Annotated in this window: 42 protein-coding genes and 1 pseudogene; 31 read left to right on the top strand and 12 right to left on the bottom strand. The window is 66.0% G+C overall.

The window, feature by feature from the left end; translation table 11 throughout:
* The 3 genes from recG to ubiA all read left to right on the top strand — a co-directional run.
* Positions 1–2014: ATP-dependent DNA helicase RecG (gene recG / locus J0L98_RS09355; RefSeq protein WP_296411458.1), on the top strand; the 2014-nt coding region annotated here is incomplete at its 5' end.
* Positions 2015–2095: 81 nt separating this feature from the next.
* A complete protein-coding gene (locus tag J0L98_RS09350; protein WP_296411457.1) occupies positions 2096–2650 on the top strand; it encodes a chorismate lyase in 555 nt (184 codons plus the stop codon).
* The gene (gene ubiA, locus J0L98_RS09345; RefSeq protein ID WP_296411456.1) at positions 2647–3528 is read left to right on the top strand and encodes a 4-hydroxybenzoate octaprenyltransferase; all 882 of its coding nucleotides are present in this window, start codon (positions 2647–2649) and stop codon (positions 3526–3528) included. The genes J0L98_RS09350 and ubiA overlap by 4 nt, the downstream gene beginning before the upstream one ends.
* A 13-nt stretch (positions 3529–3541) precedes the next feature.
* Here ubiA and waaA read toward each other — a convergent pair whose 3' ends face one another.
* Positions 3542–4825, bottom strand: a complete 1284-nt coding sequence (gene waaA, locus J0L98_RS09340; protein ID WP_296411455.1) for a lipid IV(A) 3-deoxy-D-manno-octulosonic acid transferase — start codon at positions 4823–4825, stop codon at positions 3542–3544.
* 191 nt (positions 4826–5016) lie between these two features.
* Between waaA and J0L98_RS09335 the strand changes: the two genes are divergently transcribed.
* From J0L98_RS09335 to J0L98_RS09220, 24 genes are all read left to right on the top strand, one after another.
* A complete protein-coding gene (locus J0L98_RS09335) occupies positions 5017–6024 on the top strand; it encodes an NAD-dependent epimerase (RefSeq protein ID WP_296411454.1) in 1008 nt (335 codons plus the stop codon).
* A 123-nt stretch (positions 6025–6147) separates the two neighbouring features.
* Positions 6148–8553, top strand: a complete 2406-nt coding sequence (locus J0L98_RS09330; protein ID WP_296411453.1) for a tetratricopeptide repeat protein — start codon at positions 6148–6150, stop codon at positions 8551–8553.
* Positions 8554–8583: 30 nt separating this feature from the next.
* A complete protein-coding gene (locus tag J0L98_RS09325; RefSeq protein WP_296411452.1) occupies positions 8584–10302 on the top strand; it encodes an ATPase, T2SS/T4P/T4SS family in 1719 nt (572 codons plus the stop codon).
* Positions 10295–11533, top strand: a complete 1239-nt coding sequence (locus tag J0L98_RS09320) for a type II secretion system F family protein (protein ID WP_296411450.1) — start codon at positions 10295–10297, stop codon at positions 11531–11533. Before J0L98_RS09325 ends, J0L98_RS09320 begins: the two co-directional genes overlap by 8 nt.
* 29 nt (positions 11534–11562) lie before the next feature.
* The gene (gspG, locus tag J0L98_RS09315; RefSeq protein WP_296411448.1) at positions 11563–12003 is read left to right on the top strand and encodes a type II secretion system major pseudopilin GspG; all 441 of its coding nucleotides are present in this window, start codon (positions 11563–11565) and stop codon (positions 12001–12003) included.
* Positions 11993–12490: a GspH/FimT family pseudopilin gene (locus J0L98_RS09310; RefSeq protein ID WP_296411447.1), complete on the top strand. Its 498-nt coding sequence runs from the start codon at positions 11993–11995 to the stop codon at positions 12488–12490. The genes gspG and J0L98_RS09310 overlap by 11 nt, the downstream gene beginning before the upstream one ends.
* Entirely contained in the window at positions 12487–12894 is a 408-nt protein-coding gene (locus J0L98_RS09305; RefSeq protein ID WP_296411445.1) for a type II secretion system protein, read from the top strand. Before J0L98_RS09310 ends, J0L98_RS09305 begins: the two co-directional genes overlap by 4 nt.
* Positions 12891–13547 carry a prepilin-type N-terminal cleavage/methylation domain-containing protein gene (locus tag J0L98_RS09300; protein WP_296411444.1) on the top strand — a complete coding sequence of 219 codons (657 nt, stop codon included), beginning with the start codon at positions 12891–12893 and terminating at the stop codon, positions 13545–13547. Before J0L98_RS09305 ends, J0L98_RS09300 begins: the two co-directional genes overlap by 4 nt.
* A complete protein-coding gene (locus J0L98_RS09295) occupies positions 13463–14461 on the top strand; it encodes a type II secretion system protein GspK (protein ID WP_296411443.1) in 999 nt (332 codons plus the stop codon). The genes J0L98_RS09300 and J0L98_RS09295 overlap by 85 nt, the downstream gene beginning before the upstream one ends.
* Positions 14462–15496 carry a PilN domain-containing protein gene (locus tag J0L98_RS09290; RefSeq protein ID WP_296411442.1) on the top strand — a complete coding sequence of 345 codons (1035 nt, stop codon included), beginning with the start codon at positions 14462–14464 and terminating at the stop codon, positions 15494–15496.
* On the top strand, positions 15493–16044 hold the full coding sequence (gene gspM / locus J0L98_RS09285; protein ID WP_296411440.1) for a type II secretion system protein GspM: 552 nt from the start codon (positions 15493–15495) through the stop codon (positions 16042–16044). Before J0L98_RS09290 ends, gspM begins: the two co-directional genes overlap by 4 nt.
* Positions 16041–16703 (top strand): hypothetical protein, encoded by a 663-nt coding sequence (locus J0L98_RS09280; RefSeq protein ID WP_296411439.1) that lies wholly within the window; start codon positions 16041–16043, stop codon positions 16701–16703. The genes gspM and J0L98_RS09280 overlap by 4 nt, the downstream gene beginning before the upstream one ends.
* A gap of 23 nt (positions 16704–16726) precedes the next feature.
* Entirely contained in the window at positions 16727–19036 is a 2310-nt protein-coding gene (gspD, locus tag J0L98_RS09275) for a type II secretion system secretin GspD (RefSeq protein WP_296411438.1), read from the top strand.
* 53 nt (positions 19037–19089) lie between these two features.
* The gene (locus J0L98_RS09270; RefSeq protein ID WP_296411437.1) at positions 19090–19542 is read left to right on the top strand and encodes a hypothetical protein; all 453 of its coding nucleotides are present in this window, start codon (positions 19090–19092) and stop codon (positions 19540–19542) included.
* Positions 19543–19731: 189 nt separating this feature from the next.
* Positions 19732–21168 (top strand): hypothetical protein, encoded by a 1437-nt coding sequence (locus J0L98_RS09265; protein WP_296411435.1) that lies wholly within the window; start codon positions 19732–19734, stop codon positions 21166–21168.
* Between the two features lie 356 nt (positions 21169–21524).
* Complete coding sequence (locus J0L98_RS09260; protein WP_296411433.1) at positions 21525–22211, top strand: peptidylprolyl isomerase; 687 nt, start codon at positions 21525–21527, stop codon at positions 22209–22211.
* 158 nt (positions 22212–22369) lie between these two features.
* Complete coding sequence (locus tag J0L98_RS09255) at positions 22370–23161, top strand: ABC transporter permease (RefSeq protein ID WP_296411432.1); 792 nt, start codon at positions 22370–22372, stop codon at positions 23159–23161.
* Positions 23161–24360, top strand: coding sequence for an ABC transporter ATP-binding protein (locus tag J0L98_RS09250; protein WP_296411431.1), 1200 nt, complete (start codon positions 23161–23163; stop codon positions 24358–24360). The genes J0L98_RS09255 and J0L98_RS09250 overlap by 1 nt, the downstream gene beginning before the upstream one ends.
* Positions 24345–26309 carry a hypothetical protein gene (locus tag J0L98_RS09245; RefSeq protein WP_296411430.1) on the top strand — a complete coding sequence of 655 codons (1965 nt, stop codon included), beginning with the start codon at positions 24345–24347 and terminating at the stop codon, positions 26307–26309. The genes J0L98_RS09250 and J0L98_RS09245 overlap by 16 nt, the downstream gene beginning before the upstream one ends.
* The gene (locus J0L98_RS09240) at positions 26284–27444 is read left to right on the top strand and encodes a DegT/DnrJ/EryC1/StrS family aminotransferase (protein WP_296411429.1); all 1161 of its coding nucleotides are present in this window, start codon (positions 26284–26286) and stop codon (positions 27442–27444) included. The genes J0L98_RS09245 and J0L98_RS09240 overlap by 26 nt, the downstream gene beginning before the upstream one ends.
* A complete protein-coding gene (locus J0L98_RS09235) occupies positions 27444–28409 on the top strand; it encodes a glycosyltransferase family 2 protein (protein WP_296411427.1) in 966 nt (321 codons plus the stop codon). Before J0L98_RS09240 ends, J0L98_RS09235 begins: the two co-directional genes overlap by 1 nt.
* 22 nt (positions 28410–28431) lie before the next feature.
* Entirely contained in the window at positions 28432–29379 is a 948-nt protein-coding gene (locus J0L98_RS09230; protein ID WP_296411425.1) for a WxcM-like domain-containing protein, read from the top strand.
* Positions 29376–29825 (top strand): GtrA family protein, encoded by a 450-nt coding sequence (locus J0L98_RS09225; RefSeq protein WP_296411423.1) that lies wholly within the window; start codon positions 29376–29378, stop codon positions 29823–29825. Before J0L98_RS09230 ends, J0L98_RS09225 begins: the two co-directional genes overlap by 4 nt.
* Positions 29822–30694 carry a class I SAM-dependent methyltransferase gene (locus J0L98_RS09220; RefSeq protein ID WP_296411421.1) on the top strand — a complete coding sequence of 291 codons (873 nt, stop codon included), beginning with the start codon at positions 29822–29824 and terminating at the stop codon, positions 30692–30694. The genes J0L98_RS09225 and J0L98_RS09220 overlap by 4 nt, the downstream gene beginning before the upstream one ends.
* Positions 30695–30743: 49 nt before the next feature.
* On the opposite strand, the gene J0L98_RS09215 is transcribed toward J0L98_RS09220, so the two are convergent.
* The 10 genes from J0L98_RS09215 to J0L98_RS09170 form a co-directional block, all read right to left on the bottom strand.
* A complete protein-coding gene (locus J0L98_RS09215; protein WP_296411419.1) occupies positions 30744–32024 on the bottom strand; it encodes a class I SAM-dependent methyltransferase in 1281 nt (426 codons plus the stop codon).
* The gene (locus J0L98_RS09210) at positions 32024–32899 is read right to left on the bottom strand and encodes a methyltransferase (RefSeq protein WP_296411418.1); all 876 of its coding nucleotides are present in this window, start codon (positions 32897–32899) and stop codon (positions 32024–32026) included. Before J0L98_RS09210 ends, J0L98_RS09215 begins: the two co-directional genes overlap by 1 nt.
* Positions 32900–32933: 34 nt before the next feature.
* Positions 32934–34994 carry a hydrolase gene (locus tag J0L98_RS09205; protein WP_296411417.1) on the bottom strand — a complete coding sequence of 687 codons (2061 nt, stop codon included), beginning with the start codon at positions 34992–34994 and terminating at the stop codon, positions 32934–32936.
* A 14-nt stretch (positions 34995–35008) separates the two neighbouring features.
* Positions 35009–36223, bottom strand: coding sequence for a hypothetical protein (locus J0L98_RS09200; protein WP_296411416.1), 1215 nt, complete (start codon positions 36221–36223; stop codon positions 35009–35011).
* A 162-nt stretch (positions 36224–36385) separates the two neighbouring features.
* The gene (locus J0L98_RS09195) at positions 36386–37963 is read right to left on the bottom strand and encodes a hypothetical protein (protein WP_296411415.1); all 1578 of its coding nucleotides are present in this window, start codon (positions 37961–37963) and stop codon (positions 36386–36388) included.
* A complete protein-coding gene (locus tag J0L98_RS09190) occupies positions 37963–39291 on the bottom strand; it encodes an NAD(P)/FAD-dependent oxidoreductase (protein WP_296411414.1) in 1329 nt (442 codons plus the stop codon). Before J0L98_RS09190 ends, J0L98_RS09195 begins: the two co-directional genes overlap by 1 nt.
* 2 nt (positions 39292–39293) lie before the next feature.
* Complete coding sequence (locus tag J0L98_RS09185; protein WP_296411413.1) at positions 39294–40280, bottom strand: lysylphosphatidylglycerol synthase transmembrane domain-containing protein; 987 nt, start codon at positions 40278–40280, stop codon at positions 39294–39296.
* Positions 40277–41326: a glycosyltransferase family 2 protein gene (locus J0L98_RS09180; RefSeq protein WP_296411412.1), complete on the bottom strand. Its 1050-nt coding sequence runs from the start codon at positions 41324–41326 to the stop codon at positions 40277–40279. Before J0L98_RS09180 ends, J0L98_RS09185 begins: the two co-directional genes overlap by 4 nt.
* A 156-nt stretch (positions 41327–41482) precedes the next feature.
* Positions 41483–42799: a glycosyltransferase gene (locus J0L98_RS09175; RefSeq protein WP_296411411.1), complete on the bottom strand. Its 1317-nt coding sequence runs from the start codon at positions 42797–42799 to the stop codon at positions 41483–41485.
* Positions 42796–45753, bottom strand: a complete 2958-nt coding sequence (locus J0L98_RS09170) for a glycosyltransferase (protein ID WP_296411410.1) — start codon at positions 45751–45753, stop codon at positions 42796–42798. Before J0L98_RS09170 ends, J0L98_RS09175 begins: the two co-directional genes overlap by 4 nt.
* A gap of 260 nt (positions 45754–46013) precedes the next feature.
* Here J0L98_RS09170 and J0L98_RS09165 point away from each other — a divergent pair, with 260 nt between their 5' ends.
* From J0L98_RS09165 to J0L98_RS09150, 4 genes are read left to right on the top strand one after another with little or no spacing between them, the layout of a single operon-like run.
* A complete protein-coding gene (locus J0L98_RS09165) occupies positions 46014–46880 on the top strand; it encodes a DNA ligase (RefSeq protein ID WP_296411409.1) in 867 nt (288 codons plus the stop codon).
* Positions 46877–47845, top strand: coding sequence for an NAD-dependent epimerase/dehydratase family protein (locus J0L98_RS09160; RefSeq protein ID WP_296411408.1), 969 nt, complete (start codon positions 46877–46879; stop codon positions 47843–47845). Before J0L98_RS09165 ends, J0L98_RS09160 begins: the two co-directional genes overlap by 4 nt.
* Positions 47838–48833 (top strand): glycosyltransferase family 4 protein, encoded by a 996-nt coding sequence (locus tag J0L98_RS09155; RefSeq protein ID WP_296411407.1) that lies wholly within the window; start codon positions 47838–47840, stop codon positions 48831–48833. The genes J0L98_RS09160 and J0L98_RS09155 overlap by 8 nt, the downstream gene beginning before the upstream one ends.
* The gene (locus J0L98_RS09150) at positions 48830–49564 is read left to right on the top strand and encodes a hypothetical protein (protein WP_365954517.1); all 735 of its coding nucleotides are present in this window, start codon (positions 48830–48832) and stop codon (positions 49562–49564) included. Before J0L98_RS09155 ends, J0L98_RS09150 begins: the two co-directional genes overlap by 4 nt.
* On the opposite strand, the pseudogene J0L98_RS09145 reads toward J0L98_RS09150, so the two are convergent.
* Positions 49562–49686: pseudogene (locus J0L98_RS09145) on the bottom strand (biotin carboxylase N-terminal domain-containing protein); the annotation flags it as partial. The gene J0L98_RS09150 and the pseudogene J0L98_RS09145 overlap by 3 nt on opposite strands.

Raw genomic sequence — 49686 nt, 5'->3', positions numbered from 1 at the left:
GCCGCAGCTCGCCGAGCGCCTGGCCAAGCTGGACATCTTTGCGCCGGCAGATCTGATCCTGCATCTGCCCCTGCGCTACGAGGATGAAACCCGCCTGACCCCGCTGGCCGACGCCCGACCGGGTGTGCCGGTGCAGTGCGAGGTGGAGGTGCAGTCCTGCGAGATCACCCATGGCGGGCGCCGCCAGCTGGTGGTGCGGGCCACCGATGCCAGCGGCGAGGTGATGCTGCGCTTCGTGCATTTCTACCCCAACCAGCAGAAGCAGATGGCTGAAGGCGCGCGCCTGCGCATCTTTGGCGAGTTGCGCGAGGGCTTTTTCGGGGCAGAGATGATCCATCCGCGGGTGCGCCCGGTGGCCGCCAGCGAGCCGCTGCCGGACAGCCTCACCCCCATCTACCCGACCACCGCCGGCATGGCCCAGTCGGCCCTGCGCAAGCTGATCGGCGGTGCCCTGCGCCACAACCCGGTGCACGATGACCTGCCCGACGCCCTGCGGCAGCGCCTGCATCTGCCCTCGCTGCCGGACGCCTTGCGCCTGCTGCATGCGCCGCCGCCGTCGGTGTCGGCCCTGGATATGGAAGACCGGGGCCACCCGGCCTGGCAGCGCATCAAACTGGATGAACTCGTCGCCCAGCAGATTTCCCTGCGCCGTGCCTATGCCGCCCGCCGGGCCAAGAATGCCCCGGCCCTGCCCCTGCACGACACCCTGACCCGCAGCCTGCTGGAGCAACTGCCCTTCGCGCTGACTGGCGCCCAGAGCCGCGCCTTTGCCGAGATCGCCCGCGACCTGGCCTCGCCCCACCCCATGCAGCGCCTGCTACAGGGCGATGTGGGCAGCGGCAAGACCTGCGTTGCCGCGCTGGCCATGCTGCAGGCCGCCGAGAACGGCCGCCAGGCAGTGCTGATGGCGCCCACCGAGATCCTCGCCGAGCAGCACTACCGCAAGCTTGCCGACTGGCTGGCGCCCCTTGGCATCGCCGTGGCCTGGCTGTCCGGCAGCCGGCGGAAGAAGGAACGGGAGGCCACCCTGGCCCGCCTTGCCGCCGGCGAAGTACTGCTGGCGGTGGGCACCCACGCCCTGATCGAAGACCCGGTGGCCCTGCCCCTGCTGGCCCTGGCGGTGGTGGACGAGCAGCACCGCTTCGGCGTGCGCCAGCGCCTGGCCCTGCGCGAGAAGGGACAGGCCGGCGAGTCGCCCCATATGCTGATGATGTCGGCCACGCCCATCCCCCGCACCCTGGCCATGAGCTACTACGCCGACCTGGATGTGTCGGTGCTCGACGAGCTGCCGCCGGGGCGCACCCCCATCGTCACCAAGCTGGTCAAGGACGAACGCCGCGACGAGGTGATCCAGCGCGTCCGCGACGCCTGCCTGAAGGGCCGCCAGGCCTACTGGGTGTGCCCGCTGATCGAGGAGTCCGAGGCGCTCCAGCTGAAGACCGCCGAGGAAAGCTTCGAGATGCTGTCCGCGGCGCTGCCGGAGCTGAAGATCGGCCTGGTGCATGGGCGCCTGAAGAATGACGAGAAGTCCGCCACCATGGCGGCCTTCATTGCCAACGAGGTGCAGGTGCTGGTGGCCACCACGGTGATCGAGGTGGGCGTGGACGTTCCCAATGCCAGCCTGATGGTGATCGAGCATGCCGAGCGCTTCGGCCTGGCCCAGCTGCATCAGCTGCGCGGGCGGGTCGGTCGTGGCGTGCATGAGTCCGTGTGCATCCTGCTCTTTGCCCAGCCCCTCTCCCAGAGCGGGCGGGAGCGCCTCAAGGCCATCTACGAACACACCGACGGTTTCATCATCGCCCGGGAGGATCTGCGCATCCGCGGGCCGGGCGAGTTCATCGGCGCCCGCCAGAGCGGGGTGCCCCTGCTGCGCTACGCTGACCTGGAGGAGGACGCGGTGCTGGTGGACATCGCCCGCGATCTGGCCGAGGAGATCCTGCGCGACGCGCCGCGGGCGGCGGACGTCATTACGGCGCGCTGGTTCGGCGGACGGGCGTCGTTGCTCAAGGCCTAGCGACTTGCCCGGCCTGCCTTCTTCCGCCGCCCGCAGCAAGACCCGTACAATACGGCCCGCCTGCTTCAAGCCCCGCACCCCATGACCCTCGCCCACTTCCCGGGCCGCGACCCTTTCCGCATTGCTGCCTGGCAAGCCCCCCGTCCCATGCGGGGGTGGCTGACCGATGACAGCTCGCTCACGGCCCGCATCCGCGCCCGTTGCGGGCGCTTCTCCCTGCAGGTGGTGAGTCAGGGCAAGGGGCGGGTGATGCCCGACGAGCGGGCCGCCCTGGGGGTGGCACATCATGGCGACCTGTGGATCCGGGAGGTCCTGTTGGTGGCCGATGGCGTACCGGTGGTCTTTGCCCGCTCGCTGGTGCCGACGACGTCCATTCCGGCCGCCTGGCATCTGTTGCGTGGCTTGGGCGGGCGGCCGCTGGCCAACGTATTGTTCAACGATCCCCGGGTGCGGCGTTCGCCCCTGGAGGCGGCGCGTCTGGATACCCGGGATTCCCGCTGGCATCACGCGGCGCGTGCCACTGGCGAACCCGCTCTGCCGTCCCTGTGGGCCCGCCGTTCGGCCTTTCAGCGGGGCGGAGCGCCCTTGCTGATCACCGAAGTCTTCCTGCCTGCCATCCGGAATCTGGCCCCATGAGCACCCTGAGCCTTCCCCAGCGCCTTGACGAGTACAAGAAGCTGATGCGCCTCGACAAGCCCATTGGCATCCTGCTGCTGATGTGGCCGACCCTTTGGGCCCTGTGGGTGGCCGGGGCTGGGCGGCCGGCGCTGGGTGTGGTGGCCATCTTCGTGGTGGGCACGGTGCTGATGCGCTCGGCGGGTTGTGTGATCAACGACTACGCCGACCGGGACTTCGATGGCCATGTGGAGCGTACCCGTCACCGGCCGCTGGCTGCCCGGCGAGTCACGCCGAAGGAGGCCCTGGCTCTGGCGGCAGGCCTTGCGCTGCTGTCCTTCCTGCTGGTGCTGCCCCTCAACGCCCTGACCATCGCCCTCAGCGTGCCGGCGGTCTTCCTGGCGGGCAGCTATCCCTTCACCAAGCGCTTCCTGGCCATTCCCCAGGCCTATCTGGGCATCGCCTTCGGCTTCGGCATCCCCATGGCCTTCGCCGCCCTGCAGGGTGAGGTGCCGATGGTGGCCTGGCTGATGCTGCTGGCCAACGTGTTCTGGGCGGTGGCCTATGACACGGAGTACGCCATGGTGGATCGCCCGGATGACCTGAAGATCGGCATCAAGACCTCGGCGATCACCTTCGGCCGTTTCGACGTGGCCGCCGTGATGATCTGCTATGTCCTCACCCTGGCCCTGCTCGGCTGGGTGGGCCTGATGACCGGCGGAGGGCTGTTCTTTGCAGCCGGGCTGGCGGTGGCCGCCGGCATCATGGTCTATCACTACACCCTCATCCGTGAGCGTGACCGGCCGAAATGCTTCAAGGCCTTCCTCCACAACAACTGGGTGGGGGCGGTGATCTTCGCCGGCTGGGCGGTGGATTACCTCGCTCGGCCGATGGCCTGAACGGCTTCCCGGGTCAGCGCTTGCGGGCCTGGGCGCCGCGCAGCAGGGGGGCCAGCAGGGCGAGGGTGCGCGTCGTCGCACCCCGGTGGGATCTGGCAAAATCGCGTCCCGCTTCGCCCATGCTCTTGCGCCGGACCGGGCTGTGGATGATCTCCAGGGCCAGCTTGAGGCCATCCTCCAGGTTGTCGGCACGCAGGGCCGCTCCGGCTTCGATGGCTTGCTCGCAGACGGCTTTGAAATTGAAGGTATGGGGGCCGACCACCACCGGGCAGCCCACCGCCGTGGCTTCGATGGGGTTCTGGCCGCCGAGCTTTTCCCACGAGCCGCCGATCAGGGCCGTGTCGGCAGCGGCATAGTAGGCGTACATCTCGCCCATCGAATCCCCCAGCCAGACCCGCGTGTCGGCCATCACCGGCTCGTTGCCGGAGCGGCGCTGAAATTTGAGTCCACTTCGGCCGATCAGCCTGGCCACTTCGTCAAAGCGCTGGGGGTGGCGTGGCACCAGCACGAGCAGCACCCCTGGCGGGCATTGGCGTGCGAAGGCTTCCAGCAGGGGGCCTTCCTCGCCTTCACGGGTGCTGGCCGCCAGAATGATCTGGCGCGGGCCGATGCGGTTGCGGAATGCCTCGCCCAGGGCCAGCATGGTCTCGGGTGGGGTGATGTCGAACTTGATGTTGCCGGTGACCTGCAGCCAGCGGGCGCCCAGGGCGGTCAGGCGGCGACCGTCGGCCTCGGTCTGGGCGCCGATGGCCGCCAGGTGGCCAAAGGCATCCCGGGCCAGGCTGCCGGCCCGCCGGTAGCCCCGCGCGGAGCGCTCCGACAGCCGTGCATTGACCATGGCCAACGGGGTGCCGGTGCGGCGGCAGCCCTCCACCAGGTTGGGCCACAGCTCGGTTTCCATCAGCACCCCGATGCGCGGTCGGAAATGGCGCAGGAAGCGCGCGATGGCCCAGGGAAAGTCGTAGGGCAGGTAGGCGCTCTGCACCCGCGGGCCCAGGTTGCCGAAGATCTCGGCGGCGGTGGCCCGGCCGGTGGGGGTCATGTGGGTGAGCAGCAGGCTGCAGTCGGGATGGGCATCGAGCAGCGCATGCACCAGCGGTGCGCTGGCCCGGGTTTCTCCCACCGACACGGCATGGAGCCAGATGAGGGGGCCGACCATGGACGTCGGATAGCGCCCGAAACGCTCCCCCACGTGCTGCAGGTATTCGGGTTGGCGGCGCGCACGCCAGGCCAAGCGCAGACCGATCAGCGGAACGGCCAGGTACCAGAGTGCGGAGTAAAGAAGACGGAGTATCAACGAGGTGCGCCAGGGGCTTGCCGAAGCCTGAAAGTATAACGGTCGTTACAGACGACACGTTCACGGGGGTCAGCCGATTTACCCCGACATGCTCCCGTGAGAAAATGCCGGACCGCTGACGGCGTATCGGGGCATCTTTGCAATCCGGCACGGCCTGACCTGCTTCCCTCAACTTCGAGTACCCCGCGATCATGAAAATTCTCGTCACCGGCGCTGCCGGATTCATCGGCATGCATACCAGCCAGCTCCTGCTGGCGCGAGGCGATCAGGTGGTCGGTCTCGACAACCTCAACGACTACTACGAAGTCCAGCTCAAGCATGACCGGCTGGCCCGTCTGACGCCCCACGAGAACTTCCGCTTCGTGAAGATGGATGTGGCGGACAACGCCGGCATGGCCAAGCTCTTTGCCGAGGAGAAGTTCGACAAGGTGATCCACCTGGCCGCCCAGGCCGGCGTGCGTTACTCCCTGGTCAATCCCCAGGCCTACGTGGAGAGCAACCTGGTGGGCTTCATGAACATCCTGGAAGGCTGCCGTCACAGCAAGGTGCAGCACCTGGTCTACGCCTCCAGCTCCAGCGTGTACGGTGGCAACACCCGCATGCCCTTCTCGGAGCACGACAGCGTCGATCACCCGGTGAGCATGTACGCGGCCACCAAAAAGGCCAACGAGCTGATGGCCCACACCTACAGCCACCTGTTTGGTCTGCCCACCACCGGCCTGCGCTTCTTTACCGTGTATGGCCCGTGGGGCCGTCCCGACATGGCTCTGTTCCTGTTCACCAAGGCCATCCTCGAGGGCAAGCCCATCGACGTGTTCAACCACGGCAAGATGAAGCGCGACTTCACCTATGTGGACGACATCGTCCAGGGTGTCATCAAGACCCTTGATCACACCGCCGAGCCGGACGCCGCCTACAACGCCGATCAGCCCGACCCCAGCACCAGCAACGTGCCCTACCGGGTGTTCAACATCGGCAACAACAACCCGGTGGAGCTGATGGCCTTTGTCGAGGCCATCGAGAGCGCCTTGGGCAAGAAGGCCGAGAAGAACTTCCTGCCCCTGCAGGATGGCGACGTGCCGGCCACCTACGCCAACACCGACGCCCTCAACGCCTGGACCGGCTTTGTGCCGGCCACTCCGGTGCCGGTTGGCATCGGCCGCTTCGTCGAGTGGTATCGCGGCTACTACGGCAAGTAAGCCTCGGTCGAGTCCGGCTGCCTGTGGGCGCTCCACCCGGAAGGGTCGGGCGCCCACTTTCTCTGAATGTCCAATACCGCGTCGGTTAAACTGTCGGCCGGATTTGTTGGATAACCGATAACGATGAAACCACGTTTCGCCCTCGGCATGCTCGCCGTGAGCCTGCTGGGCCTTGTTTCTGCGCCTGCCTTACCCGCCAGTACTGCCGCCTCTGCGCCCACTGCCCTGGTGGCTTTCCAGGGTTACGATGCTCGCTTGAAGGCTGCCCTGGGCGCTGTCGAGGCGGCCGAGCAAGGCGGGCGCGCAGGGGCCTTGAAACTGGCTTCGGCCCTCAATGAGCTGGGTTCGGTCCACGTCCTCAACGCGGATTTCGATCTCGCCGAGCCTGTTTTCGAGCGGGCCCTGTCCCTCCGCGAAAGCCGCCTCGGACCGGATCATCCCGACGTCGCCACCTCCCTGAACAATCTCGGCCTGGTCTATCTGGGGCAGGGCCGTCTTGACAAGGCGGAGGGGCTGCTCAACCGCGCGTTCGACATCCGTGAGGGTGTGCGCGGCTACACCAGCATTGAGGTGGCCAACTCGCTGAACAATCTTGGGGCCTACCACAAGGCCAGGGGTAACTACGCCAAGTCGGCGCTGCTGCACAAGCGCGCCCTTGATCTGCGCGAGCGTGCCCTGTCGCCCACCCACCCGGACGTGGCCATGTCCCTCGGCAACCTGGCCGAGCTGTACCGGGCCCAGGGCTTGTTCCCGGCGGCCGAACCCCTGCAGGCACGGGCGCTGGCAATTCGCGAGAAGGCCCTTGCGGCCGACCACCCCGACATGGCGGCCTCCCTGGGCGATCAATGCGAGCTCCTGCGCGAGCAAGGGCGCTACGCCCAGGCCGGGAAGCTGTGTCTCCGGGCGATGGACATCCGCGAGCGTACCCTGGGGGCCAGGCATCCCGACGTGGCCTTGTCCCTGCTGGCGACGGCCGAGCTGTATCGGTCCCAATATCGTTTCAGTGCTGCCGAGCCCCTGTATCGACGTGCCCTGGAGATCCGTGAGCAGCGCCTTGGCCGTACTCACCCCGAGGTCGCTTCCGCCTTGATCCGGCTGGCTGCCCTGTATGCCGACCAGCGTCAGTACGCGCTTGCCGAGCGCACACTGCAACGGGCCGTGATCATCCGCGAGGAGCGTCTTGGCCGTGATCATCCGGACTATGCCGAGGTGCTGGCACGGCAGGCTGCGGTGGTTAGCGCCCAGGGACGCCATGAGGAGGCCGATGTCCTTCTCGATGAGGCCTTCCTAGCCTTGCAGGACGGGGTGTGGTCCGACCACCCGGCGCTGGTGCTGGCCGAGTCCGTGCGGGCGCGGGTTGCCGTGGCCGAGGGCAATGTTGCCCGGGCCGAGCCCCTGTACCGCCGCGCCCTTGCCATGCGCGAGAAGAATCTGCCTGCTGCCCATCCGGCCGTGGCCCGTGCCCGCTACGAACTGGCCGAGCTTTACCGTCTGCAGGGGCGCTACCTGGAGGCGACGCCCCGGTTCAAGAAGTCCCTTGCTTCACTGGAGCAGGTTTTCGGTCCGGAACATCCCGAATTGCTGCCACCCCTCAATGGCCTGGCCGCGATCAGCCTCGCCAATGGTGAGCAGGGCGAACTCGACGGGTACAACACGCGCCTGCTGGCCATCCAGACCGCCTTCCTCGGGCCGGATCATCCGACCGTTCTGGCCTTACTTGAAACCCAGGCGGACGCCTATCTCGCCCGCAAGCGCTACGGCGATGCTGCGCCCCTCTACAAGCGCCTGGTGACGGGGAGCGAGCTGACGCTCGGCTCCGGCAGCCCGGCCTTCGAGGCTCTGCTCGAACGGGTGGCCGGCATTCACAAGGCCAACGGCAACATGGTCGAGGCCGAGAGCCTTTACCGGCGCCTGCTCACCCTGCGGGAGTCCCGCCCGAATGCCGACCGGGATCCCTCCATCCTGACCTTGCGCCTGATGCTCGCCGATCTGGCGTTTGCCCAGCAGCGCTATGCCGAGGCCGCCACCGACTACCGTTTCCTGCTCGAAACCCGGGCGGCGGTGCTCCATGACGACAATCCCCAGACCGGCGTGATCCTCAACAACCTGGGGGAATCCTGGCGCCTCCAGGGCCGCGCCGACGAAGCCGAGCCGTGCTACCGCCGCGCCATCGCCATTCTCCGCCGGGCTACCGGCGGTGTGAGCGCGGAGCTGGGCAATGCCGAAAACAACCTGGGTGTCTCCCTGTTCGAGCGGCGCGCGGGGCCCGAAGCGGCCGAGCACCTGCTTGAAGCCCTGCGCATCCGGGAAGCCCTCCGTCCGGTGGACGACCTGGACCTGGCCACCTCCCTCAACAATGTGGCGACTGAACGTGTCGCGCGCGGCGATCACCAGGGCGCGCTGCCCTTGCTGGAGCGGGCCAAAGTGATCGTGGACAGGAAGCCCGAAGCGGCCAAACTGCGGGCCACGGTGACGCAGATGCTGGAGTCGGCCAAGGCCCTCGCCCGCAGCAAGGCCGAACAGAAGTGACCCCGGGCCGTTGCCCACCGACCCAAGCCCATGACTGAACAGACTCTTTCCCCTGACTTGCAAGCGCCGCGTCCCATGCTCGGGGAGATGCTGGTTGCCGAGGGCAAGCTCGGTGCCCGGGATCTGGAGCGTGCCCTGTCGGCGCAGGCCGAGATGGGGGGCATGCTGGGATCGGTGTTGATCCGTCTGGGTGTGGTCTCCGACCTGGATGTGGCGCGTGCCCTGTCGCGCCAGCTAAACGTGCCCCTGGTGCTTGCCGACGCCTTTCCGGCCGATCTGCCATTGCCAGAGGGCATTTCGACGGATTTCCTGACGTCTCACCATGCGCTGCCCATCCGCGACGAGGGTGGGGTGCTCACCGTCGTCTGTGCCGAGCCGCAGAACGGCTTCATCGCCAAGGCGCTGCGCCTTGCCACGGGCCTGGACGTGCGACTGGCCATGGGCCTTGAGGGCGACATCGAGGTTGGGTTGAAAGGCCTGCTGGAGGCGCCTGTCGAGGAGGAGGGCGAGGTCGACGGCGGGGATGATTTCGAAGCCGGCGGCGACTTCATCGAGCATCTGAAGGATCTGGCCAGCGAAGCGCCGGTGATCCGCCTGGTGAACCAGATCGTGGCCCGGGTCATCGACCTGAAGGCCTCGGACATTCATCTGGAACCCTTCGACGACGGTTTGCATGTGCGCTATCGGGTGGATGGGGTGATCCAGATGGGCGAGTCCGTGTCCCCGGCCATGTCAGCAGCGGTGGTGTCGCGGATCAAGCTGCTGGCCCATCTCAATATCGCCGAACGCCGCTTGCCCCAGGACGGCCGGATCAACCTGCGCATCAAGGGGCGCGAACTGGATCTGCGGGTGTCCACCGTGCCGACGGTGCATGGCGAGAGCGTGGTGATGCGGGTCCTTGATCGCGCCAGCATCCGCTTCAGCCTGCATGAGATGGGCTTCAGCCGGGATACGCTGGAAGTCTTCGAGTCGCTGCTGCAGCGGCCCCACGGCATCCTGCTGGTCACCGGCCCCACCGGTTCGGGCAAGACCACCACGCTGTATGCTGCCCTCGGCAAGCTCGATGCCCAGGCCACCAAGATCATCACCGTGGAAGACCCGGTGGAGTACCAGTTGGGCGGCATCAACCAGATCCAGGTTCATCCCCAGATCGGCCTGAGCTTTGCCAACGCCCTGCGTGCCATCCTGCGTCAGGATCCGGACATCATCATGATCGGTGAAATGCGCGACGGGGAAACCGCCCAGATTGCCGTGCAGTCGGCGCTCACCGGCCACTTGGTGCTGTCCACCCTGCACACCAACACGGCGGCCGGGGCGGTGATCCGCCTGCAGGACATGGGGCTGGAGCGCTACCTGATCACCTCGTCGGTGAATGGCGTGCTGGCCCAGCGCCTGGTGCGCCGCCTGTGCACGGCATGCAAGGCGCCGGTGGATCTCGATGAAAGCGTGCTTGAACGCAGCGGCCTGAAGCGTTTCATGGGCGGGAGCACCCGCGTCTACAACCCGGTGGGCTGCCCGGCATGCCGCCAGACGGGCTATTCGGGGCGGACCGGCATCCACGAGCTGTTCGTGCTGGGCGAGAGCATGCACCAGGCCATCATTTCGGGTGCCGACGCCACTGCCCTGCATGAAACGGCGCGCAAGTCGGGCATGTTCACCCTCTATGAAGACGGCCTGCGCAAGGTGGCCGCCGGTGAAACCAGCCTGGAGGAAGTCCTGCGCGTGACCCAGGACCAGGGCAATGCCTGAGTTCGCCTACCAGGCCGCCGATGCCAAGGGCGTGCGCCGCGACGGCGTGATAGACGCCCTCAGCGAAGACGCGGCCCTGCGCAGCCTCAAGGCCAAGGGGCTGACGCCCTTGCGCATCACTCCCCCGGGGGCCGGTGCGGTGCAGGCGGCAAGGGACGGCATTCCCCAGCCCACCGGGCGGGCGCCGGCCAAGGGCAAGCCGACCCAGGCCGACCTGCTGGCCTTCACCTCCGAGCTGGCCATCATGTTGCGGGCGGGCCTGTCCCTCGACCGGGCGCTCAAGGTGTTGATCGGCATGAGCCACAAGGCTTCGGTGGGGAGCCTTCTCGCTGGTGTGCTTGATGCCGTCAAGGGCGGCGCGCCCCTGAGCCGCGCCATCGCACCGCATCGCGACTTCTTCGGCGACTTTTACATCAACATGGTCCGCTCCGGCGAGATCGGCGGCCAGCTGAGCGAAGTGCTGACGCGCCTGGTGGAGCACCTGGAGCGCATCCGGGCCCTGCGCGAGAGCGTCATCTCGGCGATGATCTACCCGGCAATCCTGCTGCTGGTGGCGGTGATTTCCGTGATCGCCATGCTCGGCTTCGTGGTTCCCCAGTTCGAGACCCTGTTCAAGGACATGGGCGATGCCCTGCCCACGCCCACCCGCATCGTGGTGGCCACCGGGCATTTCTTCACCGACTACGGCCTGCTGCTGGGGGTTGTGGTGTTTCTGCTCGGGGCCGGCCTGAGCCGCTGGTTTGCCTCCCCGGCCGGGCGCCTGTGGTGGCAGGGCAAGGCGCTGCGCCTGCCGGTGTTCGGGGCCATCTTCCTGAAATACGAGATCACCCGCTTCACCCGTTCCCTCGGCACCCTGCTGGGCAATGGCGTGCCGGTGATCTCGGCCCTCAACATCGCCACCGAAACGGTCGGCAATGTTCATGTCCGCACGGCTTTCGAACGCATTGCGCCGGCCATGAAGGGCGGCGGGCGGATGACCGATGCCCTCTACAAGACCGCGCTGTTTGAACCGATGGCGATCAATCTGGTCCGTGTCGGGGAGGAGACGGGCCGCCTCGACACCATGATGCTCGAGCTGTCGCGCATCCTCGACCGGGAGGTGGAGACCAGCATCAAGCGTGGTCTGACCCTCCTCGAACCCTTGCTAATTCTGACGCTCGGCGTGATGATCGCCGGGATCATCGTATCGATCCTGATGGGCATCCTGTCGGTGAACGATCTGGCGGTGTAAGACTTTTCAATCCAAGATCCGGAGTGCCAATGCTGTACGTATCCCGTTCTTCGCGCGTGGCGCGCAATGCCGGCTTCACGCTGGTCGAACTGCTGGTCGTGCTGGCCATCCTGACCCTGCTGGTGGGCCTCGTCGGTCCGCGCATGCTCGGCCAGCTCGGCGGTGCCAAGAGCAAGACCGCCGGTGTCCAGATCGCCGATCTGGAGAAATCCGTCGAACTCTTCAAGCTCGGCGTCGGTCGCTTTCCGTCGGACGAGGAGGGGCTGGAGGCTCTGGTCAAGAAGCCGGCCTCGGCCAACGGCTGGGATGGTCCCTACCTGAAGGGGGGCTCGGTGCCCCTGGACCCGTGGAACAACCCCTACCGTTACAAGCGCTCCCCCAACGGTGCCGATGTCGAGATCGTCTCCTATGGGGCCGATGGCGCCCCGGGTGGCGAGGGTGAAAACGCCGACATCCGCAATGGCAAGTAGCAGTGAGGGCCCGGCGCTCAGGCCGGGCCTCCCGAAGGCGCGCCGCGCCTTCAGCGGTTTTACCCTGCTCGAACTGATCGTTGCCTTTGCGGTGATTGCATTGCTGCTGGGCCTTGCGCCGGTGGCTTTCGGCAAGCTCATGGAGACTTCCCAATACCGCAGCACGGTGCGCCACATGCTTGCCGGCATGACGGCAGCGCGCCAGATGTCCATCCAGACCGGGCAGAGCACGGTGTTTTCCGTGGACACGGAAAAGCGGGTTTTTGGCCCCCAGGGCCGGATGGACCACACCTTGCCGGACTCCGTGGATGTCCGCCTGGTGGTGGCGGGCATTGAGTCGCGGCAAGGTGGCGGCAGCATCCGTTTCTATCCGGGGGGAGGCGCCACCGGTGGCAGTGTCGATGTGCTCAAGCGTACCGGCGACGGCGTGCGCCTGCGGGTTGATTGGCTGCTGGGAACCGTCACCCAGGAGCCGATTTCCCGATGAGCCTGCGCTCCCCGCGCGCCCAGCGGGGCTTTTCCCTGCTTGAGGTGCTCGTTGCTTTCGCCATCATGGCCCTGTCCCTCGCGGTGCTGTACCGGACCAGTGGCGGCAGCGTGCGCGCCGTAGCCGATGCCGAGAACTACGAGCGGGCGGTACGCACGGCCCGCTCGGTGCTCGCACTGCAGGACGGGGTTCCCGAGTCCGGGCTTTTCATGGAGGGGGTGGATGGCGGGATGCGCTGGCAGATGCGCACCGCGGCTTACCCCTTGCCGCCGCTGCCCGGGCCTGCTGTGCCATTGCACCGGGTGGACGTGGAGGTCCGGTTCGGAGATCCGGAGCATCCCCGCTCCGTCGTTCTGTCGAGCCTGTTGCCACAACTTCGGCCACCCCCAGGAGCGCCCCGGTGAAAGCAGGGCGGGAAGGCGGCTTCACGGTTATCGAATTGATCATTTCCCTGGTGATCGTGGCGATCATCATGGTGGGTTTGCTGACCGCAATGCGCTCCCTTGGCTTGACCGAGGAGAAGCTTGATGCGCGGCTCGCCCTGGTGGATGAGCGTCGGGTGGTCTCCGGATTCCTTGATGATGTACTTGGCCAGGTGGTTCTCCGTCCCCGCCAGTCCCTGGCCGGTACGCCCGGCGAAAGTACGTTTGTCGGTACTCCTGCCGCGCTGGAGTGGATCGGGGTGATGCCGGCGCGGCACGGCGTTGGCGGACTGCATCATTTCAGGCTTCAGCGTGGGCTGACCAGTTCGGGCGGCGATGCATTGCTCTTGTCATACCTTCCCTACTTCGGGGGCGAGGTTCTGCCGGACTGGTCGCTGGCGGAGCAGCGGGTTCTGGTGGGGCGCCTGGAGGGGTTTTCCCTGGCCTACCAGCTTGATGATGGCGGCGAGTGGCTCGGCGAATGGCGCAACAGCCCGGACCCGCGAACCCTTGCCCGTATCCGTGTTTCGATCCTGGCTGCCGGCAGCGAATGGCCGCTGCTGGTTCTTCCGGTGCGCAGCCTGTTGCCGGCGGGCGCGTCCGGCCGCATTGTGACCGGAGCCGGATCGCCATGAGATGTGCTTCCTCACCTTGCAGAATCGAGGCGGGTTATGCACTGGTGGCCGTCCTGTGGATGGTCAGTGCCTTGATGCTCCTTGTCTCGGCGCTGGTCTTCCAGGCCCGCACCGAGTTGCGTACCGTGACGGCGGTTCGAGACACGGCTTTGGCCGAGGCCCGGGGTGATGCCGCCATCCAGATGGCCTTGCGCTTCATTGCATCCGATGTGAAGCAGTTTTCGGCCCAGCGGAGTTTGGATGTCGAGTTTGACGGCGAGGGCGTGCGTGTTCTTGTGACGCCCCTGAACGGGCTGGTGGCGATCAATGCTGCACCGGAGCCCTTGCTGACGGCCTTGTTTGCGCATGGTGCCGGTCTTGATCCGGCGACAGCCCAGACGCTGGCACAGCGCGTGATTGACTGGCGCGATCCGGATGGCGCAGCCCTTCCCCGGGGGGGTGAAAACCCGGAGTACGCCGCGGCAGGCGTTCCGTTTCGTACCCGTGGCGGGGCTTTTGAGGCTCCCGAGGACCTCCTGCAGGTGCTTGGGATGGACCTGGAAACCTATGATAAAATCAGAGGCTTGATCACCGTGGATGGTGGTTCGGCGCGCACGAATCCGCTTGCGGCGCCTTTCGAAGTCTTGCTCGTGCTTGCCCAGGGGAATGCCGCCGTCGCCGAAAGGGTTGCCGCCGCGCGAGATGCGGGGCAGGTTCAGGTAGATACCACCACTCTGATGCAGGAATTCACTGATCAATCCTCCTCGTCGCGTTTCCGGCTGAAGGCGTTTGTGCCCCTTGGCGCGGAGCGTGCCATCGTGCGTACGGTGACGGTCGACGCCGCGCCCCCTCCATCCTCCCGTCTGCCTTGGGTTGTGCTGCGTTCGGAGCGCGCCCTTGGCATTGACGGAAGTGCTTCCGTGGCGCAGCGCTGAATGAGCAGTTCCAAGAGTCAATACGATCTTTTCGGGCTCGACCTGGCGGCCGTCGGCCGCTATTTCCGGGACGGATGGGCGGATGCGGCTGCGTGGCCGCTATTTCGCTGGTTCAATCCGCAGCCACCGGTACGCGTGATGGATGAGACCGGGCGGACGAGCGTGCGCCTCGGGGTGTCCGCCACGCCGGTTAATTTCAAGGGAAAGGTGGAGCGGACGGCCGTCGAACTGCCTGAAGATCTGGTGCTGCGCCGGCGTCTGATCCTGCCTCGTCTGGCAGCCAGGGATCTGGAGGCTGCAGTGGCCCTTGATGCCCGCAGCGCCAGTCCTTTTCCGGAAAGCGATCTGGTGTGGGGGTTTGCTTTGCGCCCGGCGGGGGAAGGAGATGTCCTGCACGTGGCGTCCGTGCTTTCGTCGCGAGCGCTGATCGAGCGTCATCTGGCAAATCTGCAGGTGGAGGGTCTGCCTTCCCTGTGCGAGGTCTGGGCGGGAGGAGAGCAGCCCGTTGTCGTGCGCGGTTTCGGCGAGGCGAAGGGCAAAGGTGAGGGCGAGGGGCGGCGCCTCCGCTGGGTGAATCGGGGTTTGCTGGTGCTGGCAGTGGCCCTTGCGGTGGCTATCGCACTGACGCCCCTGCTGCAGTTGCGCGAACGGATGTTCGACGCCGTGGTGCGCAGCCAGAAGCTCGCCAAGGCCTCATCGCCCCAGGTCAATCTGCGTGCGGATCTGATGAAGTTCAATGCCAGTCTCGAGAAGGTGGGGAGCGCGGTTGCGGCTTACGGAAATCCCCTCCTGACGCTGGACGAGTTGTCGCGCCTGCTGCCTGATGATGTGCTTGTTAACTCCCTGGAGTTCAAGGGCAATACGGTCCGCATTGCCGGCCAGGCCGCCAACGCGGCCCGGCTTCTCGATCTGCTGTCCGCGCAGCCTGGTTACAGTGAGGTCAAGGCACCAACAGCGACCACGCGGGTGCAGGGCAGCGCCAAGGAGTACTTCACGATTGAGTTCAAGGTCGACCGGGCGGAGAAGGCTCAATGAAGCTGATTCGTCATCGGGCGGTCGTTGCCGTGGGTGTGACCTTTGCCGTTGTCATCGCAGTCGTTGCGGTGGCTGCGGGCTATGCCTGGGAGCGGTATCTTGCCGCCCAGGCCGTCATCGAGGAAATCGAGCCCCGCTATGCCCGCTTGTTGGGGCTTCAGGGGGCTGATGGCCCCCTGAAGAAGACGGTGCTCGATGCCTATGCGAGTCTACGTCGCTGGGCCTATCCGGCCGAGCAGGATTCCGGCAAGGCGGGCAATGACGTGCAGCAGCGGGCGCGGAAGGCGGCAGAGGCATCGGGCATGAACATCGTCAGTAGTCAGGTGCTGCCGGTCCGTTTGGAAAATGGCGTCGAGCAGATACCGGTGTCCCTCACCCTTGAGGGCGGCCTCCAGGGCCTGCAGATGACGCTCGCTGCACTCGCCGGTGATGCCCCGGTCCTGTTTGTGGATACGCTCAGCCTGCGGGCCATCGATCGCGGTGATCCCAAGCAGCCCCAGCTGGTTTCCGCGACGATGGTTGTCATGTCCCTGCGGATCCAGCCATGAGAATCAAGCTTTGGCCTGTGCTTGTGGCCTTGAATCTGGGGCTTGCCTGGGGGCTGGGCGCCCTTTGGCTGGACGAGGATTTTGACCTGAAGAATATTCTCTGGCGGGCTCCGGTGGCGATTCCGCCTGCATCCGACTCGCTCACCGTCCATCGGATCACTCCACTGCAGAGGGATCTTTCCCAGCTCAACAGCACGGGTGAGCGTCCCCTGTTCTGGGCCAGCCGCAGGCCTCCGCCACCGCCGCCGCCGGTGAAATCGGATGCCGAGCAGGAGCCGGATCCCCTTGCGGATATCCGGCTGGTTGGTCTGATGATTGGTGGCGAGCAAAGCGGCGTGATTGCCCTTACCGGTGGCAGGTTCCGCCGCGTCATGGTCGGTCAGACGCTGGGCGCTTGGTCGCTTGACGGCGTGGACGGCAAGACCGCACGCTTCAAGGGTGCAGGCGGCGAGATGCGCTCACTGGATCTCAAGCATGCGGTGCAAGGGGCTCCGGATGGGGCTCTGGCCCAAGGGGGCGGGGGGGGCGGAGCCGACGGTGGGCCCCGGATAATGGGAAGCGACGGTCAGTCGCGAACAGTGGATGAGGAAATTGCCGCGCGCCGCGCGCGCAAGGCGGCCCTTCTGGCTCGCGGCAACAAGCCTCCTCCTGCGCAGTGACACTACACATGGATTTCCTTCGGATGAATCGGCTGCAATCTGTCTTACTGGCCTGGTCCCTGGGGCTGGCGCTGTCGATGGGGGCGCTTGCCCAGGATGTGCCCGACGCCCAGACCTCGCCCCTGCTGTCGGCCGAGGCCTCGGGCAGGGCCGGCGTCGAGGCGCCGGCAACGGTCGACGCCTATCGGGCGGATGGTTCGGTGCCGTCAGCCGAACCGCCGGCCAGTTCTGCTGCGCAGGCCGCCAAGGTCAAGCGCTCGGGGCCTGTTCTCATCAAGGGAAACGACCAGCTCTTGAAGCTGCCCGCTACGAGAAATCTGGTGGTGTCGGATGACAAGGGGGTTGGTCTTCGTTTCGAGAAGGCCCCCGTAACGGAAGTGATCCACTTCATCATGGGGGATCTGCTCAAGCTCGATTACGCCATTGTGCCCCCGCTGAGCGGCGACATCACCCTGCATACGCAGGGGGCAGTGCCCAAGGATCAACTGCTGGGCATTCTGGAGTCCCTGCTTCTGAACAACGGCATTGTCATGGTGCCTGATGTCAATGGGCGCTATCGCATCGGCAAGGCCGAGACGATGAAGAGTGCCGTGCCCGTTCCCCGTCGGGCCGATTCCAACCTGCCGGGATATGGCAGCGTGATCATTCCCCTGCAGCATATCGGCGCGGCCGAGATGGCCGACATTCTCCGTCCGGTGGCCGGGCCTGAAGCCTTTGTGCGTGTTGATGTCCTGCGCAACGTGCTGGTGCTGGTGGGCTCCCGCAATCAGGTCGAGGGATGGCTCGAGATTGTCTCCACCTTCGATGTGGACATGCTCAAGGGCATGTCAGTGGGGCTCTTTCCCCTTGAGAACTCCTCGGTCAAGGAAGTCGAGACGACGCTACGCTCGCTCTTTGCCAGTGGTGAGGCGGGTGGTGGTTCTGCCGCAAAGCCCGCCTCTTCGGGGACGGGCACGGGAAAGACGGATGATGCGGGTTCTGCGGCAGTGCGCATGGCGGGCCCCCTCGGCGGGCTGATCCGGGTGCTCGGCATCGAGCGACTCAACGCGCTTCTTGTGATCACGCCCCGCGCCCACATGTTGGAGCAGGCCAAGTCCTGGATCGAACGTCTGGACAAGCCCATGGAGTCGGACGGCGAGGCGCAGCTATATGTATACCCTGTCCAGAACGGGTCGGCCCAGCATCTGGCCAATCTCCTCAATGGGTTGTACGCACCTCAGTCATCGACCAACACGGGCCAGTCGGCAACGGGTGTGGCCCCCGGCCTTGCGACCGCAACCCAGGGTACAACGGGGTTTGGAACCACGACGGGTACCTTGGGCTTGACGACCGGGACTGGGGGGTTTGGAACCGGGGCCACCAACCTCGCCTCGACCCGGTCGGGTCAGAATGCCCAGGTCATTCCCTCCTCGGTCACCCAGGTGAATCTGGGCAAGGATGTGCGCGTGGTGGCCGACAACAACAACAACGCATTGTTGATCCATGCTCCGCGCAGGGACTACAAACGCATTGAGGCAGCCCTGCGCCAGCTTGACATCACCCCTAACCAGGTACTTATCGAGGCGAGCATCGTCGAGGTCACCCTGACTGACGAGACCAAGTATGGTCTGCAATGGTATTTTGAAGGCGGGCTAGGCAATGGCGGCTGGCGTGGTACGGGCGTGCTTGGAAATTCCTCAACGGGCGCCATCAATACCGCTCAGCAAGGTTTCTCCTACACCGTCACCAATCCCCTCGGGGCGGTCCGTGCGGTGCTTAACGCCATGGCGGACAAGCAACTGGTCAACGTAATATCGTCGCCGTCGGTCATGGTGCTCGACAACCAGACCGCTTCGATCCAGGTGGGGGATCAGCAGCCGATCCGTTCATCCACGACGGTGACCGACGGCGGGGTCAGCACCTCATCGATCCAGTACAAGGATACCGGTGTCCTTCTTTCGGTGACCCCTTCAGTCAATGCCGGCAATCTGATCTCCATGCAGATCAATCAGAGCATTTCCGACGTAGGGAGCATCGATTCGGCCACCGGTCAGCGCAGCTTCCTGCAGCGGATGATCGCCAGCAAGGTGGCAGTGCGTTCGGGCGAAACCATCGTGCTCGGCGGCTTGATCCGTGACAACAAGGGTGACGGCAAGCAGGGTATTCCGTGGCTCCAGGATATTCCGGTGATCGGCGCCCTGTTTTCCACAACCACTTTGTCCAAGACCCGGACGGAGCTGTTGGTGATGATCACCCCGCGGGTGGTGCGTACCGAGCAGGATGTTCGTGAGGTGGGCTCGGAGTTGAAGTCCAAGATGCAGGGGCTCAAGCCTTTGCTGGGTATCAAGCGCTGACGGTTCCCGAGATCTGCTTTCCCGGGAGCGCATGGATTGTTCCAGAAGGTGAAATGATGAATGAAGTCATGATGTTTTTTAGGTCCGGTGTGACTTTTTCCTGGTTTGGGCGCCTCAGATCGTGGGGTATCATCGGGGCCGCCTGTCTTTCCGTATTGGGAGGCTGCGCCACGTTTGCGCCGCGCGAGCCGGAGGCGGATGTAAGGGAGCGTGCCCAGGCAAGGTGGGATGCCCTGGTTGCAGGTAACTGGGAGAAAGCCTACAGTTTCGCCACGCCTGCTTACCGCAAGGCCGTTGATCTTTTCGGTTTTCGCGGCCGTTCCGCGCCCGCAGCTAAACTTAAGAGTGCAGATGTCGTTAACGTAAAATGCAAGGACGCAACCTGCGATGTAACCATGCGCATTGGTTTTGCGCCTCTGCAACGGGGTTACCCGGAAACCACGACCGATCTCGAGGAGCGTTGGATACTCGAAGCAGGTGAGTGGTGGCGGTACGAGCGATTCTAGTTTTCGGGCCCATGGCCCGAGCCTGTGAATAGCCTGTATGTGTATGTAAAATTTCGTTGTTTTTGTGCAACAGGGCATGACGCAATTGTGTTTGCAGGCTGTTCAAAAAAATTGCTGTCTGTGCTATGGTGTCATCCAGCGTAAGACTTGATTACGTTGCGTTCATTTTTTGCTATTTAGGAGTTCTGTATGAAGAAAAAGCTTCTTGCTGTTGGTGTTGCGGCCACTCTGGGTGCGCTGTCCGGAGTTTCGAACGCAGCGATCACCGTTGCGCAAAATGGTGTGGGTCATATCAACATCCTGCCGTACTACTCTGTTCAGAGCGGCAACACCACCCTGATCAGTATCGCGAACACCGACGAAGTTAACGGCAAGGCTGTCAAGGTCCGCTTCCGCGGCGCTCAGTTCTCCGACGACGTCTTTGACTTCCAAGTCTTCCTGTCCCCGGCTGACGTCTGGACCGCTGCTGTGACTCTGGACGGCACCGTTGCCCGCCTGGCTACCAGCGACAAGTCCTGCACCCTGCCGACCAGCGTCAATCAGCAGTTCGTGACCGCCCGTCTGCTGGATGCCAACAAGGCTCAAGGCACCCGTGAAGGCTATGTTGAGATCATCAACATGGGCGACATCGTCAGCACCGCTAACGGTGGCTCCGCTGCTCAGGGCGCTCTCTTCACTGCCACCAAGCACGTGAATGGCGTTGCTCCTTGCACCTCTTCCGTCCTGGTCGGTACTGGTGTCGAGCCCAACGACCTGACCGCCTCCCTGTCGGCTCCGACCTCCGGTCTGACCTCCTTCGCGACCATCATCAACGTTGCTTCCTCCAAGGCCTTCACCATCCCCGGTACCGCCCTGGTTCAGAGCTCCGCTGTGCCCGTTCGCTACGCCCGTCAGGCCAACCTGACCACCGGCACCGCGTCCTTCCCGCTGATCGCCTTTGACGCCGCCACCACCGCTGACAGTGTGTTCAACACCGCCACCGGCAACGTGCGCATGTACGAATTCGACCTGCCCGACCTGTCGACCCCGTACGGCACCGCCAACGTGACCGCTCAACTGGCCGAGCTGCAAGGCATCCTGGCCAAGGGTTCCGTCGTTACCGAGTACGCCACGGCTGATAACATCCTTGCTGCTACCGATGTCGTCCTGTCCCAGCCGACCCGTCGTTACTACTACACCTGGACCGACACCCCGGCTGCTGGCACCGATCCGCTGCGCACCCTGGCCACCGTTGCCGGCGCCACTGGCCCCTACGCCAGCCTGGCTGCTGCCACCAACTCCGTGGTCGTCGGCGCTCCCACCGTCTATGACCGTGAAGAGCGTACCGTGGTTGATCAGAGCAGCATCGTGATCTCCCCGAACCCGCAAGGTTCCGCCACCTGGACCCTGATCGGTGAAGTGTCCGTTGTGTCCATCAACAACGGCTCCGCTCCGTCCGGCGCTCTGAAGGCCAACATCACCGCTCAGGATTACACCTTTGCTTACGATGATGGTCTGGTTCGTCTGAGCACCACCAGCGCCAACGGCCCGCTGCCGGTTATCGGCTTCACCGCGGTGAACGTGTTCAACTCCAGCGTTGGCGCCTCCGGCACCAACTACGGCCAAGTTCTGCCGCTGAAGTGGTAAGTTGAGCTGTACCTAAACACCCCTTCGGGGGTGTTGAATGACAAAGGCGGGCTTGTCCCGCCTTTGTCATTTTTGTTGCGAGTTCAGGGCCATTGCTTGTGATGAACCTCCATTGAACAGGTGTTGTCTTTTCTGCTTTTCCATTCGGAGTGAGCAAATTGAAGTTGTCGAATCTTCACATCGTTCCTTTTGTTTTTGCCGCGCTTGTTTCATACCAGTCTCATGCGGGTGACGAGATCGTTGCCACTCATGGCAAGGCTGCTGTTACCGCCGCCGATCTGCAAGCTGATATGGTCGGACGATCGCCCGAGTTGCTGAAGCGCATGCGCGAGCCCGGTTCTCCTTCCGGTGAGCGAATGGCTGCCGACATCATGCTGCGTCGCTTGGTGGCGAACAAAGCGCGTGAGGAAGGGCTTGCCACTCGCAAGGACATTCTTGATCGCCTCAAGTTGGCGGAAGAACGTGCCTTGTACGAGATCTACATGGAGCAGGCCGAGTCCAAAGCCGTGTCCGAGAGCCAGGTGGAAGCCATCGCTCGCGATGAGTACAAGGCATTTCCGGAAAAATTCACCAAGCCTGAGGAAGTACGTGCGCGCCACATTCTTTTCCGGGCTTGCGGCAGCGATCGGTCCGCCTCCCGTGCGCTGGCCGAGTCCGTGCTCGAAAAGCTGCGCAATGGCGAGTCCTTCGAAGAACTTGCCCGGCAGTACTCCGATGATCCTGGCTCAGGCAAGCGGGGTGGTGATCTCGGGATGAAGCCGAAGGGCACGATGGTGCCCGAATTCGAGGCGGTCGCCTTCGCCATGAAGAAGCCGGGCGAGCTGTCCGGGATCGTGGAGACCAACTTCGGGCTGCACATCATCCGTTTCGAAGAGCGTCAGGCGCCGGTGCTGCGTCCCTTCGACGAGGTGAAGGAGGCCCTGATGGAGAGCGTTCGCACTCGCATGCGTGGTGAGGTGCGCAAGAAGATTGCCGATCCGCTGCGTGATCCTGCCACGATCAAGATCGACGCCGATGCCGTGCGGCGGGCCGTGAGCAAGTAACACACACATCTCCCTCATGCCTGTACCGTGCATCTGCAGCAGATCCCCGGGGATGCTGTTGCGATGCTATTGATGCCCGCGCCCGCTGCACAGCCCATGGCCTCGGTCCACGAGGGGACGAAACATGGATTGTGCAGCGTGAGTGCCGGACGGATTCAATGAATATCCTTACCGAACTGTGGCAGCAGCGCTGGTTGTTCCTCACCTTTGTCCGACGCGAGGTCACCAGCCGCTATTCCGGAACGATTGCCGGTGGATTGTGGGCGCTTGGTCAACCCGTGCTCCTGTTGATGATCTACGGATTCGTCTTCCGGAAGGTCTTCAAGGTCGGCTTTCCCGAGCTGGGTGAGCACAGTTTCGTGGCCTTCGTGGCCTGTGCCCTGTGGCCGTGGATGGCCTTCCAGGAAGGGGTGCAACGGGCGACCCACGCGGTCGTCGGCAATTCGGGCCTTGTGAAAAAGGTGCATTTTCCCCACGAATTGCTGGTTTTCGCGTCAATTGGCGCCACCTTCTTCATTCACTTCGTGGGTTTCATGGTGGTCATCTGCGCCCTCGCCCTTGGTGGCGAGCCCTTCCGGTTTGTCGGGCTGCCGGTGGTGTTGATGGGCTGGCTGGCGTTGCTGCTGCTGGCATCCGCGATAGCCCTGGTGACGGCATCCTTTCAGGTCTTCCTGAAGGATATCGACCACATGCTGGGCCCGGCGCTGATGATCATGTTCTATGTCACGCCTATTCTGTATCCCACCACGCAGGTGCCGGAGTCAGTGCGCTGGATCGTTGCCTTCAATCCCCTGGTGCACCTGCTCGAGCCTATCCGCGCCGGACTGATGCACGGGGATCTCGCGGCCTTTGGGCAGTTGACCCTTTTCGTGCTGGGTGGAGGCGCGGCCGCGTTTGCTGCGGTGCTGTTGTTCCGGCGTCTCTCCGATTATTTCGAGGATTTCATCTGATGAGCGGGAGTCCTGTTGAAGCGCCGCTGATCAGCCTGTCCGGCATCGGCAAGTCCTATCCGATAGCGAATTCCGCCGCCGGGCGTATCCGCACCCTGTATTCCCTGCTGCGCCGCCAACCTTTCGCGGAGCGCTACGATGCGCTGACCGACATCAGTTTCGACGTGCGCAGGGGTGAGTCCCTGGGCTTGATCGGCGTGAACGGTGCTGGCAAATCGACCTTGCTGAAGATCATTGCCGGTGTGGTCAAACCGACGGCGGGTGAGCTGAAACTGCGGGGCCGCATCAGTGCCCTGCTGGAGCTGGGGGCAGGCTTTCACCCGGAATACACCGGGCGTCAGAACGTGTTTCTGGCCACGGCCCTGATGGGCCTGAGCGAGCAGGAAACGCGGGAGCGACTTGATGACATCCTGGCGTTTGCCGACATCGGCGAGCACGTGGACCAGCCGATCAAGCATTACTCCTCGGGCATGATCGTGCGCCTCGGATTCGCGGTCGCCACAACGGTCAGCCCGGACATCCTGATCACTGACGAAGTGCTGGCGGTGGGGGATGAATCCTTTCAGCGCAAGTGCATTGCCTGGATGGAGAACTATCTTGCCAACGGCGGCACGCTGCTGCTTTGTGCGCATAGCATGTTCCATGTCCAGAAGCTCTGCCAGAAAGCCGCCTGGATTCATGACGGACGCCTGAATGCCTATGGTGATTCCAACCGGGTGACGCGGGAATACCTGGCCTGGCATGACGCACGCAACGCTCCCAAGGCCCAGGATCACGCCACAGCCATCAAGAGCGGCCACTATGCCGTCCTGTCCGTGACGCTAAACGAGCGTCCGGGCCACGAAGGCGTCACCATGCAGGAAGGGCGCGCGCTGCGTGTCGCCGGGCGGCTGTTCTCGCCGGATGGTCGGGCTCCCACGGCCCTGGTGGGCTTTGTGCGCAAGGATGGCATGCCGATCTATGGTGTGTCGTCGGAGATGGAGGGGCATGTGCTGTCGCGCGTTGCCGACAACGAATTCGCCTTCGAGCTTGAGTTGCCCGAGTTGTCGCTGCTGCCCGGCGAGTACACCATCAAGACACATGCGCTGGATCCGGAGGGCTATCGCTTGTTCGACGAAATCGTCTGCGACCTGACCGTGACCGGCGAGAGCCGCGAGCTTGGCGTGTGCCGGCTGCCCCATCGGTGGAACACCGTCTGAGCCTGCTGGTGCCCCCGGCCTTCGGCGCTGTCTTCGGCCTGGCCGCGGGCCTGGCGGGAGCGCCCGTTCTGGTTGCGCTCTGTCTGACCCTGCCCATGACCCTTACCCTGGCCTGGGCCGACGTCCTGCGCCGGAGGGCCGGCCTCGTCAGCGTCGCCGGTGGCTGGGTGCTGGCCGTGCTGCTCGTCCTGACCAGTCTCGCCATCCTCGCTGTGCTGGGATTCCCGGCCGTGGGCAGCAGTGCGCTGATGCTGGCCGCCCTGCTTGCGCCGTACGTCCGACGGCGGCGTTCCCGCAGTCTGCAGTCATCATCCTCATCTGCACCACCGTCCTCGTCTTCCCTTGTCTTGCTCCTTGCTCTGGCCGCTTTGCCCCTGGCTTTCTGGGGTGAAAGCCTGTGGAGCGCATCGGCCGGCATTGCCGGCGGGGGGCCTCAGCGGATATGGCAGGACTGGTATTTTCACGGGGTGCTGATCGACATGCTGGGGCAGGGAGGTCTGCACCCGGTCCATGATCTGCGCGGTGTGGGTTTGCCCCTCGCGCCCTATCACTATCTCGGCTATGGCCTGGTGGGGTGGCTGTCGGCGCTTGGCGGCGCCCGTGGCATTGATCTGGCCTTTATCGTCTGGTGGCCCCTCGGCATGCTGCTGCTGCTCGCCGCGGCGTCGGAATGGGTCTTTCGTCTGCGTCCCGAGCGGCCCTGGCTGGCGCTGGCGCTACCCTTGACGCTGTTCTGGCCCGATGCGGCCGGGCTGGGGTCCGGACAGGCTTTCCTGGGGTGGCACTGGCTGCAGACGATCTCCCCCGGCAGCCTGTATGGGTGCGCGGTGGCCCTGTTGCTGGCAAGCTGGCTGCATGGCCGGCAGCAGGATCCGGCAGCACGCCCCGTGTGGAGCCTGCTGGTGTTGCTGGCGGGGCTGGCGGTGGCCATGCTGTTCAAGGCGCAGATCATTCTGTTGGCCGGGCCACTGCTGCTGTTCTGGTGGGCGTTGACCCTTCCTGGCCCTGCGTTCCGACGCAGGATGATCGTGGCGGGAATGACCCTGCTGGCGCTGCTTGTCCTGCTGTGGATACCCTTGCCCGGCCTGCCCCTGATCCATCTCGGCGGGGGCGGATGGCGCGAATACTGGCCGGCGCTGCTGCACCTGCAGGCTCCCGGCTGGCTGGCCGGCCTGCATGAGCCGGCCCTTGCCCCCATCGCCATTCTGGTGGGCACCCTGGGCTGGATGTTGCTCGGCATTTTGGCCTGGTCGCGGGCGCCCCGGGCCGTGCGTGTGTGGATGCTGCTGGTCGTGGGGGGTTATCTGCTGTTTGCCCTGGGGCTGGATCTGGACAAGCGCGGCGGTGCCGGTACGCCGGAAGAGCTCCAGCACCGTCCGCTGGTGTGGGTGCTGCCCATGTGGTGGCTGACCACTGCGCCCTTCCTGGTGCCGTCGTCCGACCGCCCGCAGGGTTGGCGTGGCTGGGGTTTTGCCGCCGTGTTACTGGTGCTGGTGGTGGGCTGCGTGGCGGGAATTCGGCTGGGCCCCGAGATACAGCGTGGTCCCGGCAAGATCGATGGGCGTCCGGCACTGCCGAAGGGGCTGGTTGAGGCAGCCGCCCATATCCGGCAGCATGCCCGCCCTGGCGATGTCTGCCAGGGCGCCGATGCCGACCCTGGCTTCCGCCTCACGGCGCTGGCTGCGTGTACGCCCTACTGGATCGGTTTCAACCTGCATCCCCGCAGCTCGGCAGCGGTGCGCGTGCGCGCCGAGGAATGGCAGCGCATGGTCGCCCTGCCGCCACCCGAGCGCCTGGAGGCCCTCCGGCAGGCGGGCATTCGATGGTACAGTGCGGGGCCTTTATCGATGGTCGATGGCTCGCCTTCCGCGCCAGACGATCCTCGCCTGCCCATGGAGCCGGCATTCCGGTCTGGCGATGCCTATGTCGTCTATCAACTCCTGCCCTGACGTGCAGCCCGTGATCCCGATGAACAGCCTGGGGGGCGTGTACGCGCGCTTTCAGGCCGACCTGAATGCCGCTGCGGCACGGGTCATTGCCAGTGGCTGGACGGTTCTCGGCCCCGAGGTGGAGGCATTTGAACACGCCTGGGCCGAGCAGGTGGGCGCCGGGCACTGCGTTGGTGTGGCCAATGGCAGCGATGCCTTGCAGCTTGCCTTGCGGGCGCTCGAGGTCGGCCCCGGTGACGAGGTGCTGACCGTGGCCAATGCCGGGGGCTACAGCACCCAGGCCATCCTTGCCGTGGGCGCCCGTCCGGTGTTCGTGGATATCCACCCCCACTCGCTATTGCTCGACGAGACCGCTATCAGCGGCGTGCTCACCCCACGTACCCGGGCCCTCATCGTCACCCATCTGTATGGCCGCATGGCACCCATGCCGGCCATTCTCGCCATCTGCCGGGCGGCGGGCATCCCGGTGATCGAGGATGCTGCCCAGGCCCACGGCGCCAGCTGGGCGGGGCGGCAGGCGGGGGCGTGGGGCGAGTTGGCCTGCTTCAGTTTCTATCCGACAAAGAACCTTGGCGCCCTGGGCGATGGTGGGGCGGTGTGTTGTGGCGACGCCGGTCTGGCCGCCCGTCTGCGCCAGTTGCGCCAGTACGGTTGGCAACCCAAGTATCAGGTGCAGATTCCGGGGGGCATGAACAGCCGCCTTGATGAAATCCAGGCGGCCTTCCTGCGCGTCCTGCTCCCGGCGCTACCGGCATTGAATGCCGCGCGGCAGCAGGTGGCAGCACAGTATTCCGCGGTGCTCGGGGCATTGCCGGGCGGCGCCCTTCCGCCCCGACCCACCGAAGCCGTCGATGTGGCCCACCTCTTCGTGCTGCGCCATGCCCGGCGCGATGCGCTGCGTGCAGTGCTGCTGGCCCGGGGCATTCAGACCGACATCCACTACCCGCTGCCCGACCACCTTCAGCCGGGTTTCATCGCCCGGCTGGCGGCCCTCGGTGAGCCGCCCATGGCCCCGGCCGGCGCCCTGCCGGTGAGCGAGGCAGCCTGCGCCGAGGTGTTCAGCCTGCCCTGCCATCCCAGCCTGGATGCCGGGCAGGTGCAGCGGGTGTGTGACGCCTTGCGGGAGGTTTGGTGATGGAGACTGGGCGCCCGATTTTCTCGTTGGTCATCCCGGTGTACCGCAACCAGGGCTCCTTGCCAGAGTTGTTGCGGCAGGTGGGGGCGCTGGCCGAACGTCTGCCCGGGGCGCTGGAGCTGGTCATGGTGGTCGATGCCAGCCCGGACGGCTCCTATGGCTACCTCCTCGAGCACCTTCCCCAGCAGCCTTTTGACAGTCAGTTGCTGCTGCTGGCGCGCAACTTCGGCTCCTTCGCGGCGATTCGCGAGGGCTTGCGCGAGGCGAAGGGCGACTATCTGGCGGTGATGGCCGCAGATCTGCAGGAGCCGATCGAGCTGATGGAGCGCTTCTTCACCGCCCTCGCCGCCGATGAGGCCGACGTGGTGGTGGGCAGCCGGGAGGGGCGTGACGACCCCTGGCTGCAGCGCCTGCCGGCACAACTGTTCTGGTCAGCCTATCGGCGCCTGATCAACCCCGAGATTCCCCCGGGCGGTGTCGACGTGTTCGGCTGCACGCGGGGTTTCGCGTCCCATCTGGTGGCCCTGCCCGAGGCCCGCAGCTCCCTGGTGGGCCAGCTCTTCTGGCTGGGGCACCGGCGCAAGGTGTTCGGCTACACCCGGTTGGCCCGGGAGCACGGTGCCAGCGCCTGGAGTTTCCGGCGCAAGCTGGCCTATCTGTCCGACAGCCTGTTTGCATTCTCCGATCTACCCATCCGGGTGCTGCTCGTTCTGGGCGCCCTGGGGCTGGGGCTGGCCCTGGTGCTGGGGCTCGTGGTGGTGGTGGCCAAGCTGACGGGCAAGGTGCCGGTGCCGGGCTATGCCGCGCTGATGGTGGCGATGACCTTCTTTGCCGGCCTCAACGCCCTCGGGCTCGGGCTGATCGGTTCCTACGCCTGGCGGGCTTACGAGAACAGCAAGCAGCGCCCGCTGGCGCTGGTTCTGAAGCAGCATGATTTTAGTGGGGAGGATGCCAATGGTCGATGATGGGCAAACGCCGGAGGCCGCATTGGCCGCGCCGGAAGGGGTCTTCGTGCATGCCCGGGCGCTCTGTGAGAGCCGTCAGGTGGGGCCGGGCTCGCGGGTCTGGGCCTTTGCCCACATCCTGCCCGGTGCGCGTCTGGGGGCCGACTGCAATGTCTGCGACCACGTCTTCATCGAGAACGATGTGGTGGTGGGCGACCGGGTCACCATCAAGTGTGGGGTGCAGTTGTGGGACGGGATCGAGCTGGGGGATGACGTGTTCATCGGCCCCAATGCCACCTTCTGCAACGACCGCATGCCCCGCAGCAAGTGCTACCCGGCGGAGTACCTGAAGACACGGGTCGAGGCCCGCGCTTCTATCGGGGCCAACGCGACGGTGTTGCCCGGTCTCACCATCGGGCGCAACGCCATGGTGGGCGCCGGCGCGGTGGTGACCCGTTCGGTGCCGCCCAACGCCGTCGTGGTCGGCAATCCGGCGCGCATCGTCGGTTATGTGGATACGCTGGGGCAGGCCGAGCCCGGCGTGTCTTCGGGGCCCGTGGCGCCCGCCGTTGCAGGGGGCGTGCAGCTGATCCGGCTGCCCCTGGTCAAGGACATGCGGGGCGATCTGACCGTCGGCGAATTCGGCCGCTCCCTGCCCTTCACCCCGCGTCGCTACTTCATGGTGATGAACGTACCCAGCCAGGAAGTGCGCGGCGAGCACGCCCACCGGGAATGTGAGCAGCTTCTGCTGTGCGTGCGCGGCCGCTGTCAGGTGATGACCGACGACGGCAGCGTCCGGCGTGAGTTCACCCTGGACGACCCGACCCTGGGGCTGTACCTGCCGCCGATGACCTGGGGCGTGCAATACAAGCATTCTGCTGATGCCCTGTTGCTGGTCTTCGCCTCCCATTATTACGACGCCGATGACTACATCCGCGACTATCAGTGCTTTCTCGATACCGTCGCGGCCGGCTCCGGCCCGGCCACATGAGCAGTGGCACTGTTCGGCCGGAGTTGCTGCGCTTCATCCTCGTCGGCGCCCTCAATACCCTGGCGACCACCGTGTTTTACTGGGGCCTGCTGGCAGTGGGCCTGAGCCCGGCATCGAGCTTTGCCGCGGCCTTCGTGTCCGGCATCGGGTTGGCGTGGTGGATGAACGGGCGCTTCACCTTTGCCACCCGCCCGCAGCGGGCCAGCCTGGCGCTCTACCCGCTGGTGTATCTGCCTTCCTGGGCCGTGGGGCAGTGGCTGCTCGCCGGCCTGATCGGGCTGGGCCTTGCTGCCTGGCTGGCCGGGCCGCTGGCCAGCCTGCTCGTGGTGCCCTTCAGTTTTGGGCTCAATCGATTGTTTTTTCGGGGGCGGAGGCAGGGCGCGTCGTCCGGTGCTGAGGTACGCCAACCCCCTCCGGTCACCCCTTTTTCGGATGCAGATTCATGACACTGACGTTTACCGGCGAACGCTTCCTCCCCAGCTGCGAGGGGGAAATGATCTACGAACATTGGCACCGATACCTCTTTGCCCGCCAATACGTGGCCGGCAAGCGGGTGCTCGACGTGGCCAGTGGCGAGGGTTACGGCAGTGCCCTGATGGCCGCCCAGGCGGCCAGTGTCACCGGTGTCGACATCTCCCCCGAGGCGGTGAGGCACGCCAGTGAGCGCTACGGCGGCGGCGCCAACCTCAATTATCTCTGCGCCAGTTGCGCCAGCATTCCCCTGCCGGACGCCAGTTTCGATGTGATCGTCTCCTTCGAGACCATCGAGCACATGACCGAGCACGACGCCTTCATGGGCGAGGTGTCACGCCTGCTGGCGCCGGGGGGGCTGTTCATGATCTCGTCGCCCAATCGCGTCGAGTATTCCGATCGCACCGGCTATCGCAACGAGTTCCACGTCAAGGAGCTGGACGGCCCCGAGCTGCGCAGCTTGCTGAACCGCCATTTCCCCGCCCAGCACTGGTTTGCCCAGCGGCCGTGCTTTCAGTCGATGCTGTGGTCCCTTGAAGGCCCGGCAGTGGAGAACCGGGTGCTTGCCATCGACGGTGACGACGCCTACCCGGCGGAGCTGTACTTCCTGGTGGCCTGCGCGAAGGAGGCCGCCGTGCTGGACCAGGTGGTGCCCAGCCTCAGCCTGGTGACCGACCGGCATCACTCGGTGTACGCCGAGTGGAGCCGGACTTACGCAGAAAACCGGCAGCTGGGGGCAAGGGTGGCCGAACTGGAGCAGCGCCTCGCTGCCGTCCCTGCGCCCCGGGAGCTCTCCGCAGCGGAGCACTTGAAGGGCTTTCTGCGCCGTCTCCTGCGGAGTTAGGGTTCCAGGGGATATGGGGCGCGCCGGGCCATGCACCCGGCGTGAGGCCTCAGCGCCGGTGCTGTTTCGACAGCAGGCGCCGGACAAAGCCCAGTAGCCCTTTTTCCTCCGCGGCTGGCTCCGCCGGGGGAACAGAGGGCTGGCGTTCCGGCACCGCCACAAAGCCGGCGTAAAGCAGGGTCTTCTCGTCCCTGGCCGTGCTGCCGGACACCTGGACGAAGACGCTGTCCTTTCCGGGTGCCAGCGCCAAGTTGAAGCGCCAGCCCGATCCGTGCAGGCGTTCATCCCCGAGGACCCGTGCCACATCAGGGCGGGCCTCGCCAGTGGATATGCGGCTCACCTGCCCATCCACCGAGATGCTTACGGTCTCCAGCGGGCCGTCATCGAGGGAGGCAATCCATCCGTGCATTTCCAGCATGCCCGCGTCGCTCACCTCGATGCCATCGACCCAGCCCCAGGGGCCATGACGAAAACCGGAGAGCCCGCTCAGATCGGTCTTGGCATTGGCGGGGACCACGTAAAGATCCTGCTCGTTGGCCAGCCCGCGGGGAATCCGGAAGTAGGGGTGATCGGGCTGCTGCACGCTCTCGCCGATGGCCCGGCTGACGAAGGACTCGCCCACGTAGGTCGTGCCGTAGGTGCAGGTGTCCAGGTCGGCATTTTCGCTGTGGGGCACGAAATGGATGCCGCCCGGGGGTAGCGACGAGCCGGCCGGGAGCAGGCATTCGTCATGAACGCTGAAGCACAGCACACCCCTGGGGCTCAGGAGACTGTGCAGCTTGCCAACCCAGGCCCGGAAAAGCGGCTCCGGCAAATGGGAGAACAGGGACGCCACCCAGATGAAGTCAAAACGCTGCTCCGGATTGAAGCCGGCGGGATCCGTCTCGGAAAGCAGCCCATTCACTCCGTATTCACTGACGACGAAATTGACGGCCTCTTCCTGGATCTCGGCGGCCCAGATGTTTTCCGGAGGAATGCTGAGACTCAGGAAGCGCAGCAGGCGCCCGTAACCGCAGGCGAAATCCAGGACCTTCAGGGTTTCCGGTGGGGCCGGGAAAAAATGTCGCAGGATCTGCTGGGCGGCGTGATGCTGCTGCAGGGCTACGTTGAAGTACTGGCTCAGGGGCTTGTTGATCTCGTGGAAGTGCTTCAGCGAATGCAGCAGCATCTGGTCGCCGGGGTGGATGCGCGTCTTCAGTCGCTCCGACCCCACATCCCGGCCAACATAGTTGCAGTGCGGCCACAGGGCTTGCCGGAAGTGCGGCCCCTGGGCGGCCGCATTCGCTGCCGCCTGAAGCTGTTCTTCGGTGAGGGTGTCGATCATCGGCATCAGGCCTGTCTGCCCTTGACGATGGCGAAGCCGTCCTGATTGCCCCAGAAATGAGCCGGAAACTCATGGATCGCCGCGTTGCGCAGATGGCGGGAAATGGCCTGGCGCACGTAGTCGGTCGAGGTGAAGGTGGAGCCGTACTCCTCACCGGGCAGGGCCTTGGATTCACTGGAGGGGATGAACAGGAAGCCGTTGGGCGGAAAGCTCACCCCCATCAGCCGGGCGCATTTCTCGCCGTGCGTGGTGATGATCAGGATGCCGTTGTCTTCGAGGGTGTCGTAGAGCCGGGTGAGCCAGCTGGTCCAGGTGCTTTCCGGCAGGTGGCTGAACAGGGACAGCACGAAGATGACTTCATACTTCCTGGGGGGCGCCAGCTTTCCGGGGTCGCTGACGGAGTAGAAGCCATCCACGCCCAGGTGCTGCTTCAGGAAGTCCACGCTGCCCGGGACCACGTCGGAAACATGCAGCGCCCCTTCGGGCAGCGCCTTGGCCAGGTGCCGGCTGAAGCGGCCGAAACCGCTGGCGAACTCGAGAAAACTGCGGCAACGCCCCAGGGGGCGGTCCAGACTTTCCAGCAGGCGGCTCAGTTCGACCATGGTGCGCCACCCGTCCGACAGGTAGTCGCGAATCGGGTTGGTGCAGCTGGGGTGGTTCGCGAAGAAGCGGAAGATGTCGTCGTCCGGCGAAATCCGGGACTCAATGCCGAAGGCGTCCGTGAAGTTGCCGTCAAGCCGGTGGGTTTCCAGGAGGTTGTGCGCCTCCAGGTGCGTCGGCTGGAGCCGGAGTAGCGCCTGCAGGCAATGGCTGGCCTGGGCCAGGCGGCCCTGGGCGATGAGGTCTCGGGCGAGGGGGAGAAGATCGTTGCCGGGTTTCATGGCGTGCCTGATTTTTGGGGTTGGGCTTGTTGTCTTAGTTGCCGCGCTTCGCCTGGTGATGCTGCCACCGCACCCGCACGTACTTGTACACCTTTCCCGCCGACACCGCCGTGCTGAGCAGCGCCTTGTGCATTGGGTTCAGGTCGGTGCGCTTCTTCAGGCTGGCGGCCCACTGGGACTGGCGGATGTACTGGATCAGGCTGTGGCGGTCGCGGCGGATGAAGGGGGAGCGGAGCAGGACGCCCATGGAGGGGACGGCGCTTTGCTCCACGAACTGGCCGACGCCGAAGACTTCGTTGTGGCTCAGGGAGGTGTAGGCCTCGAGCATCTCGCCCGGAGTGCGGGTGACGAGGGCGGTCCAGATGGCGAGGGCCTGGGGGCGCAGCTCGGCGCTAGATACAGCGTGGTTGTCCAGGTAGTCGGCCCAGGCCTGGGCGGCGAAGAGCACGCCTTGCTGGAAATGGGACACATAGCTGTGGAAGACGGTGTTCTCTTCCTCGTCGATCAGGCGCTGGGCTTCGATCTTGCCCGAGGGCAGCAGGCGGTAGCCTTCGACGCTGCCGTTGGGGGAGTTGCTGAGCATCTCCAGGGGGGCCACGGCGTCCAGGAGGTGGCTGGCCTCGGGGTGCTGGTTGAGGTCGGGGCCGAAGGCGTGCTTGCGGCAGTTGACCGGCTGTTCGTTGAGCACTCGGGCCAGACCGAGGTAGTGGCCGAAGAGGGTCTTCTCGGGCAGGACGTGGGCCAGGTTGTCCTGGATGGTGCCGCGCCAGCCGATGTCCACGATGCCGATGCGGCTGTCGCTGGAGGCGAGGCCCTTCTGCTCGATGTAGGCGAGGAGGCGCTGGGCGTCGCCGGTGGACTTGCCTTCAATCAGCTGCTGGAAGTCCGGGTCGGCAAACAGGGCCTGGACGCGGGCGTCCTGCCAGGGGTAAACCACCTCCTCGCCGATGGGCAGCCCGTGCCGGCTGCACAGCCCTTCCAGCGCAGCGGGTTCGAGGCCCAGGGAGCGGGCCAGGGCGAACATGGACTGGGTGCTGTAGAGATTCCACATGCGCATCAGCTCGGCGGTGCTCACCTCGCGCAGGGAGGCGCAGAAGGTGGCCAGGCGGCTGACTTCGAGAATGCCGTGGGGGGGCAGGGGCAGGCCGGCGATCTTTCCGTTGGGGAAGAGGCGCTCGAAGATCTGGACGAAGAATTCGCCTTCGCGGGTGAAGAAGAACAGGCGGTCGAGTTCGTGCATGACGCACTGCTCGGCCACCGACAGGCAGAAACCCACCCACAGGGGTGCAGCCTGGGTGCCGAGCAGGAAGGCGGCCCGGGCGTCGCCATGGCGGCCGTCGAGGGCGGCGTCGCGCCCGTCGGCGATGATGCGTTCCAGGTGGCCGAAGAGGGTGGCCCGGTCGGCAAACAGGCTCTCGCGCAGTTCGCGTTCGGCGTGGGGCTGTTCGGGCAGGTAGTGCACCGAGGTGATGCCGATGGCGCCGGGGATGGTGACGTCGGAGTGGCGGTTGTCGCCGATATGGACGTGATGTTCCGGGGCTACGGCGAAGGCCTCATGGACGTGCCGGAAGAGCTGGCCGGAGCGCTTGTTGAGGCGGATGTCGCAGGAGCTGATGCCGTCGGCGGCGATGTCGTCGAGGCCGTGGTGCTGCAGGAGCGCGTTGAGCATGCCGGCCGGCATGTAGAAGTCGGACAGGAACAGGGTGCGTTCGGCCGGGTACTGGCCGATCACCTCGCGGCACTGGGGGTCGGGGAAGGTGTTGGCCTTCTCGAGGGCCAGCTCGGCGGCGGCGAGCTCGTCGGCCACCCGTTCGGGATTAATGCCCGGGGCGGTGACGACCCGCTGCACCAGGTGTTCGAGAACATGATGCAGGGTGTATTCGTCATCCGTGCCTGCCTTTGCCGCGGCGCGGGCCAGCTCGCCCTCGATCTGGCAGCGTTCGCGGAAGATCGCCCAGTGGTCGCCAAAGCCATCGGCCAGGTGCGCGCTGAAGCGCAGTTGCAGATGCCGCGCGGCGGTGAGCTTGATGAAGTCCGGGTGGCATTTGCGTCGGAGCAGGGTGTCCCAGACATCGAGCGTCTTGAGCTTGTACATGCGGCAGGGGGCCTTTATCGGTTCTCGAGCATCCGTCGCGCCACCCGGGCACCCCAGCCGACAAAGCGGCGCAGGCGCGGCGGCAGGGCGTTGACGTAGGCGTTGGGCGGTGACGACAGGCGCTTCTGGATGCTGGCCGGCAGGGTGCCCACGTAGTGCTGCGAGGTCTCCGCGGCGGCGGTGTACAGGCGTTCAATGCCGGCCGGGTCGGGCGTGTGGCCCTTCAGCACCCGCTCGACGGCATCGCGGAACTGGTCGGTCTCCACGCTCAGGGGGCGGTCGGCCATGAAGCGGGTGCCGGCCTGGCTCATGGCGGTGCGGGTGGCGGGCTGGTCGAGCAGGCGCAGGATGCTCTCGGCGATGCACTCGGGGGTCTGGTTGGCCAGGGTCACGGCTTCCGGAGGAAAGTCGTAGAGGGTGTTCTCGCGCCACATCTCCACCACCGGCAGGCCGGCAGCCATCATCTCGAAGGGGATCCGCGAGGGGTTGGAGGCACTCAGGCACAGGCCTACTGCGCTGCGGTTGTAGAGGGCGTTGCAGTCCTGCAGCTTGAGCAGGCCCAGGTGTTCGTGCTCGAACCAGATCGCGCCCTTGTCCCGGGCCGGCGAGCCGTACAGGTAGATCTTCACCTCGGGCATGCGGTGCTTGACGATGCCCAGCGCCTCCAGGCCCAGCCGGCTGCAGCGGCGCGGCTTGTCGGGCTGGTGGATGAAGCACACGGCCAGCTCCTTCTGCACGTCGGGCAGGGGCCGGTAGATGTCCAGATTGGCGCCGAAGTCGAAGTGGTAGGCCGGCACGCCGAAGCGCTCGCCCAGCTCATGACGCAGCCAGCGCCCGATGGTGACCGGCGTGAGCCCGTAGCGGTAGGAGTTCTCCGCCATCAGGAAGGCGTCGCCCATGGGGTTGAAGCAGGCTTCGTAATCCTGGACGAAGTACAGCTTGCGGCACGGGAAGGGCAGGTCGCGCACGAAGGCGGCGGAGTACCAGATCGTGGCGATGGCCGCGTCGGCGGGCTCGATGGCGTCCCAGCCGAAGCTCACCCGCTCGAAGGTGTAGCCGAAGATCTGTTCGATCAGCTGGCTGCCCTTATCCGGGTCGGTGTGGGTGCCTTCGAGGTAGAGGTGGCAGCGGTGTCCGTGCCGTTCGAGGGCGAGGGCGTGTTCGAGCATCGTCCGATGCCCGCCCGAACCTTCGATCAGCCTCGGGATGAGCCAGGCGATAGTGGCCATGAGGGTGTGCGGTGTGGCGTGTCGTGATTGTTCGAGGCGACGGAGCCGGCAAGGATGCGATGCACCGGCCCGGTGCGTATGGGCCGCGATTATCGCATGCCCCCCGTGGGGGATGTCAGTCTCCCATGCACCAGATCGGGAGGCCTGCGGCGGTATTCTGATTCAGGGCCTGGAGGATGCCGGCGGGCGGGCGAGCTGGACGATGAAGAGCACTGCGAAGGCAAGATGGAGGGATGTTTCGATGGTCTGGACGAGGGAGGGGTAGCGGATGTCGGCAAGCACGCTGTCGGGCAGGGAAGCCAGGGCCTTCAGCCCGAAGGCCGCCGTGAAATCGTCGACCACGCCAGTCCCCCAGGCGGCGACCAGACCCCAGGATGCGATGCTGAGCAAGCTGGCTTTGAGCAGGCTCCGGGTGCTTGCACAGAGAATGATCACCGCGGGATACAAGAAAATGGCAAGCCCGAAGGTGTGGGCAAAGGACGCCTGGAACGCGGCCACGGTGAAGGCGATGCCCAGGGCACCGACGGCGATGAGCTGGTGCCGGCTGGGAACGCGCTCGGGCATCAGATGTATGAGCAGCAGGGATGAGATCAGGGCGTAGCCGACCGGGCGGTTGATGACGATGCTGTCGGACAGCATGGTCCACCAGGTGGACCAGGCCAGACGCGGCGTCTGGGGGTTTGTGCCAAGGGCGGTGTAGAAGCCGGGCGCCAGACTGAAGGCCAGGTAGGTCAGGCCGCAGGCGAGGGCGAGGGCGAGGACGAAGAGGTGATGCCGCCGGGCCTCCTTGGGGTCGCTCAGCCCGATCCCGAGCAGGAACAGCGCGGGCAATGCCAGCAGATGCTGGGGTTTGGCAAAGGTCAGCCCGGCCAGCAGCAACAGGAAGGCCGATCCCGTCGCCCTTCGAGCGTGGAGCCGGTAGAGTCCGGAGATCAGCAAGGCGATGGCGATCAGGTCGATCTGCCCCAGGAAGACCGTGTAGTAGAGGCCCAGGGGATTGAGCAGGATGAAGTAGTACAGCCTGCGACCACGCAGCAGGGGTAGGCCCAGCTCGCTGGCGATGGTCGCGAGGCGGGCGGCGAGCCCGGCATAGGTGACGAAGAGCAGTAGCTGCAGCAGGGCGTGGGGCTGGGGCGGAGGGAGGCCAAGGGAGGTGAGCACCCCGTGGGCTTCGGAAAGCACGCCCATCAGGAAGTAAGCTGGCGGGTTGTAGGGGAAGATCGGAAGGCTGCCGCCCTGCCCCTGGAGGGTGCTGACGGTATAGAAGTTGATGCCTTCCCGGATACCGCCTATCACCTCACCGAGGGGGCGCATGTCGATGATCCCCGGCTTGTAATAGATCAGCAGTGCCGCCGCGGCAAAGCCGATCAGTTCGAGCGGGTGGATCCGGCGCAGACCGTGGCGGAGTGTGCCGTGGACCGCCTGCAGGGAAGGGGACCTGCGAACGGCAATGACGGAAGCAATGAAAAGGGCCAGCCAGCCGATACTCTTGAAAATGGGCTTGGGGCCACCTCGGTGTTTCTCGATGCGGACGTGGATGTCCCCATAGCTGCGCTGGATGAGCTTGCCCTGGACTACATCTCGTGCCGGCATCGATCCCTGCGTGTATTCCGCCTGAGCGACCCCTAGCGCAGCCATGTGGATCGAAGTCATGATGAGCAAGTAGAGCCCCAGGCTGAGCACGAAGGCGAGCAGGGTCTCGCCCAGACGCCCGGGTGCCGGCCACCCATCCGGAGACATCAGGCCTTCTCCTCCAAGAGGCCGGCAAGGCGCTTGCCGATGCGTCGCCCTTCACGGATGGCGTAGTTGGTGCCCCGGTCTTCCGGATAGATCTGGGCCATGGAGCATACATGCAGCCCTTCCACCGGGCCGTCTTCCGCGGGGATGAGCTTGCTGTAGTGCCTGGCGACAACCGGTTGTGACCAGCGGGCGCGCCACAGGTGATGGGCCTGGATCCAGGAGCGCTCCAGGGCGGGGAACATGGTTTTCAGGAAGGGCAGGGCATAGTCCAGGAAGGCATCCGCGTCCATCGCGTACAGGGCGTCGGTGTGGGGCAGGTACTTGGACAGATAGACGATGTGCTTGCCGCCGTAGGTTTCCGGGCGTTCGAAGTTGGTGTGCTCGATCACGCCGACAAAAGGAAAGCTTGGGTCGTTGACGTTCAGCCAGTAGGTCTTGGAGAGGGAGCGATCCAGCTCCAGGACCAGGCAGACGTTGCCGATGTACTGGATCTGCTCCAGGCTCCGGATGTAGTCGGGGCTCGCCCAGGCCCGGACCATGTCCGCCAGAAGCGGCAGCGCCGTGGTGGCGATGACACGTTCCGAGCGCACCACGCCGCGGGGCGTGGTCACATGCCAGGCCCCGTCCCGGTGGGCAATGGCCGACACCGGGGCGTTGAGTTCGATCCGCCCGCCGAGTTCGCGAATGCGCTCGGCGAGTTTTTCGGCCAGGGCCACGAAGCCACCCTTGAAGTAGGCGAGACGTTCCTCGCCACCTTTGCCACGGCTGCCGCCCCGCAGCTTGAGCTTGTTCCAGAACCAGACCGCGGAGATGTCTTCGGCATAGGGGCCGAACTTGCCCTTGAGCAGGGGTTGCCAGACGACCTGGTAGACCTTGTCGCCCCCAAGCTGCCGCAGCCAGTCGTGGGCCGTCCGGCTCTCGAGGCTCATCCAGTCGTCCACCCGGCGGGCACGCAGGGCCAGCAGGCCCAGGCGGATGCGGTCGGCGAACCCCAGGGGGGTGAAGTTGAGCAGATCCCAGGGCGTGGACAGCTTGAAGAAGTTGTTGGCGTAATACACGCCGGTATTGGTCGGGTTGATCTCGACCCGACTGTCGAGACCCAGCTCACTGATCAGTTGCATGACCTCCAGGTCATTGGTGAACCAGTGGTGGTAAAAGCGGTCGAGCTTCTCGCCACCCACATCGAATGCCGCTGCCAGCCCGCCAATCTCGCTTTCCGCTTCGAGCACCGTGACCGGAATGCCACGGGAGGCGAGTTCGTAGGCGGCAGTCAGGCCGGTGAAGCCGCCACCGACAATGGTTGCCCGGCTGGTGTGGTTGAGGGTCATGGTCAGGATGCCTTGGCTTCTTGCGAGGTTCGGGTGGGATTCAGGAGAAGGTAGATGCCACCGATCACGGTGGGTGGGAGCCACAGCAGGATGTGCACCAGGAGCGCGAAGGCGGTGGCCGCCCCCGCATCGTTGCCAAGCTCGGTCATGGCGCGGGCGGTGAAGTAGTCGAAGGTGCCGATGTAGCCGGGCGTACTGGGGATCAGCGTGGCCAGGGTGCCGATTGGCAGGGCCAGCCAGCCCGCAAGTGGCGCGCCGAGGGCGGGCAGGGCAAGGGCTGCAAACCAGAACACCGCGCCTTCGGCCAGCCAGGCGAGGAAGGACCACAGGATCAGCCGGATCATCGTGTGGCCCGCTGAAAACAGCTCAAGGGTATTCAGACCCTTGTCCACTTCGTCGAGAATTTTCCGCCCGAGCGTCGGAGCGACGCGCATGACGGCCTGGGCCAGAGCGCGCCCCGGCGCCGCAAACACCCGAGGGAACAACAGGATGGCCAGGATGACCGCCGCGGCGGCCATCGGCGCCAGGCCGCCGATGCCGGCGAGGCGGTTGATGTCGGCGCCGAAATGCCCCAGCGCCAGCCCCAGGAACAGCAGCACCATCAGCAGGTCGAGAAGGCGTTCGGCAAACAGGGTGATGATGGCCGTGTTGGCGCTGATCTTGAGACGCCGGTTGAAACCAAAGGCCCGGATCAGGTCACCGGCCCGGAAAGGCAGCACGTTGTTGGCGGCCACGCTGGCCAGCAGCGGGCCGGCGCATTGGCGCCAGCCCAGTTCGGGATTGGAGCGCACGAGCATCAGGCGCCAGCGCTCGATCCGGCAGGCGTAGCCGGCCAGGAAGGCCAGCAGGGCCATGGCGATCCAGCCCGCGTGGGCGCTGGCGAACGATTGTTGAAGCTCGGTCAGGCTGATCTGACGCACGACCAGCCAGAGAAAGAAGCCTGCCAGGCTGACACCGAAAATCAGTTTGAGGGCTTTCCTCGCGTTCACAGGCTTTTTACCACGGGGCTGCGGGAGGTGGCCGGGCCCTCTGCCTTGAAACCCACGTACTCCTTGACTACGTAGAGGGGCCGGCCCTTGATCTCGTTGTAGATCCGCCCGATGTACTCGCCGAGGATGCCCACGCTGATGAGCTGGACACCGCCGAGGAAGAGCACCGCGATCATCAGCGCGGTCCAGCCTTCGACCCAGATGTCGGTGAACAGGCGCATTGCCAAGGCATAGAAAATGCCCAGGATCGCCATCGTCGCACTGGTCATGCCCATGGCCACGGATATCTGCAGGGGTTTGCTGGAAAAGGACAGGATTCCGTCGGTGGCAAAACGGATCATCTTGCGCAGGGGGTATTTGCTCTCGCCGGCAAAGCGCTCGGCACGTCGGTAGGGCAGGGCGATCTGGTTGAAGCCCACCCAGCTGACCATGCCGCGCACAAAGCGATCCCGCTCCGGCATTGCCTTCAGCGTGCTCACCACATCCCGGCTCATGAGTCTGAAATCCCCCGTGTCCAGCGGAATGGGCACTTCCGAAAGACGGTTCAGGAGCCGGTAGAAGCCGCGTGCCGTGGCCAGTTTGAAACGGGACTCCCCCGGCCGCTCGGTGCGTGTGCCATAGACCACGTCGTAGCCTTCGCGCCACTTTTCCACCATTTCCAGGATCACCTCGGGTGGATCCTGGAGATCGGCATCGATGAGGACTACCGCGTCGCCGCGGGCGGCATCGATGCCGGCGCTCACCGCAATCTGGTGGCCAAAATTCCGGGCAAAGCAGATCAGCTTGATGCGGGCGTCTTCCGTGGCAAAGCCCTTGAGCAGGATGCGGGTACGGTCACGGCTGCCGTCGTCCACGAAGATCAGTTCCACATCCAGATCGGTCAGGCTGGCGCAGAAGCTGCGCAGGCGCTTGATGGTCTCGCCGATGACCTCCTCTTCGTTGAAGCAGGGGATGATCACCGAGAGCAGCGCGGGTGCGCGTCGGCTGTCATGGTTGAGGGCGGAAGGTGCGCTGCCGTCTGCCAGATCAGGGTGGCGGCTCATCATTGCATGGATGCTGGAACGTGAAAGCGGTATTCCATGATCGGGAAGGCGAATCAGGGCAGGCTGCCGACGTGTCCGACATGTTGTCAGGAAGATGCCTGCATCCTATCGCTGATTGACGGACTTGTCTTGCACTGCAGCATCCGCCTCTCAAGCGTGTCAGCCCCTTTGTCCTCCAAGTAAGCGCCGTAAGCGGTTCCAGGGAGTATTCATCAGTCGGGCAATTTCGGTTCTCTGTCGGACTGTCTCGGCACCCAGTTCTGCAATGATCCGCTCGCGCCCATGGATCTCCCGTCCCATCGCCTCCATTGCAGCGAAGCGCTCTTCCAGAAGTTGTGCCTGGGCGGCGATGGCTTCGTCCCGGTGGGCGATCTCGGCGCTCATGTGGGCGATGGCCCGGGCGCGCTCTTCTATCAGTTCGGCCTGAGCCTGGAGGGCGGTGTCGCGCTCGGCGATCGTCGAGCTCATCTGCTGGATGGTTGCCCAGCGTTCCTCAATGAGGGCCGCCTGGGTTTCGAGGGCAACCTGTTGTTCTGACAGATGCCGTGCCGACAGGAAGATCCGTTCGTCCAGGCCGGTGGCCTGGGCCAGGCCGCGGAGGAACCAGCCATCGGGCCCCGGACGGGTGAGTGTGCGCAGGGCGGCGTCATCGGCCAGGCTGCGGGCGGCGATGCTGAAGCACAGGGTCGCAAGGGGGGCGAGGCTGGTGTTGTGGAGCAGGGCGGTGCAGGCGCCGGTGGCGCCGAGGCCGTTCAGTTTGCCAGCCAGTGCCAGGGTCTGGATGTAGGCGTTTTCGTGGACGTGCCGCCACACGTCGTCTTCGGCCAGGGTGTTGGTGGGGTGCACGCGGTAGCACATCAGGGGCTCGCGCAGCCACACGGGGGGCTCACCGGCGCTGGCCCGCAGGGCCCACTCCCAGTCGTGGGTGTAGCGCAGGTCCGAGAAGTCGCCGACCTGCCGGAGCAGTGCCCGTGGAAAGACGAAGTTGGAGGTGGTGATGGCCAGGTTGCTGGTGAGCAGCCAACTGGCGGGGGGCTGGGCTGCGCACAGGGTGCGGGCGGCGGCGTAGTCCCGGGCCCGTTCATGGTCGGGGGCCGGCTGGCCATGGCCGTCGATGAAGGCCACGTCGCTGAAGGCCAGGCGTGGGGTGTTGCCGAGGGCGTTTACCAGCCGTTCGAGCCGTTCTGGGTGGAAGGCGTCGTCGGAGTTGAGGATGGCCAGGTAGTCGCCGTGGGCCAGGCTCAGGCCTTCGTTGAGGGTGGCGTGGGCGCCCCGGTTGTGTTCGTGGCGCAAGGCGCGCAGGCGTGGGTCGCGGATCGACTGGATGGCGTCCCAGGTGCCGTCCCGCGAGGCGTCGTCGATGACGATCAGCTCCAGGTCGCCAAGGGTCTGGCTCAGGACGCTGTGCAGGGCAGCGACGATGTAGGCCTCGTGGTTGAAGGCCGGAACGATCACGCTGAGCTTGGGGGTGGTCATGGTGCTGGGTCCTGGCGATGACCGTCGAGCCATGTCTGCAGGGCGAGGCGGGCTGCTTCAGCAGACGGGGCGTCGATGACTTGGCTGGGTGCTTCGGGCTGCCAGCCCGGCGTGGTGCAGCCGGCCGGGCGCAGGATGAGGAGGCCGGCTTCAAGGGCGTTGGCGCCGTCCCGCTCCAGGCTGGCAGCGTCGAGGGCCAGAAAGGCGTCGGCAGCGAGCAGGAAGGCGTCCCGGTCGTAGAGGGACTCGGCCAGGAAGAGTTGCCGGGTGGCGACCAGGGTGGCCATGTCTTCGCGGCAGTCGTGCCAGCACGGTGCGTCCGGGGTGACGCCGGCGATGATGGCGCAGAGGTCGTTGCGGGCGGCGGTGAGGGGTTGGACGAGGGCCAGATAGCGCTGGGCCGTGGCGCTGTCGGCCGGCGCGCCGAGGGACAGCAGGATCCGCCCCTGGTCGGGAATGCCGAACCAGTGGCGCACCCGCCCGCGCACCTCGCGCCGGGCGGCGGCGTCGAGCACGGGCAGCGGGTGGGGGGCCGCGGCCATGGTTTGGGGCGCGGGGGCGACAGCAGGCTCCGGCAGCGCTGGCCCGGCGAAGCGGCGGGCGCCGCGGCCAAGGACGCGCAAGGGGGCGGAGAGTCGCCAGGAGCGGGAGGCGTGGAGCTCGCGCAGGCGGGTATCCAGATGGTGGACCTGCGCTTCCAAGTGAGTGATCCGCTCATCCCGGGCACTCAGGGCGGCGGCCTGGTGCCGCACGGTATCGCGCACGGCGCTGGCTTCCTGGTGAAGGCGGGCGTCTTCGATCGCCCGCCGGTGGAGGGCGTCCAGGCGCCGCCCGGCCGTGCTTGCTTCAGGCCCGGTGCCGGGGGGCGGGAGCAGGGCGTTGTAGTCGGCCACCATGTCGTCGAGCCCGCGTATCGGGCGGGCCGCCAGGTTCCGGCGCAGGGCCTCGAGTTGCCCGGCGCCGGTAAGGCAGTCGCTAACGGTACGGACCAGGGCGTCGGCATCGGGGGCGAAGAGAAGGCCGGTGAGGCCGTTGTCGATGCGCTCGGCAAAGGCGCCGATGCGTGTTGCGGCCACCGGAACGCCGAGGGCGAACATCTCGCTCAGGGTGTAGCTGAAGGACTCCGGCAGTACCGAGACGAGCAGGGCCAGGTCGGGGGCGAAGTCGCGGACGATACGCGGGAGTTCGGTGTGCTCGTAGTGTTCGATGACCTCGATACCCGTAATGCCCTTGAAGGCGCGACCGAAGTCGCCGCTGCCCAGGAGCAGGATGTCGGCGTCCCGGCACAGGGCCGGCAGGGCCTGGCGCAACAGATTGAGGCCCTTGTGGGGCGCCAGCCGGCCAGGCACCAGGAGGCGGGGGCGGCGCCCCGTGGGGTTGGGGGCGCCGGGGGAGGTGGCGGCCGGGAGGGCGATGCCATGCTCGATGCGCGTCCACGCCTTGTCGGCCAGGCTGGGCTGCAGGGTTGCCCAGCGGTCATGGATGCTGCGGCTCGGGGCCACCACCTGCACCTCGGGCCGGGCGATCAGAGCCGCGTAGGCGCTGCGCAGCCGGTGCCAGTCGGCGTCCACGGTGTTGTGCCAGAAGACGTTGAGCGGGTTGCCCTGCAGGCAGGTGGTGAGCCGGGAAGGCGGGCAATCACTGCAGGCGCCGTCAAAGCAGGCGAACAGGGCCGGACAGAAGGGGAACAGGTCGTGGAGCACCACCACGGTGGGCAAGCCGCTGGAGAGGGCTTCGAGACTGTGCCCGATGAGGGACGAGACGAGGATGCTGCCCACCTGGAAGTCGGTGAGAACGGCGTCGAGCAGGGCCGCGTATTCGGGGTGGGATGGCGCGCAGGCGCGGATCGGCAGGGCCAGATCCCAGGCCAGCAGGGGCGGCGCATCCACCGCCGGCTCGACCAGTTCCAGGCGGAAGCCGGCGGCGTTGCGATGGCTGCGGGAGCGGAGCAGCAGGTTGCGCCGGGTGGTGTCGGTGCGGCAGTAGTCGAGGATCCAGCGGTCGGTGCCACCACCCCAGCTATGGCTGATGTGCAGTTGCACCGGGCGGGCGGGCCGTGGCGCCGGTGTCGGCAAGGGGCTGGGGCCGCTGCGTTCGCCGAGCACGGCGGCCTCCTCGGCGCCTCCGCAGGCGCTGCGGGCCTGGTCCACGGCGCGGCGCAGGCGGGCGGCGGGGTCGCGGGCGATGTAGGCGCCCACGACCTCCAGGTAGTCGGGGTGGGCCTCCAGGAGCTGCTTCATGGCATGGTCCTGGAGGGCTGCGCGCTCTGCGGAGAAGCTCACCCCGCCCTCGTGGAACACGAAGACGTCGGCGACCAGCAGGTTGTGCCAGCCCCGGGCGGCGGCGCGGCGGCAGAAGTCGTTCTCTTCGCCATAGCCGCGGCCGAAGCGTTCGGCATCGAAGAGGCCGACTTCATCCAGGCAAGTGCGCCGGATGTACATGCAGAAGCCCACCCCGGTGGGGATATGGACAACCTGCCCGGCCAGGGTAGTGGCGATCAGGCTGTCCAGGCCGGCCAGGCCGAGGGTGCCGGGGACGCCGCCGGTCCAGCCCTCGAAGGGGTAGGAGCAGATGGTGGCGTTGTTGGAGAAGGGCGTCAGGGTGCCGGCCCGGGGATTGCGCGCGGCACAGGCGGCGAGGCGGTCGAGCCAGTCGTTGGCCACTTCGGTGTCGCTATTGAGGAGGATCACATCCCGGTCGGCGTGTAGGGACATGCCACGATTCACCGTGCGCACGAAGCCCAGGTTGGCTTCGTTCTCCAGCAGGGTGAGGCGGCCCTCGGCGGCCAGCTCGTGCAGCCATGCGGTCAGCGCAGGTTCGGGGCTGGCATCATTGATGGCGATCAGTTCGAAGGCGGTCTGCTGGCCCGCATGCAGCACGCTGTTGATGCAGCGCTGCGTTTCTGCCAGACCCCGGTAGATGGGAACGATGACGTCAATCGGAGGAAGGTTCACCGGGTTCCAGGCAAGTCGTCGGGTGGGTCGTGGAAGGGGGCCGAAAGGTCGGCTTACACTCTCGCGGACCCCGAATCAGGGCAACGATTTTATCATTGCAGGGCGTTGCCAGCCCGCCTTTTGCGGCGTGGCCGGTACCCGGCATGGGTGGCCGGGCAGCCGATGGTGCATCATGTCGAGGGCTGGGAGTCGGGATGATGATGTCTTTTTTAGGCCATTCGGTACGGGTGGCATGGTGTTTTGGCATGGAGCGGGTGAGGATGAGTCCTTTTGTCGGGTGGGGCTGGTTGTGCCGGAGTGCCTGCGTGCTGGCCCTTCTTGGGGCAGTTCCCCAGGTGCGGGCTGTCGATCCGGTGCCACCGCCGCTACTTCTGGCCGAGGTTTTGCATGGCGACGTGGATGTGCGTCGCTACTGGGTCAGCGAGAAGCTGGATGGCGCCCGGGCGGTGTGGGATGGGCGCAGCCTGCGTTTTCGCAGCGGCCGGCCGGTTCATGCGCCGGCCTGGTTCATCGCCGGTTTGCCGCCCGAGCCCTTGGACGGGGAGTTATGGATCGCCCGAGGGCGTTTTGATGCGCTGTCGGGCATCGTGCGTCGCCAGGTGCCCCGTGATGCCGACTGGCGGCAGGTCAAGTACATGGTGTTCGAGCAGCCCGACGGGGCGGGCACCTTTACCGACCGGATCGAAAGCCTGCGCGACATCGTCGCCCGGGCCGGGGTGCCCTGGTTGCAGATGGTGGAGCAGCTTCGCGTGGCGGACCGCACGGCCCTGCAGGCCCGCCTCGACGAGGTGGTGGCGGGCGGTGGTGAAGGCCTGATGCTGCACCGGGATGACGCTCCCTACCTGACCGGCCGCAGCGACGCGCTGCTCAAGCTCAAGCCGCTGCTCGATGCCGAGGCCCGGGTGGTCGCGCATCTGCCCGGCAAGGGGCGTCTGAGCGGCCTGCTGGGGGCGCTGCAGGTGGAGACGCCCGCGGGCCTGCGCTTCGAGCTCGGCACTGGCTTGAGCGATGCGGAGCGGCGCAACCCGCCGCCTGTGGGCGCCCTCGTCACTTACCAGTATCGCGCCCTGACGCCGGACGGCGTGCCGCGCTTCGCCAGCTATCTGCGCCGCCGGGAGGCCTTTTGAGCAGCCATCGGATCCTCGTCTCCGGCGGGCGCGGCTTCATCGGCCGGCGCTTGGTCATGGCGCTGCGGGCCGACGGCATTGTCCCGCGGGTGTTGACCCGCGACCAGCCGGAGGCGGATGAGGTGCAGGGCGACCTGACGGATCTGACGGACCGGGCCGCCCTCGATCTGGCCTGCTCCGGCATCGAGACGGTGTTCCACTGCGCGGGCCATGCGCATGCCTTCGGTGCTCTTGGGGCGGAGGAGGAGGCGCGCCACTGGCAGGTCAATTTTGAAGGCAGCCAGGCCTTGGCCGAGGCCGCAGGCCGGGCCGGCGTGGCCTGCTTCGTGTTTCTGTCCAGCGTCAAGGCGGTGGGGGAGCCCGGCGAGGCCTGCGTGGACGAGGACTGGCCGGTGCCGCCCGATTCTGCCTACGGCCGTGCCAAGCGGGCGGCCGAGGCGGCGGTGCTGGCCGCAGGTGAGCGCTACGGCATGCGGGTCACGGTGCTGCGTCCGGCCATGGTGTTCGGCGCCGGTGGCCGCGGCAATCTCGAGCGCATGGCCGCCCTGGTGCGGCGTGGTTTCTTTCCACCCTTGCCGGAAACGGGCAACCGGCGCTCCCTCGTGCATGTGAGTGATCTGGTGGCAGCCATGCGCCTGGTGGCGGCGGATGCCCGGGCAGCGGGTCGAACCTACATCGTGGCCCATCCGGTGACCCCGTCGGGCCGCGCTTTGTACGACGCCTTGCGCCGGAGCATGGGCATGCCGCAGGTCGGCTGGGCCGTGCCCCGGGCGGTGCTGCATGGGCTGGCCCGCTGTGGCGACCTTGTGGAAGGGTTGGTCCGGCGGCGCGTGCCCCTGGACAGCGAAGCGCTGGCCCGCCTGCTGGCGTCGGCCTGCTACTCGCCGGCGCGCATCGAGGCCGAGCTGGGCTGGCGGGCGGGTATGGGGCTGGAAGCCGGCCTTCGGGAGATGCTGCATGCGTGAGCTGATGGCCCTGCTGGCGCCGGTGCTGGCCTTCGCGGTGGCCTGGGGGGTGACCCGCGTGTGTTGCCGGCCGGGCTCCTGGCTGTATTTCCTCGATCAGCCCAATGCGCGTTCCCTGCACGTCACACCCACGCCCCGTACCGGTGGGGTGGGCGTGATGGCGGGGCTCTTGGCGGGAGGCGTGCTGGTGGGGGTTGGCGGTCTGGGCGGCCTGCCCCTGGGGGCGGCCCTGGCGGGTGCGGGCGGGCTGGCCCTGGTGGGCCTTGCGGATGACCGGTTTGGTCTGTCGGCGCGGCTGCGGCTTCTCGCGCAGGTACTGGTGGCGGGGGCGTATCTGGCCCTGCTGGGTACTTCCGGTGCTTGGCTTGAGGTGCTGGCCTTTGGCGTGGGGCTGGTCTGGATGGGTAATCTCTACAATTTCATGGACGGGTCGGACGGCCTGGCCGGGGGGATGGCCCTGTTCGGCTTTTCAGCCTTCGCCGTGGCGGCGGCCCTGGCCGGCGAGGAAGGGCTGGCCCTGGTGAGTGCCGGGGTGGCGGCTGCGGCGGCCGGTTTCCTCGTATTCAACTTCCATCCGGCGCGGATCTTCATGGGGGATGCCGGGTCGGTGCCCCTGGGTTTTCTGGCGGGCGCCCTGGGGCTGGCCGGGCGGGAGAGCGGCGCCTGGCCCCTGTGGTTTCCGCTGCTGGTCTTTGCCCCCTTCATTCTGGATGCCACCGTGACCCTGTTGCGCCGTGCCCTGCGGGGCGAGCGGGTGTGGGAGGCCCACCGCACCCACTACTACCAGCGGCTGGTCCGGCTGGGCGCCGGACACCGGGGAACATTGGCGCTCTACGGGGCTCTGATGGTCGGCTGCGCGTCGACGGCGGTGGCCTGCGCCGTCGGACTGCCGGCGGCCGGCCCCTGGGCGCTGGGGGCCTGGTGCGCGATCATCGCCCTCGTGTTCGCGGCGATTGATTATCATTGGGGCCGTCGCCCGACATCATGACCGTGAAGACCAACTGGCGAGCCCTCCTCGCGTTCGCGCACGACGTGTGCGCGGCCGGCATCGCCTGGTCGCTGCTCTACGGGCTGCGGTTCAACTTCGACGTGCCCGACCCGCAGGTCGCCGACCTGATGGCGTCGCTCGCGTGGATCCTGCCGCTGCAGGCGGCCATCTTCCTGGGCTTCGGCCTGTACCGGGGCCTGTGGCGCTTCGCGTCGATCCTCGATCTCCAGCGGATCGTGCTCTCCGCGGGCCTGGGCGCGATCCTGATCCCGCTGGTGATCGTGATGCTGCAGCTGCAGGCGTCCGTGCCGCGCAGCGTGCTGATCCTCTATCCGCTGGTCCTCATCTTCCTGATGGCCGGCAACCGGTTCGCCTACCGGATCTGGAAGGAGCACCGCCTCTACAGCCCGCTCGCGGCGCTGGGCGAGCCGGTGCTGGTCGCCGGCGCGGGGGAGGCGGGCGCGCGGCCCACCAAGGAACTCGCCCGCAGCCGCCAGTGGCGTGTCGTCGGGCTGCTCGACGACGATCCGCGCAAGCATCGCCGCTACATCCGCAACGTCGCGGTGCTGGGACCGATCGCCGAGCTGCCGGCGTGGGCGCGCCGCTACGGCGTACGCAAGGTGATCATCGCGCTGCCGTCGGCGAACCACGTCGTGCGCCGGCGCGTCGCCGAGCTGTGCGCCGAGCACGGCCTCGAGGCGCTGACCGTGCCCTCGTACGAGGAGCCTTAAATAACTCTCTCTCGATGGCGGCGGACCGATACATACCGCCTCGTCAGCAAACCTGACGTGCAGAGATTCTTTATCTGCTTCGGAATATACGGCAACTGTTTTGATGCCCATATCCCTGCATG

The organism is Zoogloea sp., assembly GCF_017302315.1.
Classification (GTDB): Bacteria; Pseudomonadota; Gammaproteobacteria; order Burkholderiales; family Rhodocyclaceae; genus Zoogloea.
This window is presented reverse-complemented; position numbering and strand designations above follow the sequence as displayed.

What these genes read in the sequence shown, in the direction of transcription:
- J0L98_RS09210 (WP_296411418.1), bottom strand. Translation starts at nt 32,899, where the DNA reads ATGAAACCCGGCAACGATCTTCTCCCCCTCGCCCGAGACCTCATCGCC.
- J0L98_RS09190 (WP_296411414.1), bottom strand. Translation starts at nt 39,291, where the DNA reads ATGACCCTCAACCACACCAGCCGGGCAACCATTGTCGGTGGCGGCTTC.
- J0L98_RS09265 (WP_296411435.1), top strand. Translation starts at nt 19,732, where the DNA reads ATGAAGAAAAAGCTTCTTGCTGTTGGTGTTGCGGCCACTCTGGGTGCG.
- J0L98_RS09290 (WP_296411442.1), top strand. Translation starts at nt 14,462, where the DNA reads ATGAGCAGTTCCAAGAGTCAATACGATCTTTTCGGGCTCGACCTGGCG.
- J0L98_RS09150 (WP_365954517.1), top strand. Translation starts at nt 48,830, where the DNA reads ATGACCGTGAAGACCAACTGGCGAGCCCTCCTCGCGTTCGCGCACGAC.
- J0L98_RS09270 (WP_296411437.1), top strand. Translation starts at nt 19,090, where the DNA reads ATGATGAATGAAGTCATGATGTTTTTTAGGTCCGGTGTGACTTTTTCC.
- J0L98_RS09165 (WP_296411409.1), top strand. Translation starts at nt 46,014, where the DNA reads ATGAGTCCTTTTGTCGGGTGGGGCTGGTTGTGCCGGAGTGCCTGCGTG.
- J0L98_RS09255 (WP_296411432.1), top strand. Translation starts at nt 22,370, where the DNA reads ATGAATATCCTTACCGAACTGTGGCAGCAGCGCTGGTTGTTCCTCACC.
- J0L98_RS09350 (WP_296411457.1), top strand. Translation starts at nt 2,096, where the DNA reads ATGACCCTCGCCCACTTCCCGGGCCGCGACCCTTTCCGCATTGCTGCC.
- J0L98_RS09335 (WP_296411454.1), top strand. Translation starts at nt 5,017, where the DNA reads ATGAAAATTCTCGTCACCGGCGCTGCCGGATTCATCGGCATGCATACC.
- J0L98_RS09195 (WP_296411415.1), bottom strand. Translation starts at nt 37,963, where the DNA reads ATGTCTCCGGATGGGTGGCCGGCACCCGGGCGTCTGGGCGAGACCCTG.
- J0L98_RS09310 (WP_296411447.1), top strand. Translation starts at nt 11,993, where the DNA reads ATGGCAAGTAGCAGTGAGGGCCCGGCGCTCAGGCCGGGCCTCCCGAAG.
- gspD (WP_296411438.1), top strand. Translation starts at nt 16,727, where the DNA reads ATGAATCGGCTGCAATCTGTCTTACTGGCCTGGTCCCTGGGGCTGGCG.
- J0L98_RS09200 (WP_296411416.1), bottom strand. Translation starts at nt 36,223, where the DNA reads ATGGCCACTATCGCCTGGCTCATCCCGAGGCTGATCGAAGGTTCGGGC.
- J0L98_RS09215 (WP_296411419.1), bottom strand. Translation starts at nt 32,024, where the DNA reads ATGCCGATGATCGACACCCTCACCGAAGAACAGCTTCAGGCGGCAGCG.
- J0L98_RS09320 (WP_296411450.1), top strand. Translation starts at nt 10,295, where the DNA reads ATGCCTGAGTTCGCCTACCAGGCCGCCGATGCCAAGGGCGTGCGCCGC.
- J0L98_RS09325 (WP_296411452.1), top strand. Translation starts at nt 8,584, where the DNA reads ATGACTGAACAGACTCTTTCCCCTGACTTGCAAGCGCCGCGTCCCATG.
- J0L98_RS09240 (WP_296411429.1), top strand. Translation starts at nt 26,284, where the DNA reads ATGTCGTCTATCAACTCCTGCCCTGACGTGCAGCCCGTGATCCCGATG.
- J0L98_RS09225 (WP_296411423.1), top strand. Translation starts at nt 29,376, where the DNA reads ATGAGCAGTGGCACTGTTCGGCCGGAGTTGCTGCGCTTCATCCTCGTC.
- J0L98_RS09220 (WP_296411421.1), top strand. Translation starts at nt 29,822, where the DNA reads ATGACACTGACGTTTACCGGCGAACGCTTCCTCCCCAGCTGCGAGGGG.
- J0L98_RS09280 (WP_296411439.1), top strand. Translation starts at nt 16,041, where the DNA reads ATGAGAATCAAGCTTTGGCCTGTGCTTGTGGCCTTGAATCTGGGGCTT.
- J0L98_RS09305 (WP_296411445.1), top strand. Translation starts at nt 12,487, where the DNA reads ATGAGCCTGCGCTCCCCGCGCGCCCAGCGGGGCTTTTCCCTGCTTGAG.
- J0L98_RS09235 (WP_296411427.1), top strand. Translation starts at nt 27,444, where the DNA reads ATGGAGACTGGGCGCCCGATTTTCTCGTTGGTCATCCCGGTGTACCGC.
- J0L98_RS09295 (WP_296411443.1), top strand. Translation starts at nt 13,463, where the DNA reads ATGGCCGCTGCTGGTTCTTCCGGTGCGCAGCCTGTTGCCGGCGGGCGC.
- J0L98_RS09260 (WP_296411433.1), top strand. Translation starts at nt 21,525, where the DNA reads ATGGCTGCCGACATCATGCTGCGTCGCTTGGTGGCGAACAAAGCGCGT.
- J0L98_RS09250 (WP_296411431.1), top strand. Translation starts at nt 23,161, where the DNA reads ATGAGCGGGAGTCCTGTTGAAGCGCCGCTGATCAGCCTGTCCGGCATC.
- J0L98_RS09330 (WP_296411453.1), top strand. Translation starts at nt 6,148, where the DNA reads ATGAAACCACGTTTCGCCCTCGGCATGCTCGCCGTGAGCCTGCTGGGC.
- J0L98_RS09205 (WP_296411417.1), bottom strand. Translation starts at nt 34,994, where the DNA reads ATGTACAAGCTCAAGACGCTCGATGTCTGGGACACCCTGCTCCGACGC.
- J0L98_RS09175 (WP_296411411.1), bottom strand. Translation starts at nt 42,799, where the DNA reads ATGACCACCCCCAAGCTCAGCGTGATCGTTCCGGCCTTCAACCACGAG.
- ubiA (WP_296411456.1), top strand. Translation starts at nt 2,647, where the DNA reads ATGAGCACCCTGAGCCTTCCCCAGCGCCTTGACGAGTACAAGAAGCTG.
- gspG (WP_296411448.1), top strand. Translation starts at nt 11,563, where the DNA reads ATGCTGTACGTATCCCGTTCTTCGCGCGTGGCGCGCAATGCCGGCTTC.
- J0L98_RS09155 (WP_296411407.1), top strand. Translation starts at nt 47,838, where the DNA reads ATGCGTGAGCTGATGGCCCTGCTGGCGCCGGTGCTGGCCTTCGCGGTG.
- J0L98_RS09180 (WP_296411412.1), bottom strand. Translation starts at nt 41,326, where the DNA reads ATGATGAGCCGCCACCCTGATCTGGCAGACGGCAGCGCACCTTCCGCC.
- gspM (WP_296411440.1), top strand. Translation starts at nt 15,493, where the DNA reads ATGAAGCTGATTCGTCATCGGGCGGTCGTTGCCGTGGGTGTGACCTTT.